This is a genomic window from Streptomyces sp. NPDC048106, assembly GCF_040706415.1.
In the GTDB taxonomy this organism is placed as follows: Bacteria; Actinomycetota; Actinomycetes; order Streptomycetales; family Streptomycetaceae; genus Streptomyces.
Genome location: NZ_JBEZND010000031.1, coordinates 56686 through 108764, shown reverse-complemented (window position 1 = coordinate 108764; position 52079 = coordinate 56686). Strand labels below are relative to the sequence as shown.

Sequence of the window (52079 nt, the reverse complement as noted above, 5' to 3'; positions counted from 1 at the left end):
GCCCGGGGCGGCCCCCGCCGCGGGGGGTGCGTTGTGCCGGGGGGGCCCCCCCCCCCCCGCCGCCGGGGGGGGCCCCCCCCCCCCCCCCCCCCCCCCCCCCCCCACCGCTGTGTCGCCGTCCGCTCGGAAAGCTCGCCGTCCGCTCGGAAAGCGCCGGCCGGGCAACGGGGCGGAGGCAGCGTCTCACCGGGTCTCACCGGTCGAAGTGGACGAGATCTCCTACGGTCCATGCGCTGACGTCTTTGATCGCGACTCGGTACATGCCACCTGTCTCCGGGATGCCGAGGCTGCCCTGCAGGATCCGAGCGAGATGAAAGTGCAGATGCGTGGGCGCCTCGCCGCGACCGGGCCGGTTCCCTCGCGGACCGCGCGCAAAGACGTCCGAGAACGGGCCGAGACGGTCCGAGTCCTTCAGGACCTCCGCCACCCGCTCCCTCCACACGGCCTCCGGAGCCAGCCGGCCGGTGATGACGGCGCCGCCGACGACCACGGTCAGCGACATCTGATTGCTTCGCTCGGACTCCACCGCGGCGGAGATGGCGACGAGCAGCTCATCAGGGTTCGACATGACAGCACAGCTTATCCGCCCACCTGTATCAGGAACCGCCCGTGGGGCTGAAGCAGTCGCGCGCTCGGCAGGAGGCGGCCCCCGCCAACCGGTGAGGCCCGATCGCGGCAGCCTTCTTCCTTCACCAGAAGGGTGAAATCTGCTTTTGCACGAGTAGATTTTCGTTCCTGCCATGGGTATGCTTCTTCTCGTAGACACGGTCGACGAGACCCGCCAGACACGAACTGGCGGGTGGCTGAATACGAAGTACGCAGGTCAGTGCGGCTCTCGAGCCTCGAAGCCAGAGTGTTCCCAGGACGGGTGACGGGACTGGGAGCCGCACTGGGCGGCTCGCAGGTCGAGGAGCTGCCAACAGCAGTACCGGTTCACTCAGTGGTTGGTTCAGAGAGGAACGGAGGAGCAGACGCCATCAGGATCGCCCGGCCCGAGAAGCACTCGGCCCGGGTACCGCAAGACCCCGGAATGGATGGTGGTCCCCGGTCAAGCAGCTGCGATCCCCCCGCACCGCCCTCTGCCGGGCCGGGTAGCGGAAACAGAAGGTCGGCACAGCAGTAGGGCCGACAGATGGTGTTCAATTTCCTTCGGGGCCCTGGTGCCGTACGCACCAGGGCCCCTCGACGCGTTGCACAACGAGGTGACATGACATCGGACAACCCCCTGAACGATCGTCTGGACGACGACGACTACCCCGCGTACACGATGGGCCGGGCAGCCGAGATGCTCGGTGCCACCCCGGCCTTCCTCCGGGCCATCGGTGAGGCTCGTCTGATCACTCCGCTCCGCTCGGAGGGAGGACATCGCCGGTACTCCCGCTACCAACTGCGGATCGCCGCACGCGCCCGGGAGCTCGTCGACAAGGGGACTCCGATCGAGGCCGCGTGCCGCATCGTCATCCTTGAGGACCAGCTTGAGGAAGCACAGCGGATCAACGCCGAGTACCGTCGTGCCGCCAGCGAATCGGCGGGCCCTGTCGGCTCCGACTCCGACTCCGGCTGAACACGCGGGCGCGTGCCGTATCCGAACGCCGTCTCGCGGCGAAGGAGAGCACGGCTCGGAAAGCCGCCGGTCCGCCGCTGCCCTCGCCTCCGGGAGGCGCACCCCGCCGGTCAGTCGCCATGCGACCGTCCAAGCGCCGTCGCTTCACTTGAGCCCGACGTCGAGGACCGGGCCTTGGCGGAGAGTTGAGTTCCCGGCAGGACGCATGACCCCTCACACGGCTCAGGGGCATCGATGCGTGATAGACGCGGCTCCGGTTCCGGGGCGGCAGGCCCTACCCTGATCCCCGTGAGGCAGGCCGGCGCTGGGAAGGATGATCGGCGATGATGCCCTTGACCTCCGGGGACCCGGAGTCCATAGGCGGGTACACCCTCCTCGGCCGGCTCGGGTCGGGCGGCATGGGAGTCGTCTACCTGGGAGTCTCCGTCTCGGGACGGCAGGTCGCGGTCAAGCTCGTGCATGGGCCGTATGCCCAGGAGGAGGAGTTCCGGACGCGCTTCCGGCAGGAGATCGCGGCAGCGCGCAGAGTGAGCGGAGCCTTCACCGCGCCAGTCGTGGACGCCGACCCGGACGCCGAACGGCCGTGGATGGCGACGCTCTACGTGCCGGGGTCCACCCTTTCCGAAGTCGTGGAGAAACAAGGCCCGTTGAGTCAGCGGGACCTGCGCGCGCTGGGGCTGGGGCTCACCGAGGCGCTGCGCGACATCCACCGGGTGGGCCTGGTGCACCGGGACCTCAAACCGGGCAACGTCCTGATGACCGAGGACGGGCCGCGCGTCATCGACTTCGGCATATCGCGCGCTTCCGGCGACCAGAACCTCACCACGACCGGGCGGATGATCGGCACTCCGCCCTTCATGTCGCCGGAACAACTGGCCTCTCCCCGAAAGGTCACCCAGGCCTCGGACGTGTTCTCGCTGGGGTCGCTGCTGGTGTTCGCGGCTGTCGGCACGGGACCGTTCGACACCGACAGCCCGTACATAACCGGCTATCAGGTGGTCCACGGAACCCCGGACCTCGGCGGGGTACCCGAAGCGCTCCTGGGCATTGTCGAGCGCTGCCTGGACAAGGACCCCTCCGCACGGCCGGAACTGACGGACATACACCGCATGCTCCAGGCACTGCCGGAATCCGATGCCACCGGGTCCCCGATGACCGGGCAGTCCGCGAACCCCCGCCGCCACCCCACTTCTCGGAGCGCGACCACCACCTCCGCGGACGCCGCGACCGACACCGACTCCGACTCCGACACCGGCACCGGCACCGGCACCGGAAAGCGACGCCGAGCCCGGGTGCTGCTCACTGCCCTCGGCGCGGCGTTGGCCGTCACGGGGCTGGGTATCGGGGTGGGTTTCTTCGTGTCCGGTCCGGACACCACCGCCAAGGCCACCGCCCGTGCCGCGTCACTGCCCGACGGTTGGCGGCCGTGGCGCACGGCGCTGCGGTCCGACGTGAAGGGTGTCCCCCTCGACTACGACAGCCCCGGATGCGTGACGGAGGGAAGCGCCCTGTTCTGCGGTGGTACGGGCTTCACAGCCGCCAGGATCGACGCGGCCTCCGGCCGCACCCTGTGGCGGACCGGCACCCGACCTCAGGGGGCGCAGCCGATCGGCGTTCGCGACGGGCTGGTCTACGTGTACGAGGATCCGGACGACGAGACCAGGCGCGTGGTGGCCCTCGACGCCACTACCGGGCACCGGCGGTGGCAACGCGACATCAACAAGTCCCAGGACGCGGTCCTGTACGACGGCGGACTGCTGACCTTGTCCCCCGACTACTCCTCGTTCGTGGCCTACGGGCCGTCCGGAAAGGAACTGTGGCGGGCGCCCTCGCTGAACGAGGTCTGCACTCCGTCGGCGCTGGGAGGTGCCCCGTACGCCCTGTGCTCAGCCGGCACCGAGCCCGGCCAGGCCCCGGTCGAGCTGATGAAGCTCGGCCCCGACAGCGCGACCGAGACCGCCACACTGCCCAAGAAGGCGGAAGCGCTCGGCGCGGTCGATGGGCAACCCCTGTTCCTAGCCCCCCAGACCGCGAAGGACGTGTACGAAGCCGGGTACGAACGGCCGTACAACGCACTGCTACGGGTGGCCCCGGGCACCGGGCAAGTCAGACGGATACCGCTGGCACATCCGCTGACCGGCGCGGCCACCCTGGTGGATGGCGTCATCTACTTCGTCCGGTCCGACGGGACGGTTACCGCGGTGTCGGCGCACAGCGGTAAACAACTCTGGCAGAAGGTGACGGACGTGGAGAGTCTGTCCGCGCCCGCGGTGTCAGCGACGTACAAGCGGGTCTACTTCTCCAACCGCTTCGGCCGTCTGCTGGCGCTGGACAGCCGCACCGGAGCAGAGGTCTGGCGCACCTCCGCACTGGACGCCCCCGGAGACAAAACGCAGGATTACCCGCCGCGCGTGTTGCTCGTCAAGGACGCGATCGTGGCGATGGCCGGCGACACGGCCTTCTCCCGGAGCCCGTGACAACGCCGACGCACAGCAGCGGACGAGCGCGAACGCCTGCGGGACCAGGAGTGCCCCCGCGTGATCGCCCAGTAGCATCTGTGGATGGCAGACGCACAGCTCCCCCCAGGATGGACGCTGCAGCAGATCCGCGACGTGTCCGGGGACCGAGAAGCTGTCGCGCTGGATCCGGACCGGGTGGTGAAGTGGGTGGTCCGCGCCGGAGCCGACGAGGTGCTGCGCCCAGAGATCGTTCTCGGGTTCCACAGCCTGTGCCTCGTGAAGCCCATTCATGACGATGACTGGTACATGGGCAGCCTGTACGACGACGGCAGCATCGACTGTTGGTCAGCCTACGACGATCTCTACGAAGCGCTGCGCGGTCTGTAGCAGCATGCGGACCGCCCGCCATCCCCCTAGGGGAGCAGCTTGCCGGGTGAAGCCGCCCGTCTCGGTTCCCGTCTCATTCAGCCCCATGCCCACGCGGCCACCAACACAGTTGGAAAGCGTGCAGACAAGCGATCACAGCGCGTCAGCCGGTCCCTTAACCCTGGACGGGTAGATCAGGGTGGGTGGCCAGAAAGATCACGTAGGCGATCGCCGCTGTTGCCCCCACGAGAGACAACACGCCGCCCAATACGGCTCGCGGCCCGCTCGTCCGGCCCGATCTGGATGCCTGGTACTCGACGCAGGCCCGCACGAGGCCGACGAGGGCCAGGGGCAGCGCGATGAAAGAGACGATTGTCCAGAACGGGCAACAGAACCAACATGCCATCGAGGCCCCGCCGAACCAGACCGCGAGCTCTGCCTTCTGTCGTGTCTCGTCCGATGCGCCGACAGGAGTCACGGACTGATCCAAGCAGAAAACGTGTAGGAGTCGCGCAGCAGGAGGAGCCCGCAGCTCAGCGCTTCAAAACAGGCCGCAAATGATCGCAGCTTCCCGAGCTGAGTGCGCGAGTTCGATTCTCGTCGCCCGCTCCAGAGAGAAGGCATGGCAACCACTTCCTGCTCGCGCTCCTCGTAAGAGTGCTGGTAGATCGTCGCGGCCTTCTCGTGGCCTTGTCGGCTCAGACCTTCTCCGCGCTCACGCGCGGATGCGCGGCGGTGAGCAGTCCAACGTCTTCTACGTCGGAAGTCAGGATCGTCACCCGGCCGGGATGCTGAAGGGCCGTCGCGCACAGCATGGCGTCGATGGCGTACTTGTGGCCGTGCAGCCCCGCCGAGCGCAGCAAAGCGGCAGCGGATTGCGCGACGGCCTGGGGCACCGGCTCGATCCTCAGGCGGGACAGGGTCCACTTCAGTGCGGCATCGTTGATCTCCGGGTGCATCACCTCGACCAGCACGGCGGCTGAGGTGACCACGGGCAGGTCTACGTCGCGAGCCGCTGTCAGCCACTCGTGGATCTCCGGATCGCGCTGCACGGCCTTCGCCAGGCCACCGCTGTCCAGGACCAGGGCACCGCTCACGCGGGCGCTCCAGCACCTGTAGCGCCGCTGGTCAGCCGGGCACGCTTGGCCGCCACGGCCGCGGGGTCGGCCGGGCCGTGCAGCTTGTCGAACTCCGCGATCACCTCGTCCAGGTTGTCCCGCTCGATCTGCCGCTGAGCCGCCTTCTCCAGGTATGCCGAGACGCCCCGCTTGCCGACCCGCTCACGGATCGCCTGCAGAGTGCCGGCGGTCATGGTGACGGAGATACGGCGGGAGGCTGGTGGGTGCCGTGCAGCCGCGCGTGCGCAGCGCCAGCCCGCACAATCACCCCACGGTTCAGGCATCTCCAATGGTCATGACATGGAACCCCAAGCGCCGACCCGGCGTCCGCGACTTCGTGTCAGTCGCCCGCTTCTTGACGAAGGAGCTACCACCCGAACTCGGGCGGCCCGAGAACCCGGGCGCCGATCTGTGCCGCCAGCCAGGCGGCCCGGTCGTCATCGCCCGGGCGGGCATGGACGAAGACGGTGTGCTCGGGGGCCCACTCGTCGCAGTGGATGTCGTGGCTGTTGCTCGCGATCTGCAACTCGGCGTACTTGTACTCCTCGTCCAGCCCGAGTTCGGGCACGGACGGCCACTTCAAGTGGTGCCAGAGGACGTAGCACCGAGTGACGCTGGACCAAGCCCACAGCGCCTCGCGTGCCTGCGTGAAGTCCTCGACGCCCTGGGACACGGATACGGGCAGTCCGGTGCCGTTCGTGGCATACGACGTGACTCGCACCGTTGGGAAAGCGCCGGTCAGCTCTCGTAGTTTGTCCTCGTCGCGTGCCCACGCGTCCAGGTAGCAGCCGCTCGGCTCGTACCAGGCCGCCACCGATAGCAACCTCTCCGCAACGCTCAACGCGGCGGCCAAGTCCATGGTCCGCGACACGGGCCACGCACGGGTGTTCCCCATAACGGCGCCCCTTCCAAGCTACTTCGGGGCCGCGTCGCCGCGCTTCTGGTCGCTGAAGAACGTCGTGAGGTCCTGGAACAGGTCGTCCGAGTTCGTGAAGCGCGGGGCCTCTTCTTGCGGGGTCTTCGCCGGCGCCGGAGTCTCTGTCTTCTCGCCCTTTCGGGGCACCAGGGCCGAGACCACCAGGAGGACGAAGCCGGTCACCACGAAAGTCAGGAGGGTGAGGAATCCGGACAACGGTTTCGACAGGCCCACGTCGTGGTTCAGCCAGTGGGCCATCGGGATGAACGGCGCGAAGACGGTGAATGCCCCGTTGAGCAGGGCCGATTTCTGGATGATCTTGAGTGGGGACCCCGTGGCGCGCGTTTTGGCCAGCAACCACACGGCGAACCACAGCACGGTGAGGGTCAGCACCGCGGAGAACATCGCCCAGCCCAGTCCGAGGCCCGCGCGGACGAAGGCCACCGTCAGGGACGGCACCAGGAAGACCTCGACCAAGCCCGCCACTGACGTGGTGGTGCTCTTCGGAACAATCACTGCGATCCCCCTCGCGCGCCGATGCGATCCGCGATCCTACTGGACGGATCGGGCCGCGACGCCCCGGTGTCACCGGCTCCCCGGCCAGGTCCTCATCGCGTGCGTCCTGAGCGCTGCGGCGACGCACTGCCGCGCCCCAACTCGCCCTGCAGATTTTCCCGTTCACTCACCGTGGCCCTGTCCGTCCTCGTCGGCGGCGCGCTGTTCTTCGGCCTCCGCCGCCGCAGGCACGGCTGAACGACCCGCCCGCGTCACTGCTCAGGGGTGGGCCGGGAGCCAGCGTTGCTGGACGGCGCGGACGCCCGCCTCGAAGCGGCTGCGGGCGCCGAGGCGGTCCATCAGTTCGGAGGCGATGCGGCGGGCGGTGCGGTGGGACACGCCGAGGCGCTTGGCTATGGCCTCGTCGGTGTGGCCCTCGGCGAGCAGGCGCAGCGCGGTGGCCTGCTGGCCGGTGAGGCCGTGCGCGTCGACCGGGACGACCTGGCCGAGGGGCTGGGCGGCCTCCCAGGTGGTCTCGAAGAGCGCGCCCAGGGCGGTGAGCGTGCCCTGTCCGGTCAGCAGCACCGCGCCGGCGGCGGTGTCGTCGCTGCTGACGGAGATCATGGCGGTCCGCCGGTCCATCAGGATCATCCGCGTGGGCAGCGACGGCACCGTGCGGACCTGACCGCCCAGCCTGGCCAGCCAGTTGGCGTGCTCGACCGTGGGCCGGTTGACGCGCACGCTGTCCAGGTAGATCGTGCGCATCCGCACCCCGCGACCGAGCAGATCCTGGTTGAGCGGCCGGGAGGCGGCCATGTTCTCCGTGGTCTGCGGCCCGCCCGGGGCGAAGGTCAGGAACTCCTCGCGCACCTCGCGGGTGAGCAGGGCCAGCCGGTCACGGATCTGGTCGAGCCCCACCAACTGCTCCACGCCGGGGTGACTGGTGGCCGGGCGCAGCTCGGCGTACTCCGAGATGAGCTGGGCCGCGGCCGCCCGGGAGGCCTCCAGGCGCTGCTGCTGCGCCGCGAGCTGGGCCTGCTGCCGGGCCATCAGGATCTCCATGCCGATGTCCGGCGAGACCGCCCGCAGCCGCCCCGCGTCCCCGGCGGCGGAGCGCGCCAGCGTCAGCTCGCTGAGGGTGTCGAGGGCGGCGCGCACCTCCTCCTCAGTCACCCCCACGATGCCGGCGAGGTCCGCGACACCGGCGGCCGGATATCCGAGCATGGCGCGGTACACCGTCTCCGCGACGGAGTCGAGTCCGAGTGCGGTCAGCACGTGCGTCCCCCCGTTTCTGCGCACAACATCCCTTGTCCAGCCTTGAATCTTCGCAGAATGGCGACGTTCGTCACAGGGCGAGGCCGGAACGGGCCAGGGACACAACTGGCCATTCACAACGTGGACTTGGTGACGCCATCAGTTGAGACGCTGGTGCGTGTGTATCTCGTCCACGCGCAACTGGAACTTCCTCCCGGCGGCCGTCTGCCCACGGACGTCGGTGAGTTGGTGCGCTCGTCCCTCGTCCCCGGCGACCGGGTCGAGCACCTCGCCGCGCATCCCCGCTCGGCCACCCGGCTCACCCTGGGCTTCTATCTGCTCGCCGACAGGCTGGAGGAGGCCGAGGAACGGGCCGTCCGCGTCTGCGGCAGACTGCTGTGCTCCGTACCGGAGTTGGCGGCGGCGCACTTGACCGGTGCCGGGGTGCCGCTGATACCCCTGGCGTTCGACGAGGCACAGCCGGTGGACTGACGCGGCCGGCGTGGACGTATCGGTCCAAGGCCCTTTCCGTCCACCGGGGAACCCTTCTCACGGGCCCGGACGGCGACGAACCTGGTGATCACCGGCCAGGGCGCGCGTCACCGCGGGACGCGACAGCGGGCCGGCTCCCGCACTCCGTCCCGGAAGGAACGCACAGCCATGCCTCGCACCCGTATCGCCAAGGCCGCCGCGGTCGCCTCCCTCGTCGTCGCCGCCGCGCTCGCCGCCCCGGCCGTCGCCTCGGCCCGAGGGACGGACGCCGCCGCGTCCTCCTCCGTCCTCGCCTCGGACGCCGGCTGGCAGGTCACGCCGGACGACGCCGGTCAGCCGGCCGCCCCGGCCGACGCCGGCTGGCAGTAGGCCACCCGCCGGCCCCTGACGGCGACGTCCCGCACGAGTCCCGCAGCCGACGCCCGCATCGCATCCCACGCCTGCCCTGCTCTGCCCTGCTCTGACCTGCCCTTCCCTGCCCTGCCCTACCTCAACTGCCCTCGGGGGAACCAGAAGTGAAGAAACTCCGCATCAACGGCCGCGGTACCGCCGGCCTGCTGACCGCCGCCGTCCTGAGCACCGGACTGCTCACCGTGGCCGCGCCCACCGCCGACGCGGCCACCACCTGCTCGGGCGGCGTCAACATCTACGGCGTACTCGCCGACGGCAGGATCACGTTCAGCCAGATCAACCCGGCCACCGGCGACCTCGCCAAGGTCCTCGTCGGACCGGACCTCGGCTTCGAGCCGCAGGCCATGGCGACCCTCAACTTCAACACGGTGCTGGTGACGTCGACGTCCGGCGCCCTCTACCGCGTCGACATCAAGACCAACAACACCAGCCTCGCCCTGCTGAACCCACCGGTGAAGATCGTCGACAGCGGCTGGACCCACGACAAGCTGACCTACGACGGTCACGGCCACCTCTACGGCACGACCACCTCGGGCCTGCTGCTGCGCTACAACGTCACCGAGGACAAGCCGGCCGGCTCCCAGCACATCGGCGCGCGCACCGAGATCGGCACCGGGTTCGTGCTGAAGACCCTCACCGCCACCGGCGACGACCGGCTCGGCGCCACGACCGAGGACGGGCGGCTGCTCGACTACACCATCGCGGGCGCCGACTCCTGGAAGAGCAGCGCCCTGAAGTCCTCCGGCTGGTCGGGGTTCAACCAGCTCGTCTCCCCGGGCAGCGGGCTGTACTACGGGCGGCTCGCCACCGGGGCCATGTACTGGTACAAGGACGCCGACCCGACGGACGGTTCCGGCGCGGACATCACGTACCACCTCGACGACCCGGTCAACACCAGCGGCTGGACGCAGAAGCTGCTGTCCGCGCAGCCCGCGACGTACACCTGCACGACCTCGGTGGACGCGGTCGACCGTGACAGCATCACCGAAGTCAAGGCCGCCGGGCGGCAGTTGATGGGCGAGGAGGACGCGGCCTGGGCCAACAGCACCCAGTGGGCCTGCCTGGAGACCCTCTGGGACCACGAGAGCGGCTGGCGCTGGAACGCCACGAACCCGTCCTCCGGCGCGTACGGCATCCCGCAGGCGCTGCCCGCCTCCAAGATGGACGTCGCGGGCGACGACTGGCACGAGAACCCGCTGACCCAGATCAGATGGGGTCTGAGCTACATCGACGGCCGCTACGGCTCCCCGTGCGGTGCGTGGACCTTCTGGCAGGCCAACAACTGGTACTGATCCCGGCGGGCATGACGGAAGGGCGGCGCCTCCTCCGGAGAGGGGGCGCCGCCCTTCCGTCATGGGCCGGGGGGCGTCAGGCGATCTTGTCGTAGCGCAGGGCGATGTAGGACGAGGCCGCGTGGCTGTCGATGGTGCCGCTGTAGACGTTCGCGGACGAGTAGTTCATGTCCGAGGCGGTGCTGCCCTCGGAGTAGTAGTAGAAGGTGCCCGCGTCCTGGTCCTTCCAGCCCGCGAAGAGGACCGCGTGCCCCTCGCTGCTGGAGTCCAGCGCGTCGCCGGGCCTGAGGTCGGCCTTGGATATCTGCGTGCCCGCGCCGGGCAGGGTCTGCGTCGTCAGGGACGAGGTGAGGTGCCAGGCCATGGAGACGAAGCCGGAGCAGTCGGTGCGGTAGGAGTGGTCGCCGTCGACGTCGGTGGCGTAGGCGGACTGGCTGTACTGGACGTTGCGGGTGTACCAGTCCTTGGCGCGGGCCATGACCTCGCTGCGGTAGATCGTGCCGCCCTGCACGGACTTCGGGGGCGCCGCCGGCACGTAGGCGCAGTTGTTCGCGTAGGCCGACAGCAGGGTCTGCGTCCAGCCGGAGGCGTCGACCGGGTCGTCCGAGTGGTAGGCGATGTCGGAGCCGTCTCCGTCGGTCGGGTCGGCGTCGTGGTACCAGTACATGCCGCCGTTGGTACGGCCGTAATAGAGGCCGCCGCCCGGCGAGGACAGCGAGTCGACCCCCGACCAGCCGCTCGCCTTCAGCACCGCGCGGTCCCAGTCGCCCACGCCATTGATCTTGTAGCTGAGCAGGCGCCCGTCCGAGGTGGAGGCGATGATGCGGTCGTCGCCCGCGGCGGCCAGCGTCTTGAGGACGAAGCCCGTGTCGATCACGACGTGCTGGCCGATGTGGGCCGGTCCGGAGGGCTTGTCCTCCGACACCACGTACTGGTGGAGCTGCCCGTCGACCGTGCCGTAGAGGTGGCCGGCGCCGTCGTAGACCATCTTGTCGAAGGTCCAGCCGCCGTCCCAGATCTTGACGACCCCGGCGAGCCCCAGGGAGCTGTCGTTGGTCTTGACGTCGACGCGGTAGAGGTCGCCCGTGGTCGACGTGACCAGGATGGTGTTGAAGTTGAGCGTGGCCATCGCCTTCGGCGTGAACCCGAGGTTCGGGCCGATGAGCGTCTTCAGGCGGTCGCCGGTGTTCGGCTCGATCTGCGTGTACGTCAGCCGGCCGTCCGCCAGCGTGCCGTAGACCGACACGTCACCGGTGCACGAGGCGACGGCGTGCGCGGACCCGCCGACGACGGTGACCAGTCCCAGGGACATCGCGCCGACGGCGAGCGCGGCGGACGTACGGCGAACGGCGTTTCTCAGCTTCATGGTCTCTCCTGCGGCACGGAAGTCGAAGGGCGAACGCACGTCCCTGGCCCGGACAGCTGCCCTGCAGGTGCAGCTGTGAGGGTTGTTCGCGGGTGTGGCGCCCGGTGGCAGGAACTACTTTCGCCGCAGGTCAGGGGTGCCGGAAGAGAGTTCGGGTGGCCGCAAGGGTCCCTGGCCGGTTGCGTCCTGACGGGGTGTTCGTCCAGGGCAGGGGCGGAGTCGGGCGATGCCTCGTGGCCGTGCTACCGGCCCGCCCGGCCGCGTCGCAGGTCCCGGTGCAGGAACCACGCCGTGACGGTGACGACCGCCGCGCAGACCGTGGGTACGAGCGGCCACGGCAGCCCCGTCCACACCGTGGTCAGGCCCACGACGGCGCAGCCGGCTCCCGTGACGACGAGCAGCCACTTGCCGTACGGGCGCCAGGTGAACAGGCCGGGGTCACGCGGCCGGGCCAGCCGCACCGTGCCGAACACCAGCGCCAGCGCCGCCAGCAGCCCCGCGAACGTGCCGATCGCGGCCGCCATCTGGGGCTCGTCACGAGGCGCGTCGGAGGAACTCTGCCGGGCGTCGCCCGCGGCGACCTCCACGACGATGCCGCGCCACACGGTGCCGGTGACCCGGTCCCCGCGGTGCAGCTCGCCGAGCACCGGACCGGAGTCGCCGAACGGCACGACCGTCCTCGGGAAGGGTTCCGGACCGAGCAGGGTCGCCCGCAGGTTCTTGGGGGTGTTCCGGGTGCTCTCGACGGTGAAGGCGACCTTCCGCAGGCAGTCCTCCGACCTCGGCACCACCGTGCGGGCGGGGCACGCCTCGGCCGCCTCGTACTCCCGGTACCGGGCGCGGTCGCCGGGCAGCCAGGCAGTGAAGACGAGTGAGCAGGCCAGTGCGGCGGCCAGGGACAGGACGATCAGCGCCGCGCCCGCCAGCAGGCCGCGGGCGGCCCTCGGTGGGGGCGGTGCGTCCGCTCCCCGGACGGCACGGCTTCCCGTCGTGGTCATCGCTCGCCTCCCTGCCGTTCCTCGGCCGGGGGCCAGTCTCCGCCCCCCGCGATCAAGCGGATAAGGAGCCCGACCGGCAGTCGGCGGCCACCGGTCCTTGCCGTATCCGGGCAACGTGAACCTCGTTCGACGGGTACCGTCGCCGCGCTCGCACCCCCGAGGGCGCCCTTGGACTCCGGCCCGGTCCCCCTCCCGTCGCCCGCGGTCCATACAACCTTCCGGCGCCGTTGCCGGTCGACCAGCAGCGGTGCGATCCGGCCCACGCGACCGCCTCAAGGACCAGGTATCTGCGCTGGTCAGGGCCCACGGAACCCCTCCAAGCGCCGTCGCTTCCCAAGCTGAGAGCGCGAGTTCGATTCTCGTCACCCGCTCCATGAGAAACCCCCAGGTCGTGGACTCGGGGGTTCTCTGTTGCCCGGACCAGCGGGCGGGTTGCGTACCACGTCCGCACCAGGGTCGCGATGCCGCGCCGCTGCTTCAAGCGGCTGAAGCACCGTTCCACCACGTTGCGCCGTTTACGCCCCCGCCGATGGGGGGCACCCGAAGAGCCGTAGACCTCGTCGAGCTGCCGCTCCCGCCCAGCTCCTCATCGCGTGCGTCATGAGCGCCGTGGCGACGGGCTGTTGCGCCCGAACTTCCCTGCCAGTCCCGCCTGTTCGCTCGGCGCCCGTACAACTTTCCGGCTGCGTTCGGGGTCATGGCGGGTGGCTTCCGGGGGTTCCCGGAAGCCGGACAGTCGGAGGAGTTCGCATGAGATCAATCCCGGTTCGCGCCGGAACCGCAGGCGGGAGGGGAGCGCGACTGGCTCTGGGCGTCCTCGGTGTGGCGATGGCCCTGGCGGCGGCGCCGGCCGGAGCCGCGGTGGCGGCGCCGGTCCCGGCCGGCGTCGATGTCGTACTGGACGGCCCGGCGAGCGCGGAGGCGTATCCGTATCCGCGCGCGCCCCTCGGCGGTCCGCTGTTCGTCTATGTGACCGACAAGGGGACGACCAAGGCCGGCCCCTACACGCTCACCCTCGACAGCACCTCGCTCAAGGGTGTCGCCGATGTGACGCTTGAGGCGGCTTCGTGCCCCGAGAAGTCGGATCATGTCCTGGTCTGCCCGAAGAGCAGCGCGACCCCGCTCAACGGGGGGAAGGACCAGTTCGTGCTCGACGTGCGGCGCGCGAAGGGCGCGTTGGCCGGGGGCTCGGGCGAGATCCGCATGTCCGTGGAGTCGAAAGGTGTCCAGCTCGCGACGCGGGCGATCAAGGTGACCGTCCCCGACGTGGGCCTGGTCGCCGACCGGCTGGTGCGCACTCCCGACAGCAAGGCGGTGAAGCCGGGCACCACCATCAGTGCCAAGGCCGGATTCACGAACTACGGTGCCGCGGCACCGGACAGCACGGTCGTCCTCATGCACTACAACGGCCTGACGCCGACGACGGAGTTCAGCAACTGCGAGTACGGCACCAACGGTGACCCGGCACCGGACAGCAGGATGGCCCGCTGCGTGGTCAAGGGGCCGATCGACGTCAACGGTTCGTACGACCTGGACCTGGGCTCCATGACGGCGGGCACCGCCGTACTCAGCGGTGGCTTCAGCATCTCGTACAACGGCACGCAGTTCCGGTGGGGGGACGGCCAGTCCCACCACCCCGGCAACGGCCCCGAACTGAAGCTGGCCCCGCGCCCGGCCGACGCGCCCCCGGCCACGCCGACCGACGTCGAGATGGGCTTCGGGGTCGCCATCGAGAACACCGTGGACATCCAGGCCGTGGGGGCCACCGTGCGGCAGGAGAAGGCCGGGGACCTGGTGAAGGCCACGGTCGGCGTGCGCAACAAGGGCCCCGCCGGAATAAGGGCCTGGCTCGGCAGTGAACCGGGCGAGGACCCGCCGTTCTCGATCCATGTCCACCTCCCGGCCGGGACGGAGGCGGTCGCCACCCCCGTGAACTGCCGCAAGGAGACCGCCAAGAACGGAGCCGTCTCCTACGCCTGCTTCTACGGCGAGACCGACTACTGGATCGCCCCCGGCCAGTACCGGGCCTGGACCTTCGACCTGCGCGTCGTCGATCCGGCCGCGCTGAAGCCGGGCAGCATCGAGGTGAGCGTGCTGGGCAGCGATCCCGACGCGGGCAACAACACCGCGGCGATCACCGTCCAGGCCCCGGGCACCAGCGGTACCGGTGGCACCGGCACCGGCACCGGCTCGGGCGGTACGGCGGGCTCCGGCGGTTCCACGGGTGACGGCAAGGGCACGGGCGGCGGCGCGCACGGGTCCATGGCCGACACCGGTACGAGCCCCCTGGTGCCGCTGGCGGCCGCGGGCGCGGCCCTGGCCGTCCTCGTCGGCGGCGCGCTGATCTTCGGCCTCCGCAGCCGCAGGCACGGCTGAACGACCCGCCCGCGCCACTGCTCAGGGGTGGGCCGGCAGCCGGCGTTGCTGGACGGCGCGGACGCCGGCCTCGAAGCGGCTGCGGGCGCCGAGGCGGTCCATCGGTTCGGAGGCGCTGCGGCGGGCGGTGCGGTGGGACACGCCGAGGCGCTTGGCGATGGCCTCGCGGTGTGGCCCTCGGAGAGCAGGCGCAGCGCGGTGGCCTGCTGGCCGGTGAGGCCGTGCGCGTCGACCGGGACGACCTGGCCGAGGGGCTGGGCGGACTCCCAGGTGGTCTCGAAGAGCGCGCCCGGGGCGGTGAACGTGCCCTGTCCGGTCAGCAGCACCGCGCCGGCGGCGGAACTCCGCGCTCGCACCCCCGAGCGCGCCTCGGGCTCCGCCCCGGTCCCCTCCCGTTCGCCCGCGGTCCATACAACCTTCCGGCGCCGTTGCCGGTCGACGCGGGTGGCTTCGGGAGGTTTTCCGGGGGCCTGGACCGCAGAGGGAGTGCGCATGAGTTCGATTCCGGTTCGCGCCGGAGCCGCCGGCATGAGGTGGGCGCGCGTGGGGGCGGGCGTGATCGGTGTGGTGACGGCGCTGGCGGGGGCGTCGGCCGGCTCGGCGACGGCGGCGCCGGGCCCGGCCGGCACCAAGGTCGTGCTGGGCAGCGCGACGGCCCTGAGCGCCTATCCGTACCAGTCCAACGGCAGTGACCTGGAGGTCACTGTGCTGAACCAGGGGACGACCGTGGTCGACTCCTACACGCTGACCGTCGACACCACCTCACTCGCGGGCATCGCCGATCTGCGGACATCGGCGGATTGCCGGACGAAGGCGGACCGCGTCCTGGTCTGCCAGCGGGGCCGGATCGCGTCTCTCGGCGACACGTACCAGCTCCCCCTGCGGCGCGCGAAGGGCGCGCTGGTCGGGGCCTCGGGCGAGATCCGCATGACCGTGGAGTCGCACGGGGTCCAGCTCGCGTCCCGGACGGTCAAGGTGACGGTCCCCGACGCGGGCCTGGTCACCGACCGGCTGGAGCGCACTCCCGGCGGCGACACGGTGAAGCCGGGGGCCGCCATGAAGGTGACGAGCGGATTCACGAACTACGGTGCCACTCCGCTGGACGACACGTACGTCGTCATGCGCTACAGCGACCTGGTGCCCGGCCAGGAATTCGGCAACTGCGAGTACGGCCTCAGGGGCGATGCCACGCACGGCGGCGGCCGGGCCGTCTGCGACGTCAAGGGCCGGGTGGACGTCAACGGCTCGTACGACCTGGACCTGGGATCGGTGAAGGCCGACACCGCCGTGCTCAGCGGCAGCCTCAGCGTGTCGTACGGGGCCAAGGACGTCCCCTGGGGAGACGAACCCCATCACCGCGGTACCGGCGGCGAGTTGAAGCTGACGCCGCGCCCGGCCTCCGCGCCCACGACCGAGCCGCGGGGCGGCTCGGCGACCACCACGGTCCGCGTCGACAACACCGCGGACATCCAGGCCGTGGGGACCACCGTGCGGCAGAAGAAGGCCGGGGACCAGGTGCGGGCCACGGTCGGTGTGCGCAACAAGGGTCCCGCCGGCATGGACGCCTGGACGGGCAGCGAGCCGGGCGAGGACCCGCCGTTCGAGACCCGCGTCTACCTCCCGGCCGGCACCGAGGCGGTCAGCACCCCCGAGTCCTGCGTCAAGTTCACGAAGAACGGCGCCCTCGACCACTACCTCTGCTTCCAGGACACCAAGGACCTCTGGATCGACCCCGGCCAGTACACGACCTGGACCTTCGACCTGCGCGTCGTGCGTCCGGCCGAGCTGAAGCCGGGCCGGATCACGGTGTCGTCGCTGCCGACCGACCCCGACAAGGGCGACAACACCGCGGCGATCACCATCCAGGCCCCGGGCACGGGCACGGGCACGGGCGGCACCGGCGGCAAGGGCGACGGCTCGGGCGGTACGGCGACGGGCGGCACGTCCGCGGGTGGCGGCGACGGCAACGGCGCGGGCACCGGCGGCGGCACGGCGACGGGCGGCACCGGGCACGGGTCCATGGCCGACACCGGGACCAGCGGCGTGGTGCCGCTGGCGGCCGGGGCTTCGGTGGTGGCCGTGCTGCTCGGCGGGGCGCTGTTCCTCGGTTTCCGCCGCCGCCGGCAGGGCTGAGCCACCGGGCCGCCGGGCGGCTCCCTCGGCCGGGTCCTCAGCAGGCTCCTCAGTCGACCCCTCAGCCGATGGTGACGACGCGTGCCCAGGACGGCGGGGCGTCCGGGACGTAGTCGGGGTCCTCCTCGTTGACGGGGCGGGCCGGGCGGGGGAAGAGGCCGACGACGGTGCGGCAGGGCGGCTGCGCGGAGGGCCACGGTGTCTGGCCGTCGGTCAGGGCGACGATCACGTCGGGGCGGGGCCGGGAGCGCAGCGCCCGCGCGAAACCGGAGCGCAGATCCGTGCCCCCGCCGCCGACCAGCGGGATGTTCTCGGCACGGCAGAGCGGTACGGCGATCCCGGCCGCCGCGTCACAGGAGATCACCGAGACCAGGTCGCGCCGCCCGCCCACCGCCCGGGAGATCGCGGCCACCTCCAGCAGCGCGCTGCCCAGCTCGGCGTCGCTCACCGAACCGGAGGTGTCGATCACGACGCAGACCCGGGGCGGTGTGCGGCGCAGGCTCGGCAGCAGGACGCCGGGGAGACCGGCCGAGCGGCGGGACGGCCGCCGGTAGCTGTGGTTCTCGCCCGCCCCCGGCGCGCCGGCCGCCGCGCGGACCGCCGCGCCGAGCAACTGCCGCCACGGCTGCGGCGGATGGAACGCCTCGTCCGCCCACCGCCGCCACCCCTCGGGCGCGTCGCCCGGCCGGCCCTTGATCCCCTCAGCGACCCGGAAGCGGACCGCGTCCCGCTGCCGCCTGCTCAGCCCGTACGCCCCGTCGGGCCCCAGCTCCCACGGCCGGGGCCGGCCGTCGGCGCCGCTGCCGCAGTCCAGCCAGGCCAGGTCCCCGGTGAGCCCGGACATCGTCGCCGTCCGCAGGTACTCCTCCATCAGCAGCCCGGCGGGCAGCCGCAGCAGGGACGGCAGGACCGCCCCGGCCGGCCTGGGCAGACCGTCGCCGTAGATGTCGTCGTTGATCTCGAAGTCGGCGGCGATGTTCTGCCGCAGCCTCTCCCGGCCGTCGGCCGCCGCGCCCCGCTCGCCCCCTGCGGGCTCCTCGTGTTCGCGCGCGTACCGCTCGCTCCGCCCGTGGTGGTCCCGGAGCAGGTGGGAGACCTCGTGCACCCAGACGCCCGCCAGTTCCTCCACCGGGGTGCGGGCCACGAAGCCGGGCGAGACGTAGCAGCGCCAGTACGCGTCCACCGCCATCGTCGGCACCGACCGGTCCTCCACCACGTGCAGCGCGAAGAGGGCGGCGGCCAGGTAGGGGCGGACCTTCACCGCATGGAGCCGGGCGGCGAGCAACTTCTCCATGTCCAGCGGGAGTCCGGGCCCCACGGCGGGTTCGCCGCAGGTGGCCGGGGGCCCCGGGACGGTGGCCCGCACCGGGCGCGGCGGCGGGGGCGGGGGCGGGGGCATCGGGCGCGGCAGCGGGCGGCCGGCGGGTTCCCTCCTCATCGGCGGATTCCCGTCGCCCGGCCGAGGGTGGCGCGCTGGGCCGGCCGGGGCGGAGTGTCCAGGGTGGGCGAGGTCTTCGGGGTGGGCGACGTGGCCAGTTCCACCGACCGGTCCGCCCGCCGGGCGAGGCCGACCACCGCGGCCAGCCGTTCCACCGCCGCCGGCACCTCCCAGTCGTCGCGCCGCAGCGCGGCCAGCGCCGTCGCCGGGGCGACCAGCAGGTCCGGGGCGCCGGTCTCCAGCGCGCGGACCAGCACCGCCCAGCCCGCCTCCCACCGCTCCCGCCGCGGCCGGGCGCCGACGGCGGCCACCACCGCCTCCAGCGCCGCCTGGCGCAGATCGCCCCGCTCCGGCAGCTCGGCGGAGGCCGGGTCCGCGAGCAGCGATTCGGGGTCCGGGAGGTCCATCCGGTCCAGGTGGGCGAGGAGTTCGAACCCCGGCCCGTCCCCCACCGCGCCCCGCACCAGCAGCGCCAGCACCTCCGGGGAGACGGCGGCCGCCGTGCCGAAGGCCAGCAGGGTCAGCGCGGCCTCCCAGCTACGGGGCGAGGGCCAGGCGCCGCCGCGCCGCGTCTCGGTGCTCGGCAGCCGGTGGATCAGCGTCGGCCTGGCCTCCAGGAAGCCGCACACCGCGCGCCGGGCGAACGCCACCGCCTCGGCCAGCCGCTCCGGCGCCAGCCGGGGCAGCTCCGCCCGGGGCCAGACCCCGCCGAGGCCGCGCACCACCACGTCCCGGTCGTGCACCCAGTGCAGATGCACGAACCGGTTGGCCAGCGGCGGGCTCAGCTCCCACCCGTCCGCCGCCGACGCGCGCGGATTGGCCGCGGCGACGATCCGTACCCCGGGCGGCAGTTGGAGCGCGCCGACCCTGCGCTCCAGGACGACCCGGAGCAGCGCGGCCTGGACGGCCGGGGTGGCGGTGGAGAGTTCGTCCAGGAAAAGCAGTCCTCGACCGGCCCGTACCAGCTCAACGGCCCACTGCGGCGGCGCCATCGGCACGCCCCGCACCGCGGGGTCGTCGCCCACGATGGGCAGCCCGGAGAAGTCGGACGGCTCGTGGACGCTGGCGATCACGGTGGTCAGCGGCAGGTCGAGGGAGGCGGCGAGCTGTGTCAGGGCCGCGGTCTTGCCGATGCCCGGCTCGCCCCAGAGCAGCACGGGCAGGTCGGCCGCGACGGCCAGGGTGAGGGCTTCGAGCTGTTCATCGGGACGGGGTTCGGTGGTGGTCGTCCGCAGCAGGGTCAAGAGGTCGTCCGCGACGGCCAGTTGGGGATCGGCCGCAGGGGCGCTGGTGGGGATGAGGGTGCTGGAGGTCATGGGCATCACCTGGGTGGGATGGGGGACGGGTACGGCCGTCCGAAGGCGGAGAGGCGCGGGGCGCGGGGCGCGCCGAGTCAGGGCAGGTCAGGGCAGGTCAGGTCAGGTCAGGGCATGCCTGACCTGGGCAGGTCAGATGGGCGCAGGTCAGCTCAGACCGATGCGCGGTCGGGTCCGGCTGCTTCGCTTGCGGCGCAGCACGACGGGCGTGTGACGGTCGAGCCGTGGGCGGTGGTCCGCCGCCGCTGGCCCGGTTCGCGAGGCGCCCCCGGCGGCGGGGTGCACGGCGACCAGCCCCGAGCGGAAGAGCCCGTGGTCGACGCGGCGGGCGGCCGCCGACTCCAGCTCCTCGCGCAGTGGTCCGTCGCGCAGGACCGCGGCGGGACCGAGCAGCCCCTCGACCACGGCCAGCGCTCCGGCGACGTCACCGTGGCGGAGCCGCTCCCGTACCGCGGGCAGCGCCTCCGGTTCGCGGTGCACCGCGTCGATCGCCCGCAGGCACGGCAGCGCCGGACCGCCGAGCGCCACGAGCAGTTCCTCGCGGCGCAGTTCGGCGGGGTCGTGGTCGACCGCCGTGAGCACCCCGTCCCGCAGAGCGATCCGGTGGATCACACCCCGGCACTCCACGCGGTGCGGATCGCGGAGCCCGGGGTCGGGACCGGCCGCCGGTGCCGGGCCCGCGGCCACCAGGTCCGGGTCGGCCGTCGCCAGTGCCGCCGCGACCAGCGGATGCAGCCGCCCGGCCGTGACCAGCCCGGAGCGCAGCAGCTCCAGATCGGGAAGGAGCCGGGCCGCGGCCTCCGGGAGCACCGGGAGCGCGGCGGTCTCCTGCGGCGGCAGGGGGTCCCGCAGCGGCCGGACCGCCGGGACGTGGCTGTCGTCGGGGGCGACGAGTTCGAGTACGGCGCGGTCGCGCGCACCGAGCCGTACGGTGAAGGCGCCGCGCGGCCGGCCCTCGGCCCGCAGGAGCAGCTCCGCCTCGGCGGCCCAACTCGCCACCGCCCAGGTGGAGTCGTGGCCGGTGAGCCGCTGGGGCCCGTCCTCCGTGCCGGACAGGCCGGGCGGCGGCGTGGACCGTGCCCCGGCCGGAGCGCACCGCCGCGCCAGTTCGCCGCTGCGCCCGGCGTCCCAGAGGTGCCGGTGCAGGTCGAGCCGGAAGCGCCGGTCGGGGTGCGGGTGCGGATGGTGTCCGGGGGCGCCGTTCGCTGATCCCTCCCACAGGGCGAGGGACATCCGCTGCCCGGCGTCCGCCTGCGCCGGCGGCGTGCGCACCACCAACCGCACGGGCGGGGCGCCGTGACGTCCGTAATCCGCGAGGGAGAGGGTGAGGCCGGGCCGGAGGCGTCCGTCGGGGGCGATCCGGGGCATGTGCCAGCGCAGCAGATCGGGTGCGAGCCGGCGCAGATCCGCGCGGAGACGGGTGACGAGATCGGTGCCGTGGCGGTCGCGCACGGCGCGCAGATCGAGATCGACGTCGATCCGGGCGGCGGCGCAGGCCCCCGCCCAGTCGCCGGCCACACGGCGTGCGGTCGCGGTCTCGATCATGGACGGTGGCACGGCGTACTCGCGCACGCGCTGCCACATCAGCAGGTGGGGCGGAATGTCGTTCGCGACGTGAGGTGCCATCAGCACTCACCCTGAGCGAACGATTCCCCCAATCCGTACAAGGTGAAGTTCTTCATCGCGAGCATCATAAGCACGCGTTGGCCATCTGTCAGTGCCCGTTGGCCGGAAATACCGTGGCGCCACGCGAGGTTGCACCGCCGTACCCAGCCGCACCGACACGGGAGCTCGCGTGGACCGTTCGTTCCTCTTCCTTCTTGCCAGCGCCCGGCCGGGCGGCAACAGCGAGCGGCTGGCCCGTGCCGCGGCCGAGCAGTTGCCGGAGGAGACCGGGCAGCACTGGCTGGATCTGGCGCGGCTGCGGCTGCCCGACTACGTCGACGCACGGCACGCCGAGGAGCCCTGGCCGGAGCAGGAGCACGAGGAGACGCTGCGGCAGGCGACGCTCGCGGCCACCGACATCGTGATCGTCTCCCCGCTGTACTGGTACTCCCTGTCGTCGTACGCCAAGCGCTACCTCGACTACTGGTCGAAGTGGCTGGCCACCCCGGACCGTGATTTCAAGGCGGAGATGGCGGGGCGCGGCCTGTGGGGCGTGACGGCGATGGCGCACCGCGAAGAGGTCCTGGCCCGGCCGCTGGAGCTCACCCTGCACCACACCGCCGCCTACATGGGGATGAACTTCGGCGGCGTGCTGCTCGGCAACGGCACCCGGCCGGGGCAGGTGCTCGACGACGAGCGGGCACTCGTGCGGGCCAAGACGTTCTTCGCCCGGGAGGCCCGGCCGGTCCGGTTCCCGGACGAGTGATCCCGCCCTCGGGAGCCACCGCCCGCGAGCCGGCGTACGTCGTCCCGGTGTACGTCGTCCCCGCGGCCCGGGGACGCGCGGGAGCGGCTCAGTCCCCGTCCCGCTGACACTCCGGGCACCACACCGTCCCCCGGCCCCCCATCCGGGTCCGGCGCAGGCGCGTCCCGCAGCGCGGGCACACCGGGTCCGGGTCGTCGCGGTGGCCGGTGAGCCAGGAGGCGCGGGGCGGGACGCGGCCGGCGGTGACCGCGGAGCGGAGGGTGCGGCGCATCCGCGTGTACAGGCGGCGGAGTTCCGGCCGGCTCAGCTCGCGGGCCCGGCGGTCGGGGCGCAGCCCGGCGCGCCACAGGATCTCGTCGGCGAGCAGGTTGCCGAGGCCGGCGAGGACGGACTGGTCGGTGAGGGTGGTCTTGAGCCGGCCGCGCCGGGCCGAGAGGGCCGCCTCGAAGTCGTCGCGGGTCACCGTCAGCGCGTCGGGGCCCTGGCGCGCGAGCAGCCGGCCGACGTCGGATTCGTCGTGGGCCAGCCACAGGCCCCGGAGTTTGCGCTGGTCGCGGTAGCGCAGCTGGCGGCCGTCGTCCAGGGTGAACAGGACCCGGTCATGGGCCTGGACCGCGTCGCCGGGTTCGGCGGGCGCCAGGAGGCCGGTCATGCCGAAGTGCAGCAGGACGGTGGGGCCGTCGGTGCGGGCGAGCAGCCACTTGCCGTGCCGCTCCGGCTCGGCGAACCGCCGCCCCTCCAGCGCGTCGCGCAGCCCGCGCGCGCCGACCCCGTGCAGGACGCCCGGGTCACGCACGTCGACCCGGCGTACGACCCGGCCCCGGGCGCAGGACTGGAACACCCGGCGGAATCCCTCGACGTCCGGCAGCTCAGGCACGCCGGACACCCGCACGCCCGGCCGGGACACCGAGGTCCATGGCAGCCTCCTTCGGTCCGGGCCGGTCCGGTGGGCGCGGACCGGCCCCGCTCACCCCCTCGACTATGCCTTCCCCGCCGCCGGGACCACCGCGGTGAGGCATCAGCCTGTCGCCAGTCCGCCGCTCGCCCCGGCGCCCGAGGCGCCGCCCCGACCGCGTCCCACGGTCAGGGTCTCGTCGACGTCACAGAAGACGGTGTAGGGCAGAAGAGCGGATCCGCCGGCCGGGGCTCCCGAGTGAGGCCGCACGTCCCCCCGACACGCGCGCGCGGAAATCTGTCACGGCCGGGACACATGTCCGTCCCCGGCGGCACTAATGTGGTCGTACGAGGCGGACGGCGCCGGATCCGCGGACGCGAGCGCCGGACTCCTCGCCGCAGCCCCCGGAACGAAGGTGACATGCCCGCTGAGAACGCCCCTGGCGCCGGCAATCTCGACGACGACGATTACCCCGCCTACACGATGGGGCGGGCCGCCGCCGCCCTCGGTATCACCCCGGCCTTCCTGCGGGCCGTGGGCGGGACCGGCCTGATCACGCCGCTGCGTTCGGAGGGCGGCCACCGCCGGTACTCCCGCCGCCAGCTCCGCATCGCCGCGCGCGCCCGTGAGCTGGTCGACCAGGGCACTCCGGTCGAGGCCGCGTGCCGCATCGTCTCCCTGGAGGACCAGCTGGAGGACGCCCGCCGGCTGAACCGGGAGATGCACCGGAAGCTGGAGGAGCGCGACCGGGATATCTAGCTCCGCCGGTGCAGAATTCCGTAGCGCGTCGGGGTGAGAATCGGCCGGGCGGCCGGAAAATCGCATGGGCGCCGCCAAGCGACGTGTGTTAGCGTGATAGGCGTTGCAGTTTTGGTTGCCAGAGAATTTTTCTTTGCAGAGCTTTCCGGATCTTTCCGGAGGGGTGATCACAGCGGCGACTCGGCTTCGTAGAGTGCGAAGTCCGGCACTGTCCCCCAAAGGGAGATTCAACATGGCAACTGGCACCGTGAAGTGGTTCAACTCGGAAAAGGGCTTCGGCTTCATCGAGCAGGACGGTGGCGGCGCTGACGTGTTCGCCCACTACTCGAACATCGCCACCTCCGGCTTCCGTGAGCTTCAGGAAGGCCAGAAGGTCAGCTTCGACGTCACGCAGGGCCAGAAGGGCCCGCAGGCCGAGAACATCGTTCCCGCCTGACTCTGACGCGCAGCGTCGCGAGCCCGTCGGCTCGCACATCATGAGGCTGGGGCCCGCGCTCTCGGGGTGCGGGCCCCAGCTCATTGTCTTTTTCCGGACCCTCGCATTTTCCTGGACGTCTCCAGCGCCGAGAGAGGCCCGGCTCTTCACCGTTTCTTCGGCTCATTCTTGCGAATCCTCACGCGGTCGGCACCGCCGGACGGAATTCCTCGATACGCCGCATCGAGGAGGGTTCCCCCCATGAACCGCACCCGTCGTACCGGCGGCACGTCCGCTGACCTACGCTCCGCCCGCAGGACCGCGCGGCCCCGTCCGGGCACCGGGCGCAAGACCGGCCAGAGCGCCCGGCCCGCCGCGCGCCGGCAGGAGTTCGCCCTGCCGGTCACCCTCACCGAGCCGCTGCCCGCGGTCGAGGCGTTCGCCGAACTGGACATGCCCGAGCGCCTGCTGACCGCGCTCGTCAACGAGGGCATGACCGAGCCCTTCCCCATCCAGGCGGCCACCCTGCCGAACGCGCTCGCGGGCCGGGACGTCCTGGGCCGGGGCCGTACCGGCTCGGGCAAGACGCTCGCCTTCGGCCTGCCGGTGCTGGCCCGGCTGGAGGGACAGCGGGCCCAGCCCCGGGAGCCGCTCGCCCTGGTCCTCGTGCCGACCCGGGAGCTGGCCCAGCAGGTCACCGACTCGCTCGCGCCGTACGCCCGCGCCCTGAACATGCGGTTCGCCACCGTGGTGGGCGGCGTGTCGATCGGCCGCCAGACCAGTGCGCTGCGCGGTGGCGTGGAGGTCGTCGTCGCGACGCCCGGCCGCCTCAAGGACCTGATCGATCGGGGCGCCTGCCGCCTCGACCATGTCGCCGTCACCGTCCTGGACGAGGCCGACCAGATGGCCGACATGGGGTTCATGCCCCAGGTGACCGCGCTGCTCGACCAGGTACCGGCCCGTGGGCAGCGGCTGCTGTTCTCGGCCACCCTGGACCGCAACATCGACCTGCTGGTGCGGCGCTACCTGCACGACCCCGTCGTGCACTCGGTCGACCCGTCCGCCGGGGCGGTCACCACGATGGAGCACCACCTGCTGCACGTGCGGGACACCGAGAAGCACACCGCCGCGACCGAGATCGCCGCCCGCGACGGGCGCGTGATCATGTTCCTGGACACCAAGCACGCGGTGGACCGGCTGGCCAAGCACCTGCTGTCCGTCGGCGTGCGCGCCGGGGCCCTGCACGGCGGCAAGACCCAGCCGCAGCGCGACCGGACGCTGGCCCAGTTCAAGAACGGCCAGGTCACGGCCCTGGTGGCGACCAACGTCGCCGCGCGCGGGATCCACGTCGAGGGCCTCGACCTCGTCGTGAACGTCGACCCGCCCGCCGACCACAAGGACTACCTGCACCGCGGCGGCCGTACCGCCCGCGCGGGTGAGTCCGGCACCGTCGTCACCCTCGTGCTGCCGCACCAGCGGCGTTCGATGGAACGGCTGATGGCCGACGCCGCCATCACCCCGCTCAGCGCGCGGGTGAGCCCCGGCGAGACCGAACTCCAGCGCATCACCGGCGCCCGGACGCCCTCCGGCATACCGGTGGTCCTCGCGCCACCGGTCGAGGAGCGACGGGAAGCGGGCGAGGGATCCGGCGGACGTCGACGCAGGGGCCGGGGCCGCGGCGGCCAGGGTGCCGGTCGCGGTGGCGCGGGCGCCCAGGGGGCCGGCCGTGGCGGCGCCAGTGGGCAGAGTGCCGCACGTGGCGGAGCGAACGGGCAGGGCGCGGGCCGGGCCAAGGGCGGCCAGGGGGCTGCCGCCGGTCGTGGCGGCAGCGGTCAGGGTGGCGCCGGTCGTGGTGGCGCCGGACGCGTCGGGGGTCAGGCCCGGCGGACCGCCCAGAGGACCAACCCGTAACCCCGACACACAGATACGTCCCTCGCGGCCGGTACGAGCCTTCGCTCGTACCGGCCGCGTGCGTCCGGGGTGACGAGTCGTTCGTACCCGGCCCGCCGCGCCCCCTGGCAGGGCAGACTTGGGGCATGTCGCAGCGAGATGAGTTGGTACGGGATATTCGTGCGCTCTCCGACGCGGAGGCCGTTCGGGCGCTGACGGTGCTGGTGGAGGACCGGGGGTTGCTGTCCACGGCCCGCGAACTCGGCCCGGCCGAAGGCGAGTTGCCGGACGCCCTGAAGGCCGCGGGGCTCGAACCGGGCGGCGGTGCGGGAGAAGGGGACGTCGCGCGGGCGGCGTTGGAGTACGTCGCCCTCCAGGGGGACGGCGTGGTGAGAGAGGCCGTGGAATACGTGCGCTCGCCGACGGACCGACTCGGCCCCGTGACCGTCGTCGCCGTGGGAGTGCTGGCCCTCACGCTGTTGCAGACCGAGGTGATGGTCAAGCGGGACCCGCGGGGGCAGTGGAGTGTGACCGTGCACAAGCGGGCGTTGAAGGACGCGGCGCTCGTGCGGGTGCTGGCGACGTTGCTGTCCCATCTCACCGACAGCAAGTAAGGCCGACGGTGGCCATCTCCGCGCGGACGCCGTACGCGTGGCGCTGCGAGCGGTGCGAGCGGCCGTGCCAGGAGCCGGTGTGGCGCATCGTGGACAGCCGCGAGCGCGGCGACGTCCTCGAAAGCCCGGACGGGCCGGACGGGTTCGGAAGCGGGCTGTGCTGGGTGGACTGTCCCGGCTGCGGCACCCGGGCGCACATCGAGGCGCCGGTGCTGGTGCTGCGCGCCGGGGCGGTCGTACCGTCGCTGTTCGCCACCTCCGTCGCGGAGCTCCAGCGGGACGCCACGGCGAGCGCCACCGCCCTGGTGGAGGAGGCACGGCTCGCCGGGGCCTTCGCCCAAGGGCGGTTCGGCGGGAACGTGGTCGTGCTGCCGCGTCGGCTGCTGCCGTTCGCGCTGAGCCGTGACGTCGAACGGGACCTGGCCGATCCCGAGGCGGCCTGCCGGGAGTTGACGCCGTACGGGCCGCCCACGGTGGACAACTACCGGATCTTCCTGCGGAACGTGGCCGGCGAGCGGGCGGACACCGGAGTCGGGGAGCTGCTGTACGCCGTCACCGTGACCACGCCGGACCGGCTCGCCGACCTGGTGCGGGCGCACCCCCGGCTCACCGACGGCACCCAGGTGCGCGACGCGGCGGCGGCGGAGCTGCGCGAGGCCGTCGGCACCCCGCTGGAGGCTCCGCTGCGGCTGCGGCAGCGGTTGCTGGAGGATCTGTGCGGCGGCCGTACGCCCCCGGGCACGGCCATCGAGCGGTACGCGGCGTCGCTGGCCGCCTTCGGGCAGGGGCTGCGGACCCGGCTGCACGCGATGTACGACCAGGTCAGGGCCGCGGCGGGCCCCGAGATCATCCCGCTGGCGCGGGAGGCCCTCGAACTCGCCGGACAGACCGGCGAGACGGACCTGGAGACCGAACTCGCCGCGAGGCTCGGCGCGTTGCTCCTCGACACCCTGTACACGGCGCGCCCGGCCGACCCCGCCGAAGCGGAACACGTGCTCCGGCTCGCCCTGCACCGGCTGCCGGAGGGCTCCCTCCAGTGGGCCGAGGTCGCCGCCAACCTCGCCGCCACCCAGGACTTCCGCGACGACGGCGACCGCGTCGAACGCTGGGAGTCCGCCCGCGACCTGCTCGCCCGCGCCGCAGCCACGGTGGACCGGCGCACCCACCGCGAGTTCTGGGCCCGGCTGCAGACCAACTACGGGCTGCTGCTCGGCCGGCGCCCGGGCGGCGGCCCCGACGACCTCACCCTCGGCATCGCGCACATCCGGGCCGGCCTGGCCGAACGCTCCCCCCGGCGCGACCGCGTCGACTGGTCCTTCTCCCTGCTCGACCTCGGAGTCCTCCTCTTCCGACGCGGCGGTCCCGACGACCTGCGGCAGGCCGAGCAGTGCTACCGGGACGCCCTCGGCCGACTGCGCCCGGACGACGATCCGGTCCTGTGGTCACAGCTCCAGTGCAACCTGGCCGACCTGCTGCTCTCCCCCGAGCGCGACCCGGCCGACCCGCGCGGCGCCCGTGCCGCGGCGACCGCCGTCGTCGCCTTCGCCGCCGCGCACCCGGGGCTCCTCGACACCGGCCGCGCCACCTGGCTGCTGGCCCGCACCGTCGATCTGCTCGACGGTCCGGGGAGCGCCGAGGGCGCCCGGCTGCGGCGCGCCGCCCTGACCGCCGTACCGCCGCGCGTCTCTCCCTTCCTGCATCTGTCCATCGCCCGGGAGACGGTCGACGCGCTCACCGGCGCCGGGGACTGGGCGGGCGCGGCCGACGTGGCGGCGGACATGCTGACCGCCGTGCACGCGCTCTACGACGCGCAGGTCACCGCCGCCGCTCGCCGCAGCGTGCTCCTGACGACGCGCGGAACCGTCCGCCAGGCCGCCTTCCTGCTGGCCCGCGCGGGGCGTCCGGAACGCGCGGTCTCGGCGATCGAGCGGGGCCTCGCCCGGGAGTTGTCGGTGGTGACCGGGCGGGACACGGTGGACCTGGAGGCGCTGGAGCGCGTCGATCCGCTGATGGCCCGCCGGTACCGGGAGGCGCGGGAGCGGTATCGGGTGGTGGTCGCGGGGATGGATGCCGACTCCGGTGACGCGGGTGGGGGCGGGGGCTCGGTGGGGGCGCAGGCCGCGGCCGAGCGGGGTATGCGGGCGGTGGTCGAGGAGATCCGGGCGATCCCCGGGTTCGCGGGGTTTCTGCGGACGACCGAGGTGGCGGACGTCGTCCGGTCCGCCGGCGGGACGCCGCTCGCCTATCTGGTGAACTCGCCCTGGGGAAGCTGCGTCCTCGTGATCCCGCGGGATCCGGGGGCCGGCGTGCGCACCGTCCTCGTGCCCGAGGTGACCAGCACCTCGATCGTCCGGCTCCTGGCGCTGGACCTGGAGGCCCGCGAGGCGGGACTGTTCCTCGTCCAGGAGGCCGGTGCGCTCAAGCGGCGTCGTGAACTGCCGCGTGCCGTGGAGCGGTTGCGGGGGCTGGCTCCGCTGCTGCGCCCCCTCGCCGGGCTGCTGGCGGAGGATCCGGAGCACGAGGTGGTCGTCGTACCGACCGGGCTGCTGGGGCACGTGCCGTTGCACGCGGTGCCCGTGGGACCGGGCGATGAACTCCTCGACGACATCGGCAGGTTGACGCTCACCCCGTCGGCCGGTGTGTACGCCGCCTCGCGTGCGGCCGCCGCGCGACCGGCGCCGCCTGTGCCGCGCCTGGTCGCCGTGTCGGATCCCGACGGCTCGCTGCCCGGTGCGCGCGGTGAACTCGCCGAGATCCGAAAGCTGTTCGAGCCGGGTGGCGAGACGGCGGCCGCGGTGGGGTCCGACGCCACGGTCGGGTGGCTGCTGGAGCACCTCGCCGAGGCGTCGTACCTGCACCTGAGCTGCCACGGGAGCGCGGAACTGGTCGGACAGGGCGCCTCGTTGATGCTCGCGGACGCCACCCTGGACCTGGCCACGCTCGTGCGACGCCGGCTCCCGTCCTGCCGGCTGGTGGTGGCCGGCGCCTGCCAGTCCGGGCGGTACGAGATCATCGACGCGCCCGACGAGTTCAGCGGGTTGCCGGGCGGCTTCCTCCAGGCCGGGGCCGCCTGTGTGATCACCAGCTTGTGGCAGGTGAACGACCTGGCGACCGCGCTGCTGATGACCCGCCTGTACGAGCTGCTCGCCCCCGGCACGCCCGGCGAACCGCCCGTGTCCGCGCTGCGCCGGGCGCGGACCTGGCTGCGGCGGCTGACCTGGGACGAGCTCGGCCGTTACACCGAGGCTCATCCGCATCTGGCGGCGCAGGCCGGGCAGTACGGCCGCCCCGAGCAGGACCCGGACGAGCGCCCCTTCGCCTCCCCCGTGCACTGGGCGGCGTTCACGGCGTGGGGGGCGTGAGCGGGTCAGCCCCGGTAGGTCGGGCCGAGCTGGTCGAGGGTGTAGTGGGCGTCGGGGTTGGTGGGCGACCGGGGGGCCCTGACCTCCATGACGGTGTAGCGACCGCCGGCCAGTCCGGAGACGACGACCGTGGCGGCCGACATGACCTCCCGGCCCTCGGCACAGCTTGGCTGGCAGACCACTTCCGAGACGCTGCCCTGCGCGGTGGCCGTGGCGTCGCCCCAGCCGGTCCAGACCAGGTCGTGCAGCATGGCCGTGCCGTCCCCGCAGAGCAGCAGCAGCGAGACGGGCTCGACCAGGGGCTTGCCCTCGCAGTCGTTGATCGCGCCGGTCCGCCTTGTCTGGGTCGGGGTGGGCGGGGGCGGCGCCTGGCTGGTGGGCGTGGCGGGCTCCGGGGAGGGCTCCTCGGTCGGTTCCTGGCTCGGTTCCTGGCTGGGGGTCGGCTGTTGCCGGGGTGTGTCGGTCTCGGTCGGCTGGACCTGGGTCGGCTCGCTGATCGCGGGGGCGTCCGCGGTACGGGTACCGCCGTCGCGGCCCGGCAGGATCAGCAGCGCCGTGACGACCACGCCGACGAGGACGGCGGCGACGACCACGAGCGCGAGCCGGGCCCCGGAGAGGCCGCGCGGCTTGGCGGGCGGGGGCGCTTCGACCGGGACGTCCGAGACAGGGGTGTCCGAGACGCGGGCGTCCGTGACCGGGGCGTCCGAGGACGAGACGTCTTCCTCGGCCCCCTCCCCCGGAATGACCAGCCCGTCCACCTCGACCGTCCAGACGGGCGGCTCCTGCGCCAACGACTGGATGAGCGCGAGGAGTTGGTCGGGCGTCGCCCGCTCCTCCGCGTCCTCGGCCAGGCATACGGCGACGACCTGCCGCAGCCGCACCGGCAGCTTGGCGACATCGGGCCGCGGGCTGCTGACTCCGGTGTACGCCGCGACCAGCAGCATCCCCAGGGCGACCATGTCGGCCGAGGGCGCGTACGACCCCCCGCCGTGCCCCGGCGTGTCCCCGGCCAACCGGGCCCCGCCGCGGGTCAGCAGCACGTTCCCGGCCCGCACGTTCCCATGCGCCCGCCCGGCCCGGTGCAGCACGGACAGCGCCCCGGCCAGCCCGGCCGCGATCCACAGCACCGCGTCCTCCGGCAACCCGCCGGCGGCCCCGACGACCTGCGCCAGCGAGGGCGCGGGCCCGCCACGATCGCCGTCCCTCCGCGCCACCTCCCCACCATCCCGCGGCTCCACCGGATCACTCCCCGCCGCTCGCCTCATCCTGTTCCCCCATGCCCAGAAAGAAGTTTCAGGACGAGTCTGACCAAAACCGGCGTGAGCTACAAGGACTTGGACACCAACGGTGCTCGTAGGCTGCGCGGGTGATTGACACCATCGTGTTTGACGTCGGCGAGACGCTCATCCGTGACGACCGTTACTGGACGGCCTGGGCCGACTGGCTCGGCGTGTCCCGCCATACGGTCTCGGCGCTCGTCGGCGCCGTCGTCGCCCAAGGGCGCGACAACTCCGACGTGTTGAGAATCCTCCGGCCGGGCATCGACATCCCCGCGGAGTACGCGGCACGTGAGGCCGCCGGGCGCGGGGAGCACGTCAAGGAGTCCGACCTGTACGACGACGTACGGCCGGCTCTCACGGCCCTGCGCCGGGCGGGCGTTCGGACGGTCATCGCGGGCAACCAGCCCGCCCGGGTCGGGCAGTTGCTGCGCGAACTCGACCTGCCCGCCGATGTGATCGCCACGTCGGCGGAGTGGGGCGTGGCCAAGCCGCACCCGGACTTCTTCCTGCGCGTCCTGGAGGTGGCCGAGGCCCCGCCGAGCCGCACGGTCTACGTCGGGGACCACCCGGCCAACGACCTCCACCCGGCGAAAACCGCCGGCCTGCGGGCCGCCCATCTGCGACGCGGCCCGTTGGGCCACCTGTGGGCCGACGACCCGGAAACGGTTGCGGCGGCGGACTGGCGCATCGACGGCCTCATGGAACTGGTGGACATCGCCGGATGAGCGCTACCGGTGGGCGCTCGCCGTGTTCCTCGGCGACCCGGCCATGGGTGTGACCGCGTGAGCCGGCAGTGACCGTTCCGTGTGCAGGAGGATCGCGGCGCCGGTCAGCATCAGTGTCGCGAGGACCGTCCACAGGGGCCACTGGCCCGCGTCGAGCAGGAAGCCCAGCAGCAGGGGGGCGAGGGTGCGGCACACCGACCAGGACAGTTGGTAGACGGACAGGTAGCGGCCCCGCAGGTGATCGGGGGCGGCCTGGACGGAGAGGCCCTGGGCGGGGGCGGAGTGGAGGAGTTCCCCGGCGGTGTAGAGCACCGCGACCGCGAGGACGGCGCCGAGGGCGTCCGGGCCGCTGACGAGCCGGGGGAGGACGGCGAAGGCGGCGAAGGAGAGCGCGAAGACGACGGCGCCGAGCGCGGCGGCGCGGGTGCGTCGGCCGCGCAGGGTGAGGCGGGTGGCGGGGACGCCGAGCAGGGCGACCAGCGCGGTGTTGACCGCGAAGACGGCCCCGGCCAGGGCGTCGGGCAGGGCGACCTCGCGGGTGAGGAAGACCGGCAGGGCCATGGCCTGGGTGGTGTAGCCGAAGGCGATGAGGAAATTGGCGCTCGTGAGGAGCAGGTAGGGCCGGTCGGCGAGCACCTGCCGGTAGCCCTCGCGGGTCTGCGGCGGCTCGGCGCGGCCGCGGACGCGCGGGATCCGGACCACCAGGACCGCGGCGGCGGCGAAGACCACCGCCAGGACCTCGGCGGTGGCGAGGAAGCCGGTGGTGCCGTTCACCGCCAGCAGTCCGGCCGCCGCCAGGCTGCCGCCGCCCATCCCGGCGTTGCGCAGGCTGCGGTCCCACGCCAGCAGCCGGTCACGCTCGGCGCCCTGGGCGAGGTCGCCGATGAGCGCCTGCTGGCTGGGCGAGGAGGCCCACATCCCCACCGCGACCACCAGGGCGACCGCCAGGAAGGCGGGGTAGGAGCCGGCGAACGGGTAGGCGGCGAAACCGGTCGCGCGTAACGCGAGCACGCCGATGAGCACCCGCCGGCCGCCGTACCGGTCGATGAGGATGCCGACGGCCGGCATGAACGCCAGCGCGCAGAGCCCGGCGACGGTCAGGCCCGCGCCGACCGAGGTCAGGGACAGGCCGGTGAGCGAGTGGACGAACAGCATCGTCAGCGGCACGTAGATGCCATCGCCGGTCGCGCCGACCAGGCTCGCGGTGATGAGGCGGCGGCGGGTGCGGGCGTCGGCCTCAGCGGAGGTCGAGCGCACCACGGCTCCGCTTCAGCTCGCCGAACGCCGCCGTCCCGGCCAGGGTCCGCACGGCCTGGAACAGCCGCACCGCCTCCTCGCCCCTCGGTATGGAGGTCAGGACGGGACCGAAGAAGCCGGCGCCGTCCACGGTGACGACGGGCGTCCCGGCCTCTTCGCCGACCGCTTCCTGTCCGGCCCGGTGACTGGCGCGCAGGGGCGCGTCGAACTCATCGGTGTGCGCGGCCTCGGCCAGGGAGGCGGGCAGGCCCAGTTCGTCGAGGGACTCGGCGATCACCGCGTCGTAGTCCTTGTCGCCCGCCACGTGGACGCGTTCGCCGAGCGCGGTGTAGAGGTCGCGCAGGACCGCGTTGCCGTGCCGGGCCTCGGCGGCCGCGCACACCCGGGCCGGACCCCAGGCCCGGTCGTTGAACTCGCGGTACCAGGGCTCCAGTTCGCGGTGCTCGTTGAGCACGGACAGGCTCATGATCCGGAAGCTCAGGTCGATCGGCTGGAGCCGTTCGACTTCGAGCAGCCACCGGGAGGTGACCCAGGCGAAGGGGCAGGCGGGGTCGAAGTAGCAGAGGACCGACGGGGTGGTCTGCGGCGCACGCGACAGAATAGCTTCCATGGAAGACATATATCATCCGTGGAAGATATGATGGAAGTCATGCAGGAAGCCACGCAGCCCGACCCCATCGCGGCGATCGTCGACCAGTGGAAACGCGAGAGGCCCGACCTCGACGCGACACCGATGCTCGTCATCGGCCGCCTCTTCCGCCTCACCGACGCCCTGGACCAGGAGCTGCGCCCGCCGTTCGGCGCCGCGGGTCTGGGCAGCGGCGACTTCGACGTGCTCGCGGCGCTCCGGCGTTCGGGGGCGCCCTACACCCTGTCCGCGGGGCAGCTCAGCCGCACCGTGCTGGTCACCACCGGTGCGATCACCAAGCGGGTCGACCGGCTCGAAGCCCGGGGCCTGGTCAGCAGGACCGTGGCCGAGACCGACTCGCGCGGACGCGTCATCGGCCTCACCGCCGCGGGCGTCGAGCTGACCGACCAGCTCATCGCCGTGCACCTGGACAACCAGCGCCGGCTGCTCGCCGGGCTCGGTGAGGACGAGCAGACCCAGCTCGCCGGCCTGCTCGAACGGCTCGCCCGCACGATCGCCCCGGGCGACGGCTGAGCCCCCCCGGGGGGCTCAGGGGTGGGCTCACAGGAAGTGGGGCTGGTCACCCCCTCGGCCCGCGGCAAGGGCGGCTTCCGGCTGTACACGGAGTCCGACGTCGACCGGCTGATGGTGATCCGCCGGATGAAGCCGCTGGACTTCTCGCTGGAGGAGATGCGGGACCTGCTGGAGATCACCGACCGGCTGGGCAGTGCCGCCCTGCCGCCCGCCGGAGCGGAGGCGGCGCGGCTGCGGGAGCGGCTGGACGCCTACCGGCAGATGGCCGACGACCGCTGCGAGGCCCTGCGGACCCGGCTGGAGATGGCCGAGGAATTCGCCGCCACGCTGCGCCGCCGGATGGACGCGAGTACCTGAGACCAGGGCCTGTCTTTCGGAGGTTCTAGACCCGCACCAGGTGCAGTCGGCCCGGATCCGTCTCCATCCGCAGCGGCGCGCGCACCTCGCGCACCGGGACGCCGTCCACGTCCAGCCGGTGCGCGCCCCAGGCCCGTTCGAAGCGCAGCCGGCGCACCCGCCGTACCCCGAACGAGTCGCCGCGCACCTCCAGCAGCCCCGACCCGCCCGCCACGACGCTGAGGCGCCGGCCGCCCGGCATGGTGATCTTCTCGTTGTCGAGGATCAGGCGGATGGGGCCCGGGTCGGCGTGCAGGGAGACCAAGTCGACTCGCTGTAAGGCGAGTTCATAGCCGCGGCCCGCGAGGTGGATGCCGATGACGTCCTTGTGGAGGGCGCCCGCCACCCCCTCGGGCCACTCGATCAGCAGCGGCAGCCGCCATAACGCCGCCGCCCGCATCGCCTGCTCCGGCCGCACCCCCGGCGTGTGCACCAGCAGGCCCACCGTCCGGGGCGGCAGGCCGTGGTGGCTGCCGCCCCGCTCGCCGGGCTCGGACACCGGGCTCAACTCCGTGCTGAGCACGCCCAGTTCGGCCAGGCGGGCGCGCAGGGCGCCCGCGCGGTCACGGTCGCCCTGGTGGCGGCCGCGCACCACGCCGAGGGTGGCACGCGTCACCGGGAGGCCGCCGGCCAGTCGTACGGCGGCGGCCAGCAGACGTTCGGCACCCGGTGTGCGGCGGGCGGTCGGCGGCGAGGTCGAGGGCGGCATGCGGCTCCTTGCGCGCTCGGGACGGAACACACGCGGCCCCCTGCACGGCTGACCGGTCGTTCAATCTCTAACGTAGTGCGAGAGCGCGGCCGGTGTGAAGCCGCCTCGAGAGCGGGTGAACCCGGGCCGTCCCCCAGGTGTCGCACGCCTTGCGGGGTGCCCCGGCACGCCTCACGCCGCGATGACCGCCACCCCCGTGCGGCCCCCGTCGACGTCGACCACCGCCCCGTGTACGAACGCCGCCTCGTCGCTCGCCAGCCACACCGCCGCGCCCGCGATCGCCTCCGGCGTCCCGACGGTGCCCGCCGGGGTGCCCTTCATCATGACCTCGCCCGGATGCGGCTCGGCGCCCGGCGCGGCCGGCGGCTGGATCACGCCCGGCGACACCGCGTTCACCCGCACGCCCCGCGGGCCGAACTCCGACGCCCACGCCCGCGTCAGCGTCTCCATCGCGCCCTTGGTCGAGCTGTACAGCGCGCCGAGGGGGACACCGAGGCGGGCGATCCAGGAACCGAGGTTGATGACCGCCCCGCCGCCGGACTCCGCCATCCACGGGGCGACGGCGGCGGTGAGGAAGAAGGGCGCCTTGACGTTCACCCCGTACACCTGGTCGAACGTCTTCTCGTCGGTGCCGGCGGTGTCGAGGCCCGGGTAGACGCCGGCGTTGTTCACGAGGACGTCGATCCGGCCGCCCAGGGCCGCGCGGGCGCGCTCGGCCAGGTCGCGGGACGCCTGAGCGCTGCCGTCGAGGTCGGCCGCCAGGAAGTCGGCCCGGCCGCCGGCGGCGCGGATACCCTCGACCACCTCCGTGCCCCGGCCCCGGTCGCGTCCGGAGACGATCACATGGGCACCCTCGGCCGCGAACGCCTCCGCGATCGCCCGTCCGATGTTGCTGGTGGAGCCCGTGATCAGCGCGGTCTTGTCGCGCAGCCGCCCGTTCATGGTGACGCTCATGACGCGATCTCCCTTTGTCTCTCGCCGTGTGCCGCCCACTGTGCGCCGTCAAAAATGGACCAGCAAGTCCAGAATCGCGGCGCTACGGTGGACCCGCCGGTCCGCCGAGCGGACGGTCCAGGCAAAAGGAGTCGCGATGCCGGACACCCTGACCGCGAAGGGCCGCGCCACCCGCGCCCGGATCGTCGAGGGCGCCGCCGAGGTGCTGCGCGAGCAGGGGCTCGCCGCCACCCTGGACGACATCCGCGCCCACACCGGCACCAGCAAGAGCCAGCTCTTCCACTACTTCCCCGACGGCAAGGACCAACTGCTCCTGGCCGTCGCACAGTTCGAGGCCGACCGGGTCCTCGCGGACCAGCAGCCGCACCTGGGCCGCCTCGACTCCTGGGACTCCTGGCACCGTTGGCGCGACGTGGTCGTGGAGCGGTACGAACGCCAGGGCGACACCTGCCCGTTGGGCGCGCTCTTCCTCCAGGTCGGCCGCCAGCGGCCCGGCGCCCGCGCGATCGTCACCGAGCTGATGCGGCAGTGGCAGCACCAGCTCGCCGAGGGCATGCGCGCCCTCCAGGCGGGCGGCCTGGTCTCCGCCGCTCTCGACGTGGACCGGACGGCCGCCGCCCTGCTCGCGGGCATCCAGGGCGGCGTGTCCATCATGATGTCCACCGGCGACTCGGCCCACCTCCGAGCGGCCCTGGACACCGGGATCGAGCACCTGCGGACGGCCGCCCGCTGACGCCGTACCGGACCGGCGTCCGCCGCCACCCGCGGCAGGGCGGCGCTCAGACCGCCGTCCCCACCACCGGGTCCCCCGTCCGCTCCTGCCGCGGCAGGACCCGGCGGGCCCGGCTCGGCACCAGGAGCGGGTGGGCGACGCCCCAGGTGGCGGCCTTGCAGATCGCCTCCTTGTAGCGGGCGGCGAGGCGGCCGGTCAGAGCCCGGTCGACGGCGCGGTCGTCGGCGGTGACGAACTGGATCAGTCCGTCACCGCGGCCCAGGGAGATGCACTGCTGGTAGTACCGCACCGGCGTGACGGGCACCTTCCCCCCGCTGAGCCGCGCCGCGATCGCGTCGGCCGCCTGCCAGGCGACGGGCACCCCGGAGGCGCACGACATCCGCAGCGGCTTGTCACCGGGGCCCAGGGCGAGGGCCGCGTCGCCGACGGCGTACACCTCCGGATGCGAGACGGAGCGCATCGACCGGTCGACCACGATCTGGCCGCTCTCGCTGGTCGTGAGGGTGGTGGCCCGCGCGATCGGGTGGACGGCGAAACCAGCGGTCCACACGGTGGCCGCGGACGGCAGGCGGGTGCCGTCGGTGGTGGTGACGTGGTCGGCCGCCACCGCGCCGACCTCGGTGTGCTCGTGCACGGTGATGCCGAGCCGGTCGCAGGCCGCGCGCAGATGACGGCGGCCCTTGGGCGAGAGCCGGTCGCCGAGGCCGCCGCGCACGGCCAGCGCGACATCGAGGTCCGGGCGGCTCTCGGCGAGTTCGGTCGCGGCCTCCAGGCCGGTGAGCCCACCGCCGACCACGACCACGGGCGCACCGGCCTCCAGCCCGGCCAGGCGGGCGCGCAGCCGCAGCGCGCCGGGACGGCCCGCGATGTCGTGGGCGTGCTCGGCGACCCCCGGCACGCCCTGGTCGTACGGGCCGCTGCCGAGGGCGTAGACGAGGGTGTCGTACGGCAATTCCTCCGGCGCGCCCCCTTCTCCGGTGACGGTCACGGCCTTGCGGTCGGCGTCCACGGCGGTGACCCGCGCGAGCTTCAGGGTGACGCCGGTGCCCGTGAACATCGCGTCCAGGGGCCGGGGCCGGAGTTCCTGCCCGGCCGCGAGCTGGTGCATCCGGACGCGCTCGACGAAGTCGGGTTCGGCGTTGACGAGGGTGATGGCGACGTCCTCGCGGCGCAGCCGGCGGGCGAGACGGCCGGCTGCGATGGCTCCGGTGTATCCGGCCCCGAGGACGATGACGCGGTGCTGCATGGCCTGCTCCTGTCGCTCGTGCGATGAGTCCCAAGCGGTTCGCCCCCTGAACCGGGCGGCCCGCCGTTTCCTGACAGGAGCAGGCTGTGATGCGCATCACATGGCATCAGGCGTGCGTCAGAAGACCTTCAGCAGGGGTTCGCCGTGCTCGCCGGCCGCCCACCGCCGGCTCGCGCGCACCAGCTTGTCCGGGTTGACCTGGCTGCGGAAGGCGGCGATGCCCTGCTCGGTGATCTCCAGACAGGTGATGCCGATGACCCGCCCGTCGAGCACCACCACGAGGGCGGGGGCGCCGTTGACCACGCAGACGTGGATGTCGGGCGAGCCGCCGACCAGGTCGCGCTTGGCCTTGCCGGGCTTGAACAGGCCCCGCATGAAGGTGGCGACCGCGCGGGCGCCCTCGAAGGCCCTGGCGCGGGCCGGCACCTTGCCGCCGCCGTCGCCGACCGCGATGGCGTTCTCGGTGAGCAGCCGCACCAGCGGTTCGGTCCGGCCGCTGGTGGCGGCGGCGAGGAACTCGTCCACGACCCGCCGCGCGGCCGCCTCGTCGATCTCGGCGCGCGCCCTGCCACGGGCGACGTGCTTCCTGGCACGGTGGAAGATCTGCTGGCAGGCGGCCTCGGTGAGGTCGAGGATCCGGGCGATCTCCCGGTGCGGATAGTCGAACGCCTCGCGCAGCACGTACACCGCGCGCTCGTTCGGCGTGAGGCGCTCCATCAGGGTGAGGACGGCGTACGACACCGACTCGCGCTGTTCGGCGGTGTCGGCGGGGCCCAGCATCGGGTCCCCGGCGAGCAGCGGCTCGGGCAGCCAGGCGCCGACGTAGGTCTCGCGGCGGGCCCGGGCGGAGGTGAGCTGGTTGAGGCACAGGTTGGTGAGCACCTTGGTCAGCCAGGCCTCGGGGACCTCGATACGCCCGGTGTCGGCGCCCTGCCAGCGCAGGTACGTCTCCTGTACGGCGTCCTCCGCCTCGCTCGCCGAGCCGAGCAGGCGATAGGCGATGGCCTCCAGACGGTGCCTGGACGCCTCGAACCGGTCCGCGTCCTCCATGGTCAGGGCCATGACCGCGATCCTAGCCCGCGCACCGGCCAACTGGCCCGGATAAAAAGGCCGGTGGCCCACCGATGTACGGCGGGCCACCGGTCTCCCGGTTGCCCGGTCAGCGGGCGGTGTGGCCGTCCGGGGCGGGCAGGTGGGTGCGGTCGGGGCCCGTGCCGGGCACCGGGTGGCCGGCGGGCGCGGCGTCCCCGGCGGCCAGGGCCGGGGATACGGTGCCGCGGGCCGCCGTCGCCGGGATGTCGCCGTTCGCCGCCCAGATCGTGGACGTCCAGGCGCTGCTCGCGGCGATCGCGTCGCCGATGCCGGTGCGGTTGGCCGGCGGGTAGGAGGCGTTGCCGCCGAAGGTCTCCACGACCGAGACGCTCGCGCCCTCCTGGCTCAGGTAGTACGACGCCTGGGAGGAGAGCGTGGCCTCGCTGGACCAGAGCATCGGGCCGTACGTCGCGGTGGCCGCACCGCCCACGACGGCGTTCTGCCAGGTCCAGGTGTCCTCGACGACCGCCGCGTTGGGCGCCGCCCACCAGAAGCGGGCCAGGTTGGCGGCCACGTCCTCGTGGGTCTTGCCCGGGATGGCCCAGAAGCTCCAGGACTTGGCGAAGGCCGTGTGCTGCACCGCCTGGGAGGCGTTGTAGCCGACGGTCACCAGGTTCGTGGCGTCCGGGTCGAGGGCGTCGAGGTAGCTCTTGACCGAGGACGGGACCGTCTTGCCGTTGGTCAGCAGGACCACTCCGGTGCCGTGGTAGCCCAGGGCGCCGGCGGCCGTGGCGGCGGCGATCGGGTCGTGGTACTCGTTGCCGTCCGCCACGAAGATCCAGCTCGGGGTCGCGCTGATCTGCTTGGCGACCCGGGCGGAGAGCCCGGACAGATCGCTCGCGTCCATGCGCAGCGCCTTGTAGCCGAGCGCCGTGACCTGGTCGGCCACCTTGGAACTCAGCAGCCGCGTCGAGCCGTTGAGGTAGACGGTGCTGCCCTTGGGCAGCGTGCGCTTCAGTTCGGCGGCGGCCGCTGAGTCCAGTCCGCTGCCCGAGGTCATCAGCAGCGGGCCCTGCTTCTCGGCGGCGAGAGCGACGCCGGGTGCCGAGTAGGTGGCGTTGGACTTGTTGGTCAGCACCGCGGAGTGCGCGGTGACCAGGCCGGGCACGTGCGTGGCGCCGGTTTGGTCGTAGGTCCAGCGGGAGGCGGCCGTGTCGATGCCGGTGGAGCCGGTGCCGTAGACCCGGGCGAGGTAGTTCTGGCGCAGCGGCTGCCAGGCGGGCCTGGCGCCCTGGCCCGGACCGGTGATCTGCTTCGTCGAACCGTTGGTGAGGTCGAGCAGCCGTACCGTCTGGACGTCGTCCGAGTCGCCGGCGTGCGTGCTGTGCGCCTCGTAGGCGAGCCGGTGACCGGCCGGGTCCCAGGCGGGGAACAGGTGGTCGGAGGCGTCCGTGGTGATCTGCTTGGCGTTGCCGCCGTCGGCGTCCGCGACGAACAGCTGGGACCAGCCGTCCACTTGGCGGGTGAAGGCCAGCAGGGTGCCGTCCGCCGAGAAGGCGGGCGCGGAGCCCTCGCCGACGATCCTCGTCACGGTGTCGGCGTCCGGGTCGTACGCCCAGATGCCCTGGTTGTCGCCGCCCGCGGTGCGCCGTTCGAAGGCGAGGGTGCCCGCCGGGCTCGCCGTCGGGTGGACGTCGTACGCCGACGACGGTTCCTGGGCGTTGCTCAGCAGCGGCTCGGGGGCCCAGGAGCCGTCCGAGGGGCCGTAGACGAGCTGGCCGCCGGTGCTGTAGACGACGAGGCTGCCGTCCTGCCAGTAGACCGGGTCCTCACTGGCCGCGCTGGAGCGCACGCCGGTGGCCGGGGGCAGGGTGACGACGGAGGTGGTGCCGGTGACCCGGCCGGTGGTCACCTTGCTCCCGGCGGACACCAGCTTGCTGCCGTCCGGCGCCCAGTTCGCCACGTAGCCGGAGTTGGGAATGTTCGGGACGGAACGCAGGCCGGTGCCGTCCGAGTTGACGGTCTCCACGCCGGTGGTGCCGCCGTACAGGCTGAGCAGACCGGTCGAGGTGTCCGGCGCGGGCGGCGCGGCCTGCGCGCCCGGTGCCACGGCACCGAGCAGTCCGGCCGCCAGCGAGGCGGCCGAGGTGAGCGTCGCGAGGTGACGACGCGTACGAGAGTTCAACGAGCCCCCCAGAAGTGAGTGTTCGTCTCCGGCGGGCGTCCCGACCTGACGTGCGGACGTCGTGGGACGGATGGGTTCCGGCGCGCGCGTAGGGTCGCGCGACATGTCCGGCGATCGGTGATCACCCGTCGGCAGCAGGACGCTATGTGAAGGACGCGCGGGAAGCCGGGGGAGCCGACCGAACAATGGGTGAACAGCGCGCGGTGCGGCGGACCGGCCACCTGGCCACCCGGTCGCACCGGCTATCCGGCGCGTCCGGTGCGCAGCGGGGAAAGGAAGGCGGGGAGGAAGCCCAGCGTCATGCCGGTCGCGGCGATCAGCAGGGTGGCCGCCGCCCCGAACGCCGTGCCCGAGGCGCCGCCCAGCAGCGCACCGAGCGGCAGTCCGCCCCAGGAGACGAACCGGGCCGTCGCGTTCATCCGGCCCAGCAGCCCGTCCGGGGTCAGCGACTGCTGGAAGCCGGCCTGGGCGACGACGCGCACGACCCCGCCGAAGCTCAGCGCCGCCAGGCCGGCCGCCGCCACGCCGAGGCCCACCCCGGAGCGCGCCATCGGCAGCAGCGCGGTCAGCGGGCACGTGACCAGCGGGGCCAGCCAGATGACCGGCCCCTGCCCGATCCGCCGCGCGAGTCCGGGCGCCGACAGAGCGCCCAGCAGGGCACCGCAGCCCATCCCGGAGAGGACCAGGCCGACGCCGGTCGCGCCGAGGCCCGACTCCCGCTCCAGGAACAGCACGAGCATGGTCTGGTACATGGCCAGGAAGAAGTTGAAGAGCGCGTCACCGAGGATCGTCGCGCGCAGCACCGGGTGGGCGAGCACGAAGCGCAGCCCCGCCACCACCTCACGGCCCAGCCGGGGACGGACGCCCGGCCCCGGCGGCCTCTCCTCGCGGCCGCGGATGCCGAGCGCCAGCAGCGCCGAGAGGGCCATCCCGGCCGCGCTCGCCACGAGCGTCGTGGCCGGTCCGAAGCCGCCCACCAGCGGGCCCGTCAGCGTCGGTCCGCTGATGCTGGTCACCGAACGGACTGCGGACAGCGTGGAGTTGCCCGCCAGGAGCCGCGCGCGGCCGATCAGGTGGGGCAGGTAACTGGCGTAGGAGACGTCGAAGAAGACGGTGAGCAGGCCGTGGACGAGGGCGACGGCGTAGAGCCACTCGATGGTCAGCAGACCGGACCACCGGGCCGCCGGGACCGAGAAGAGGACGGCGGCCCGCGCGAGATCGGTGCCGATCAGCACCGGGCGTTTGCGCACGCGGTCCACCCAGGCGCCCGCCGGGAGACCGACGAGGAGCGAGCCGGCCGTGGTGGTCGCGGTCAGCAGGCCGACCTGGAACGCGTCGGCGCGCAGGACCGTGATGGCGACCAGGGGGAGCGCCAGGAAGACGACGCGGTCGCCGAGCTGGCCGAACGCGGTGGCGGCGAACAGGAGGCGGAAGTCCCGGTCGCGCAGGAGACCGGACCGGGTGGCAGGGCGCATGGGGTGGGTGGCAGGGCGCATGGGGTGGGCCGCTACCTCCGGTCGACGGCGAACTCGTAGAGCACTTCCCGGCGTACGTCCGGAATGACGATGTCGGCGGTCTCCACCGGGCGGCCGTCGCGGTCGTAGAGGGTCCGCTCGATCAGGAGGACCAGGTCCCCGAGGCCGATGCCGAGCAGGTTGGCCTGCTCCCGGGTGGCGCGGGCCGGGCGGGGCAGCTCGGACACGGTCTCGACGCTCACCCCGATGGACCGCAGCCGCTCGACCACGCCCTTCCCCGCGAGCGGTCCCTTCTCGGGCAGCACCACCGGGGTGCCGCCGGTGATCGCCAACGGCTCCCAGGAATGGGACAGTTGGACGGGCTGTCCGTCGGCGAGGAACTCGTAGTGCGTGCTGACGCAGGGGTCGCCGGGCGCGATGGCGAGCCGCTCGGCGATCGCCGCCGGAGCGGGGACGCGCACCCGGCTGTGCGCGTCCCACGCGCCCGCCCGTCCGCGCTCCGCCAGACTGGTGGCCGGGTGCCCGGGGCGCCCGGGCCGGCGCGCCCGGATCATCGGCAGCCGCTCGCGCGGCGCCCGTACGTACGTCCCCGAGCCCGCGCGCCCTTCGAGCAGCCCCTCGGCGATCAGCCGGTCCACGGCGCGCTGCATGACATTGCGCCCGACGCCGTACTCGACCGCGAGCCTCGCCCGGGACGGCAGGCGCCCGCCGGTCCGCCACTCTCCCGCGACGATCCGCGCGCGCAGCGCGTCGGCCACGGCGAGGTAGGGCGCCTCTCGGGGCATGGGCAGGTCTCCGGTCTCGCTGGGATCCACGCGACGCCGGAAAGCTACTGCACGGGCGGAAAGCTGCTGGAGTAGGAATACGCTCGGTGGCCGGGCTGAGTCCCTACGGGGTCCGCGCCGCCAGGAACTCGACCATCGCCAGCGCGAACAGCAGGCACAGGGCGATCCCGAGCACCACCCAGCCCGTGGGGTACGGCCACAGCAGGCAGACCAGCACCGCCACGGCCACCAGGATCCAGGTGAGCCAGGCGCGGCGCCGGCGCACGAACGGGCCGACGGGACCGGTGCGCAGGCCCGCCCGGTCGGCGGTGCCGCGGGCCGCGCCGATGCCGTCGGTCCACAGGCCGCGCACCAGGCCGGCCCGTCGCCCGGTGCCGGTGAGCCAGGCGCCCAGGGCGATGACGACGGCGAGCGTGATCACCATCCGTACCGCGGCTTCCAGGAAGCGGGTCAGGGTGTCGTAGACCGCGCCGGCCGCGTCGGGGGAGACGTCGGCGGGCAGCCGGTCGAGGTAGAAGACGCGGAAGACGCGCAGCCCGATGCCGAGCAGCGCGGTGGCGACGGCCGCGCCGAGGCAGCCCGCGACGAGGGCGCGGCGGCGGCGCAGCGACAGCAGGACGCCGGCGGCGATCAGGAGGACGGCGAGCACCGGCAGCCAGTTGCCGGCGATGCGGAGCAGGCGTACGTACGTCCGTACCTTGCCCACCTGTTGGGACTCCAGAAGCGTGAACTGGGCGTGGATGACGGGGAGATGGCCGGCGAAGGTCATCCCGGCCCCCACCATGCGCTTCTTCACGTCCTCGATGAGGGGGGCGAGGTCGAGGGTCACGGTGTCGTCGTTCAGCTTTACCGCGCCGCCGCCGGTGCCGGTCAGGGCCTTGTCCAGGGAGGCGTGGACCGTGCGGTTGGCGTCGGTCCAGACCGTGGCGAAGGCCGGGGACGCGGCGGCCTTGCGGGCCTGGTCGTGCACGAACCCCCGTACGGCGTTCTCCAGCCCCCCGCCCAGCCCGCCCAGCGCCTTCTCCAGCAGCGGCCGGTCCTTCGGCGCCACGTCGGAGAGGAGCGTGGGCAACTGGATCCGGTCCATCAGCGCGTCGGTGGCCCGGTTCGCGACGGCGTCCTGCACGGCGGGATCGGCGGCGAGCGGGGCGACGGTGGCGACGTAGCGGTCGGTGTCGCCCACCAGGTCCGCGGCCCAGGCGGCGACGACCGCGAACGGAGCGAGGAGACAGCCGAGGACGAGCAGGACGGCGGCGAGCGCGGAGACGGGCCGCCGCCGACGCGCCTGCCCGTTCCGGGAACCCCGCTCGGCTTCGAGCGCGGCGAGGCGGGTGCGGAGATCCTCCAACTCGGCTGACGTGGGACGTTCGGGACCGCCGGGACGGTCTGGGCCACCGGGACCGCCGGGACGGTCGGCGCCGTCTGGGCCCCCGGGGGCGTCGGGGGCCGGGCCGTTCGTCACCGGCACCTCCTCGCCGCGCGGACCGCTCCGGGTGCGGTTCCTCTCGCTGCCAGCGCACTCCCCCACGCGTGCGGGCGCGACCAGGGCGCGGCCGTTCGGGTCAGGCGAGGGCGGCACGCGGGGCCGTAACCTGATATCGTCTACACACTTGTAGACGTTTACCTCGCAGACGTCCTCGTTTCATCCGTACGTCCGATCTGTGCCCGCGCCCGTTCACCGGAGCCGACGGCACATGCAGCACGGCCCGGAGACCCACCTGATGACGACTTCCTCCACTCTCGCCCAGTCCCTCGACGGCGCGGCGATAGACGGCGGCCTGTACACCGACGTCACCGACTTCGCCCGGCACACGCACTGGCTGAACGAGCCGGCGTCGGTGTTCAGCTCCGTCGGCATCGGCCTGTTCGCGGTGTATCTGCTGGTGGCCTGGTGGCGGGCCAGGGGCCAGGGCAGCACCGCGATGGCCGCCGTACTGGCGACGCCGGTCGCCGTCATCCTCGCCTACGTGGTCAACAGCGGGATCAAGGACGTCTTCCACGAGTCCCGGCCGTGCCGCGCGCTCCCCCACGACTTCCTCCTGGAGGCGTGCCCCGCGCCGGACGACTACGCCTTCCCCAGCAACCACACCACCGTCGCCTTCGCCTTCGCGGTGGCCCTCCTTCTGATCAGCCGCCGCCTCGGCGCCCTCGCCCTGGTCACCGCGATCGCGATGGGCGCCTCCCGCGTGTACGTCGGCGCGCACTACCCGCACGACGTCGCCGTGGGCGCCCTGGTCGGCAGCGTGGTCTCCCTCGTCATCGTCCTCGTGCTGCGCCGCGTCGCGCCGCCGCTGGTCGAGCGCCTGCGCACGGGCGCCCTGCGCCCGCTGCTGTCGTCGCAGCCCTCCTGACCCCGTCCGGCGGACGGCGTGCGCGGCTGACGTTGCCCCGCATGGCCCCCACCGACACCGAGATCACCGCGGAGCTGGTCCGCGGTCTGCTGCGCGCCCAGCACCCGGACCTCGCCGAGCGGCCCCTGCGGCTCGGCGCCCGGGGCTGGGACAACCAGTTGTGGCGACTCGGCGACGACCTCGCGGTCCGGCTCCCCTGGGCGACCCGGACCGCCGACGCGCTCCTGCTCAAGGAGCACACCTGGCTCCCCGTCCTCGCCCCGCTCCTCCCGCTGCCCGTCCCCGTCCCCCAGCGCCTGGGCGCCCCCTCGCAAGGGTTTCCGCGGCCCTGGCTCGTCACCACCTGGGTCCCCGGCACCCCCGCCGACCTGGCCCCCGTGACCTGCGGCCCGGAGGCGGCCGACGCCCTCGCCGCCTTCCTGACGACCCTGCACCGGCCCGCCCCCGGCGACGCGCCCGCGGGCCGGGACCGAGGGGGCCCGCTGGCCGAGCTGGCCGGGCAGTTCGAAGGAGGGCTGGCCTCGGCGACCGAGCTGGGACTGCTGCCCGAGGCGGAGACGGTCCGGGTGATCCGCTCGATCTGGGCGGACGCCGTCGCCGCACCGCCCTGGCCGGGCCCGGCGGTATGGCTCCACGGCGACCTCCATCCGGCCAACGTGCTCACCGCGGACGGCACCTTCTGCGGCGTGATCGACTTCGGCGACCTCTGCGCGGGCGATCCGGCCTGCGACCTCGCCGCCGCCTGGACCCTCCTGCCCGACGGCGCCCTCGACCGCTTCCACGCCGCGTACTCCCCCGCCCCGGACCCCGCGACCCTGCGCCGCGCCCGCGGCTGGGCGGTCTTCCGCGCCGTCGGCTGCCTCCTCATCGGCGAAGCGGGCCGCCGCGGCCGCCCCGGCGGCAAGCCCAGCTGGGCCCCACCGGCCCGCGCGGCACTACGGCGGATCGTGGCCGCCGCCGACTGAGGCGGGAGATCCGCTTGCGAGGGGCGGGGCACTCGCTGAGGCGAAGGGGCCGGGCGCACTCGCCCAGGCGAAGGGGCCGGGCTCACTCGCCGAGGCGACGGCGGCAGGCGCACCCGCTGAGACGAAGGGGGCGGGCGCACTTCCCCAGGCGGCCGGGCGCACTCGCCGAGGCGCAGACAGCAGGGGCACTCACCGACGCGAAGGCGGCAGGGCGCTCGCTGGGGCGACAGCGGCAGGGGCACTCGGCGAGGGCAGGCTGCGGTGCACTCGCCGAGGCCACGGCGCCGGGCGCACTCGCCGACGCGAAGAGGGCCGACGCGCTCGCCGACACGAGGCGGCAGGGGCACTCGGCGAGGGCAGGCTGCGGGGCACTCACCGAGGCGACGGCGGCAGGCGCACTCACCGAGGCGAAGGGGGCGGGCGCACTCACCGAGGCGAAGGGGGCGGGCGCACTCGCCCAGGCGAAGGGGCCGGGCGCACTCGCCGAGGCGCAGACAGCAGGGGCACTCGCCGACGCGAAGGCGGCAGGGCGCTCACTGGAGCGACAGCGGCAGGGGCACTCGGCGAGGGCAGGCGGCGGGGCACTCACCGAAGCCACGGCGCCGGGCGCACTCGCCGACGCGAAGAGGGCCGACGCGCTCGCCGACACGAGGCGGCAGGGGCACTCGGCGAGGGCAGGCGGCGGGGCACTCACCGAAGCCACGGCGCCGGGCGCACTCGCCGACGCGAAGACGGCCGACGCGCTCGCCGACACGAGGGCGACGGCGGCAGGGGCACTCGGCGAGGGCAGGCGGCGGTGCCCTCGCCGAGGCGACGGCGGCAGGCGCACTCACCGAGGCGAAGACGACGAACCCGCCCACCGACACGGCGGCGGCAGGGGGCCACTCGGCGAGGGCAGGCGACGGACACTCGCCGACACGAAGACGCCGGGCGCACTTCCTGAGGCGAAGACGGCAGACGCGCTCACCGACACGACCGCGGCAGGGGCACCCGCCGACGAAGACGCCGGGCGCACCCGCCGCCACGAAGACGGCCGACACACCCCGCCGACACGACGGCCGCAGGACTACTCGCTGAGGCGGTACACCGTGGACTCGCGGGGCCGGAAGCCGGCGCGCTCGTAGAGCCGGTTCGCGGAGGTTCGGTCCGGGCGGGAGGTGAGGTCGACCGTGCGGGCGCCCGCCTTCCGGGCGAGCCGGACGGCCTCCTCGATCAGCAGCCCCGCGACGCCCCGGCCGCGCGCCGCGCCGTCGACCACCACGTCCTCGATCCGGGCCCGCAGTCCGGACGGCAGGGGCAGCAGCACCAGGACCAGGGTGCCGACGATCGTCTCGGGGGTACGGGCGACGAGCACCGTGTTGGCGTCACAGGCCACCAGCCGGTCGACCGCGTCGCGGTCCAGGGGCGCCGCGGTCCGGGAGAGCTGCGGAAGCAGCCTGCCGAAGGCCTCGACGAGCTCCTGGCCCGGCTCCCGGGCGACCTCTACACGGATATCCATGCCGGGAGGATACCGATCACCGGACAGCGCCTCCCGGCGTTTCTTAATACCCCATAGGGGTACTTTCGGCCGAGTGACGGAACCGCACCACCGTGAAAGGCACGCGAAAGGGAGTGCGCCGCATGCATGCGATCGGGCGCGCGCTGTTCATCACCGGCTCGATGACCTGGGAGATCACCTGGGCACTGATCCTCGGCTTCACCCTCTCGGCCGTCGTCCAGGCGGTGGTGCGCCGCGCCACGGTCGTACGGCTGCTCGGCGACGACCGCCCGCGCACGCTCGCCCTGTCCGCGGGCCTCGGCGCCGCCTCGTCCTCCTGCTCCTACGCCGCCGTCGCCCTCGCCCGCTCCCTGTTCCGCAAGGGCGCCGACTTCACCGCGGCGATGGCCTTCGAGATCGCCTCGACCAACCTGGTCATCGAACTCGGTGTGATCCTCGCCCTGTTGATGGGCTGGCAGTTCACCGCGGCGGAGTTCGTCGGCGGCCCGGTCATGATCGTCGTACTCGCGGCGCTGTTCCGCCTCTTCCTGCGTGAACGCCTGCTGCGCCGGGCCCGCGAGCAGGCCGAGCGCGGTCTCGCCGGGTCGATGGAGGGCCACGCGGCGATGGACATGTCGGTTGGCGGCGAGGGCGGCTTCCTGCGCCGGCTCCTGTCCCGCGACGGCCTGACCTCCGTGTCCCACATCTTCGTCATGGAGTGGGCCGCGATCCTGCGCGACCTGGTGGTCGGGCTGCTCGTCGCCGGGGCCATCGCCGCCTGGGTCCCCGACGACTTCTGGCACACCTTCTTCCTCGCCGGCCACCCCCTCGCCGCCAAGCTGACCGGCCCGCTGATCGGCCCCGTCGTCGCCATCGCCACCTTCGTCTGCTCCATCGGCAACGTGCCGCTGGCGGTGGTCCTGTGGAAGGGCGGCATCAGCTTCGGCGGCGTCATCGCCTTCATCTACGCCGACCTGCTGATCCTCCCGATCCTCAACATCTACCGGAAGTACTACGGCCGCCGCATGGCCGCCTTCCTGCTCGCCACCTTCTTCACCGCCATCGCGGTGGCCGGCTACCTCGTGGAGTTCCTCTTCGGCGGCCTCGGCCTCGTCCCCGACCAGGCCGTCGCCCGGCTCCCCGAGGAAGGCGTCCGCTGGAACTACACGACCTGGCTGAACATCGCCTTCCTCCTCCTGGCCGCCTCCCTCGTCCTCCGCTTCCTGCGCACCGGCGGCCCGGCGATGCTGCGGACGATGGGCGGCTCCCCCCAGTCCCCCGGGCAAGAGCACGAAGAGCACACTCACCACCACTCCTGACCCGACCCCCCTCGGGCTAATGTGCCGACGTGAACACCGAGTTGGCACTGCTGCCCCGCGTCGCCTATCGCGGGCGTGAGATCACCGCGCCCCGGCTGCGCGGGCTACTGGCGTTGCTGGCCGAGGAGTTGCACGCCGGGTGCAGCACGGGCCGGCTGGTGGCCGGGCTGTGGCCGGACGAGCAGCCGGAACGGCCGGGCAAGGCGGTGCAGGTGCTGGTGTCCCGGCTGCGCACCCAGCTCGGCGCCGAGGTCGTGGTGAGCACCCCGACCGGTTACCGGCTGGCGCTGGACGAGGACCAGGTGGACAGCTCCGCGCTGCTGCGGCACGAGGCCGCGAGCGCCGCCCGCGCACGGGCCGGGGACCACCCGGGCGCCCTCGCGCACAGCGAGGCCGGACTGGCGCTGTGGGACGGCGGCACGGGCGACGGGGCCGCGGACGACCCGGTGGCGGCGCTGCGGGCCGCCCGCGCGCGGACCCACCGCGCGCTGGTACGACACCGGGCGCTCGCCCTCGCCCACCTCGGCCGGCCCGCCGAGGCGCTCCCGCCGCTCGTCGAGCTGCACCGCGAACTCCCCCGCGACGAGGAGCTGTTGACGCAGCTACTGCGCTGCGAGGCCGCCACGGCGGGACGGGCGGCCGCGCTGCTGCGGTACGAGGAGTACCGGCGCGGCCTGCGGGCGGAGCTGGGCGCCGACCCGGGCGCCGAACTGCGCGCGCTCCACACCGAGTTGCTGCGCACGGACGCGGCCCCGGTCCAGCACGGCGTCCCGCACGAGCCCAACCCGCTGCTGGGCCGGGAGGCCGATGTCGCCGCCGTCACCGCCTTGTTGCGGGACGCCAGGGTGGTCACCCTCCTCGGCCCCGGCGGGCTCGGCAAGACCCGGCTGTCGCACGCGGTGAGCCGGGCGGCCGAGCACCCGGTGGTGCACTTCGTGCCGCTGGCCGGTGTCACCGCCGACGAGGACGTGGCCGCCGAGGTCGCCTCGGTGGTGGGCACCGGGGAGGCCCGGCAGTACGCCGGATCCGGTGCCGGCATGGGCGACGGCGATGCCGTACGCGCCGTCGCCGCCGCCCTCGGCCCCGGCCCGGCCCTGCTGGTGCTGGACAACTGCGAACACGTGCTCGCCGGCGCCGCCGCGCTCGCCCAGGCGCTGGTCTCGCGCGCCCGGGAACTGCGGGTGCTGGCCACCAGCCGGGCCCCGCTCGGGCTGACCTCGGAGTCCGTCTACGCCGTACCGGAACTGTCCCTGGCCACCTCCGTCGCGCTGTTCGAGCAGCGGGCGCGGGCGGCCCGCCCCGGGGTGGAGCTGCCCGCCGACCGGATGGCCGAGATCTGCCGGCATCTGGACGGGCTGCCGCTGGCCGTGGAGCTGGCCGCCGCCCGGGTGCGGGTGCTGTCCGTCGACGACATCTCGCGTCGGCTGCGGGACCGTTTCGCGCTGCTGCGCGGCGGCGCCCGGGACGCCCCCGAGCGGCACCGCACGCTGCGGGCCGTGGTCGAGTGGAGCTGGAACCTGCTGGAGCCGGACGGCCGGGCGGCGCTGCGCGCGCTGTCGGTGTTCCCCGGCGGCTTCACCGAGGAGGCGGCCGAGCACGTCCTCGGGGGCGACGACGACACGCTCGGCCTGCTGGAGCGGCTCGCCGCCCAGTCCCTGATCAAGGTGGGGGAGGGCCCCTTCGGGGTGCGCTTCCACATGCTGGAGACGCTGCGCGAGTTCGGCGCGG

Annotated in this window: 46 protein-coding genes and 1 pseudogene (1 of these 47 running past the window's edge); 22 read left to right on the top strand and 25 right to left on the bottom strand. The window is 73.2% G+C overall.

Annotated elements, in window-relative coordinates; all coding sequences use genetic code 11:
- Nucleotides 1–193 precede the first annotated feature (193 nt).
- A complete protein-coding gene (locus AB0927_RS27890) occupies nucleotides 194–568 on the bottom strand; it encodes a hypothetical protein (protein WP_366670484.1) in 375 nt (124 codons plus the stop codon).
- Between the two features lie 639 nt (nucleotides 569–1207).
- On the opposite strand from AB0927_RS27890, the gene AB0927_RS27885 reads away from it, so the two are divergent.
- The 3 genes from AB0927_RS27885 to AB0927_RS27875 all read left to right on the top strand — a co-directional run bounded on the left by AB0927_RS27885 (nucleotide 1208) and on the right by AB0927_RS27875 (nucleotide 4410).
- The gene (locus AB0927_RS27885) at nucleotides 1208–1564 is read left to right on the top strand and encodes a MerR family transcriptional regulator (protein WP_366670483.1); all 357 of its coding nucleotides are present in this window, start codon (nucleotides 1208–1210) and stop codon (nucleotides 1562–1564) included.
- A gap of 323 nt (nucleotides 1565–1887) precedes the next feature.
- Nucleotides 1888–4041 carry a PQQ-binding-like beta-propeller repeat protein gene (locus AB0927_RS27880; protein WP_366670482.1) on the top strand — a complete coding sequence of 718 codons (2154 nt, stop codon included), beginning with the start codon at nucleotides 1888–1890 and terminating at the stop codon, nucleotides 4039–4041.
- Between the two features lie 84 nt (nucleotides 4042–4125).
- Nucleotides 4126–4410, top strand: coding sequence for a hypothetical protein (locus AB0927_RS27875; protein ID WP_366670481.1), 285 nt, complete (start codon nucleotides 4126–4128; stop codon nucleotides 4408–4410).
- A gap of 677 nt (nucleotides 4411–5087) precedes the next feature.
- On the opposite strand, the gene AB0927_RS27870 is transcribed toward AB0927_RS27875, so the two are convergent.
- From AB0927_RS27870 to AB0927_RS27850, 5 genes are all read right to left on the bottom strand, one after another.
- Nucleotides 5088–5486, bottom strand: a complete 399-nt coding sequence (locus AB0927_RS27870) for a PIN domain-containing protein (RefSeq protein ID WP_366670480.1) — start codon at nucleotides 5484–5486, stop codon at nucleotides 5088–5090.
- Nucleotides 5483–5701: a hypothetical protein gene (locus AB0927_RS27865; protein ID WP_366670479.1), complete on the bottom strand. Its 219-nt coding sequence runs from the start codon at nucleotides 5699–5701 to the stop codon at nucleotides 5483–5485. The genes AB0927_RS27870 and AB0927_RS27865 overlap by 4 nt, the downstream gene beginning before the upstream one ends.
- Nucleotides 5702–5874: 173 nt before the next feature.
- The gene (locus AB0927_RS27860; protein WP_366670478.1) at nucleotides 5875–6321 is read right to left on the bottom strand and encodes a hypothetical protein; all 447 of its coding nucleotides are present in this window, start codon (nucleotides 6319–6321) and stop codon (nucleotides 5875–5877) included.
- Nucleotides 6322–6420: 99 nt separating this feature from the next.
- A complete protein-coding gene (locus AB0927_RS27855) occupies nucleotides 6421–6939 on the bottom strand; it encodes a hypothetical protein (RefSeq protein WP_366670477.1) in 519 nt (172 codons plus the stop codon).
- Between the two features lie 258 nt (nucleotides 6940–7197).
- Complete coding sequence (locus AB0927_RS27850) at nucleotides 7198–8193, bottom strand: helix-turn-helix transcriptional regulator (RefSeq protein WP_366670476.1); 996 nt, start codon at nucleotides 8191–8193, stop codon at nucleotides 7198–7200.
- A 129-nt stretch (nucleotides 8194–8322) separates the two neighbouring features.
- Here AB0927_RS27850 and AB0927_RS27845 point away from each other — a divergent pair, with 129 nt between their 5' ends.
- The 3 genes from AB0927_RS27845 (at nucleotide 8323) to AB0927_RS27835 (ending at nucleotide 10367) form a co-directional block, all read left to right on the top strand.
- Nucleotides 8323–8664 carry a hypothetical protein gene (locus tag AB0927_RS27845; RefSeq protein WP_366670475.1) on the top strand — a complete coding sequence of 114 codons (342 nt, stop codon included), beginning with the start codon at nucleotides 8323–8325 and terminating at the stop codon, nucleotides 8662–8664.
- Nucleotides 8665–8832: 168 nt separating this feature from the next.
- Nucleotides 8833–9033 carry a hypothetical protein gene (locus AB0927_RS27840; RefSeq protein ID WP_366670474.1) on the top strand — a complete coding sequence of 67 codons (201 nt, stop codon included), beginning with the start codon at nucleotides 8833–8835 and terminating at the stop codon, nucleotides 9031–9033.
- Between the two features lie 146 nt (nucleotides 9034–9179).
- Nucleotides 9180–10367 (top strand): tachylectin-related carbohydrate-binding protein, encoded by a 1188-nt coding sequence (locus tag AB0927_RS27835; RefSeq protein ID WP_366670473.1) that lies wholly within the window; start codon nucleotides 9180–9182, stop codon nucleotides 10365–10367.
- A gap of 76 nt (nucleotides 10368–10443) precedes the next feature.
- On the opposite strand, the gene AB0927_RS27830 is transcribed toward AB0927_RS27835, so the two are convergent.
- Together AB0927_RS27830 and AB0927_RS27825 are read right to left on the bottom strand one after the other, a co-directional pair.
- On the bottom strand, nucleotides 10444–11733 hold the full coding sequence (locus tag AB0927_RS27830; RefSeq protein WP_366670472.1) for a hypothetical protein: 1290 nt from the start codon (nucleotides 11731–11733) through the stop codon (nucleotides 10444–10446).
- A 242-nt stretch (nucleotides 11734–11975) separates the two neighbouring features.
- Complete coding sequence (locus AB0927_RS27825) at nucleotides 11976–12731, bottom strand: hypothetical protein (protein WP_366670471.1); 756 nt, start codon at nucleotides 12729–12731, stop codon at nucleotides 11976–11978.
- Nucleotides 12732–13481: 750 nt separating this feature from the next.
- Here AB0927_RS27825 and AB0927_RS27820 point away from each other — a divergent pair.
- Complete coding sequence (locus tag AB0927_RS27820) at nucleotides 13482–15107, top strand: hypothetical protein (protein WP_366670470.1); 1626 nt, start codon at nucleotides 13482–13484, stop codon at nucleotides 15105–15107.
- A gap of 21 nt (nucleotides 15108–15128) precedes the next feature.
- Here the strand turns inward: AB0927_RS27820 and AB0927_RS27815 are convergent.
- Nucleotides 15129–15448, bottom strand: a pseudogene (locus AB0927_RS27815) (helix-turn-helix transcriptional regulator); the annotation flags it as partial.
- Between the two features lie 151 nt (nucleotides 15449–15599).
- On the opposite strand from AB0927_RS27815, the gene AB0927_RS27810 reads away from it, so the two are divergent.
- The gene (locus tag AB0927_RS27810) at nucleotides 15600–17240 is read left to right on the top strand and encodes an LPXTG cell wall anchor domain-containing protein (RefSeq protein WP_366670469.1); all 1641 of its coding nucleotides are present in this window, start codon (nucleotides 15600–15602) and stop codon (nucleotides 17238–17240) included.
- A gap of 61 nt (nucleotides 17241–17301) precedes the next feature.
- Here the strand turns inward: AB0927_RS27810 and AB0927_RS27805 are convergent, their stop codons facing one another.
- The 3 genes from AB0927_RS27805 to AB0927_RS27795 form a co-directional block, all read right to left on the bottom strand.
- The gene (locus tag AB0927_RS27805; protein WP_366670468.1) at nucleotides 17302–18678 is read right to left on the bottom strand and encodes a VWA-like domain-containing protein; all 1377 of its coding nucleotides are present in this window, start codon (nucleotides 18676–18678) and stop codon (nucleotides 17302–17304) included.
- A complete protein-coding gene (locus AB0927_RS27800; RefSeq protein WP_366670467.1) occupies nucleotides 18675–19994 on the bottom strand; it encodes an AAA family ATPase in 1320 nt (439 codons plus the stop codon). Before AB0927_RS27800 ends, AB0927_RS27805 begins: the two co-directional genes overlap by 4 nt.
- A 147-nt stretch (nucleotides 19995–20141) precedes the next feature.
- Nucleotides 20142–21620, bottom strand: coding sequence for a hypothetical protein (locus AB0927_RS27795; protein ID WP_366670466.1), 1479 nt, complete (start codon nucleotides 21618–21620; stop codon nucleotides 20142–20144).
- A 169-nt stretch (nucleotides 21621–21789) separates the two neighbouring features.
- On the opposite strand from AB0927_RS27795, the gene AB0927_RS27790 reads away from it, so the two are divergent.
- Nucleotides 21790–22365, top strand: a complete 576-nt coding sequence (locus AB0927_RS27790) for an NAD(P)H-dependent oxidoreductase (RefSeq protein ID WP_366670465.1) — start codon at nucleotides 21790–21792, stop codon at nucleotides 22363–22365.
- A gap of 88 nt (nucleotides 22366–22453) precedes the next feature.
- Here the strand turns inward: AB0927_RS27790 and AB0927_RS27785 are convergent, their stop codons facing one another.
- On the bottom strand, nucleotides 22454–23242 hold the full coding sequence (locus AB0927_RS27785) for a DNA-formamidopyrimidine glycosylase family protein (RefSeq protein WP_366670464.1): 789 nt from the start codon (nucleotides 23240–23242) through the stop codon (nucleotides 22454–22456).
- 438 nt (nucleotides 23243–23680) lie between these two features.
- Between AB0927_RS27785 and AB0927_RS27780 the strand changes: the two genes are divergently transcribed.
- The 5 genes from AB0927_RS27780 (at nucleotide 23681) to AB0927_RS27760 (ending at nucleotide 30300) form a co-directional block, all read left to right on the top strand.
- Nucleotides 23681–24019 carry a MerR family transcriptional regulator gene (locus tag AB0927_RS27780; RefSeq protein ID WP_366670463.1) on the top strand — a complete coding sequence of 113 codons (339 nt, stop codon included), beginning with the start codon at nucleotides 23681–23683 and terminating at the stop codon, nucleotides 24017–24019.
- Between the two features lie 232 nt (nucleotides 24020–24251).
- Nucleotides 24252–24455: a cold-shock protein gene (locus AB0927_RS27775; RefSeq protein WP_003969786.1), complete on the top strand. Its 204-nt coding sequence runs from the start codon at nucleotides 24252–24254 to the stop codon at nucleotides 24453–24455.
- A gap of 240 nt (nucleotides 24456–24695) precedes the next feature.
- A complete protein-coding gene (locus AB0927_RS27770; protein WP_366670462.1) occupies nucleotides 24696–26345 on the top strand; it encodes a DEAD/DEAH box helicase in 1650 nt (549 codons plus the stop codon).
- Nucleotides 26346–26470: 125 nt separating this feature from the next.
- Nucleotides 26471–26938 (top strand): hypothetical protein, encoded by a 468-nt coding sequence (locus AB0927_RS27765; protein ID WP_366670461.1) that lies wholly within the window; start codon nucleotides 26471–26473, stop codon nucleotides 26936–26938.
- Nucleotides 26939–26946: 8 nt separating this feature from the next.
- Complete coding sequence (locus tag AB0927_RS27760) at nucleotides 26947–30300, top strand: CHAT domain-containing protein (RefSeq protein ID WP_366670460.1); 3354 nt, start codon at nucleotides 26947–26949, stop codon at nucleotides 30298–30300.
- A 5-nt stretch (nucleotides 30301–30305) separates the two neighbouring features.
- On the opposite strand, the gene AB0927_RS27755 is transcribed toward AB0927_RS27760, so the two are convergent.
- Nucleotides 30306–31514, bottom strand: coding sequence for a hypothetical protein (locus tag AB0927_RS27755; RefSeq protein ID WP_366670459.1), 1209 nt, complete (start codon nucleotides 31512–31514; stop codon nucleotides 30306–30308).
- 152 nt (nucleotides 31515–31666) lie between these two features.
- Here AB0927_RS27755 and AB0927_RS27750 point away from each other — a divergent pair, with 152 nt between their 5' ends.
- Entirely contained in the window at nucleotides 31667–32305 is a 639-nt protein-coding gene (locus AB0927_RS27750; RefSeq protein WP_366670458.1) for an HAD family hydrolase, read from the top strand.
- Between the two features lie 3 nt (nucleotides 32306–32308).
- On the opposite strand, the gene AB0927_RS27745 is transcribed toward AB0927_RS27750, so the two are convergent.
- Both AB0927_RS27745 and AB0927_RS27740 read right to left on the bottom strand, forming a co-directional pair.
- Nucleotides 32309–33562 carry an MFS transporter gene (locus AB0927_RS27745; protein ID WP_366670457.1) on the bottom strand — a complete coding sequence of 418 codons (1254 nt, stop codon included), beginning with the start codon at nucleotides 33560–33562 and terminating at the stop codon, nucleotides 32309–32311.
- Nucleotides 33543–34172, bottom strand: coding sequence for a disulfide bond formation protein DsbA (locus AB0927_RS27740; protein WP_366670456.1), 630 nt, complete (start codon nucleotides 34170–34172; stop codon nucleotides 33543–33545). Before AB0927_RS27740 ends, AB0927_RS27745 begins: the two co-directional genes overlap by 20 nt.
- A gap of 39 nt (nucleotides 34173–34211) precedes the next feature.
- Between AB0927_RS27740 and AB0927_RS27735 the strand changes: the two genes are divergently transcribed.
- Both AB0927_RS27735 and AB0927_RS27730 read left to right on the top strand, forming a co-directional pair.
- Entirely contained in the window at nucleotides 34212–34724 is a 513-nt protein-coding gene (locus AB0927_RS27735; RefSeq protein WP_366670455.1) for a MarR family transcriptional regulator, read from the top strand.
- 21 nt (nucleotides 34725–34745) lie between these two features.
- Nucleotides 34746–35081, top strand: coding sequence for a MerR family transcriptional regulator (locus AB0927_RS27730; protein ID WP_366670454.1), 336 nt, complete (start codon nucleotides 34746–34748; stop codon nucleotides 35079–35081).
- Between the two features lie 25 nt (nucleotides 35082–35106).
- Here AB0927_RS27730 and AB0927_RS27725 read toward each other — a convergent pair whose 3' ends face one another.
- Both AB0927_RS27725 and AB0927_RS27720 read right to left on the bottom strand, forming a co-directional pair.
- Nucleotides 35107–35829, bottom strand: a complete 723-nt coding sequence (locus AB0927_RS27725) for a hypothetical protein (RefSeq protein ID WP_366670453.1) — start codon at nucleotides 35827–35829, stop codon at nucleotides 35107–35109.
- 171 nt (nucleotides 35830–36000) lie between these two features.
- Nucleotides 36001–36771, bottom strand: coding sequence for an SDR family oxidoreductase (locus tag AB0927_RS27720; RefSeq protein WP_366670486.1), 771 nt, complete (start codon nucleotides 36769–36771; stop codon nucleotides 36001–36003).
- A gap of 148 nt (nucleotides 36772–36919) precedes the next feature.
- On the opposite strand from AB0927_RS27720, the gene AB0927_RS27715 reads away from it, so the two are divergent.
- Nucleotides 36920–37516: a TetR/AcrR family transcriptional regulator gene (locus tag AB0927_RS27715; RefSeq protein WP_366670452.1), complete on the top strand. Its 597-nt coding sequence runs from the start codon at nucleotides 36920–36922 to the stop codon at nucleotides 37514–37516.
- Between the two features lie 46 nt (nucleotides 37517–37562).
- Here AB0927_RS27715 and AB0927_RS27710 read toward each other — a convergent pair whose 3' ends face one another.
- The 6 genes from AB0927_RS27710 to AB0927_RS27685 form a co-directional block, all read right to left on the bottom strand.
- Complete coding sequence (locus tag AB0927_RS27710) at nucleotides 37563–38762, bottom strand: FAD-dependent oxidoreductase (protein WP_366670451.1); 1200 nt, start codon at nucleotides 38760–38762, stop codon at nucleotides 37563–37565.
- Nucleotides 38763–38879: 117 nt separating this feature from the next.
- Complete coding sequence (locus tag AB0927_RS27705; RefSeq protein ID WP_366670450.1) at nucleotides 38880–39824, bottom strand: RNA polymerase sigma-70 factor; 945 nt, start codon at nucleotides 39822–39824, stop codon at nucleotides 38880–38882.
- A gap of 97 nt (nucleotides 39825–39921) precedes the next feature.
- Nucleotides 39922–41979 (bottom strand): cell wall-binding repeat-containing protein, encoded by a 2058-nt coding sequence (locus AB0927_RS27700; RefSeq protein ID WP_366670449.1) that lies wholly within the window; start codon nucleotides 41977–41979, stop codon nucleotides 39922–39924.
- A gap of 242 nt (nucleotides 41980–42221) precedes the next feature.
- A complete protein-coding gene (locus tag AB0927_RS27695; protein WP_366670448.1) occupies nucleotides 42222–43454 on the bottom strand; it encodes an MFS transporter in 1233 nt (410 codons plus the stop codon).
- Between the two features lie 32 nt (nucleotides 43455–43486).
- Nucleotides 43487–44239, bottom strand: a complete 753-nt coding sequence (locus AB0927_RS27690; protein WP_366670447.1) for a GntR family transcriptional regulator — start codon at nucleotides 44237–44239, stop codon at nucleotides 43487–43489.
- 103 nt (nucleotides 44240–44342) lie between these two features.
- Nucleotides 44343–45587, bottom strand: a complete 1245-nt coding sequence (locus AB0927_RS27685) for a hypothetical protein (RefSeq protein WP_366670446.1) — start codon at nucleotides 45585–45587, stop codon at nucleotides 44343–44345.
- A gap of 373 nt (nucleotides 45588–45960) precedes the next feature.
- On the opposite strand from AB0927_RS27685, the gene AB0927_RS27680 reads away from it, so the two are divergent.
- Together AB0927_RS27680 and AB0927_RS27675 are read left to right on the top strand one after the other, a co-directional pair.
- The gene (locus AB0927_RS27680) at nucleotides 45961–46590 is read left to right on the top strand and encodes a phosphatase PAP2 family protein (protein WP_366670445.1); all 630 of its coding nucleotides are present in this window, start codon (nucleotides 45961–45963) and stop codon (nucleotides 46588–46590) included.
- Nucleotides 46591–46631: 41 nt separating this feature from the next.
- Nucleotides 46632–47555, top strand: a complete 924-nt coding sequence (locus AB0927_RS27675) for an aminoglycoside phosphotransferase family protein (RefSeq protein ID WP_366670444.1) — start codon at nucleotides 46632–46634, stop codon at nucleotides 47553–47555.
- Nucleotides 47556–48621: 1066 nt separating this feature from the next.
- On the opposite strand, the gene AB0927_RS27670 is transcribed toward AB0927_RS27675, so the two are convergent.
- A complete protein-coding gene (locus tag AB0927_RS27670; RefSeq protein ID WP_366670443.1) occupies nucleotides 48622–49053 on the bottom strand; it encodes a GNAT family N-acetyltransferase in 432 nt (143 codons plus the stop codon).
- Nucleotides 49054–49175: 122 nt separating this feature from the next.
- Between AB0927_RS27670 and AB0927_RS27665 the strand changes: the two genes are divergently transcribed.
- Together AB0927_RS27665 and AB0927_RS27660 are read left to right on the top strand one after the other, a co-directional pair.
- The gene (locus AB0927_RS27665) at nucleotides 49176–50351 is read left to right on the top strand and encodes a permease (RefSeq protein WP_366670442.1); all 1176 of its coding nucleotides are present in this window, start codon (nucleotides 49176–49178) and stop codon (nucleotides 50349–50351) included.
- A 29-nt stretch (nucleotides 50352–50380) separates the two neighbouring features.
- Nucleotides 50381–52079, top strand: partial view of a BTAD domain-containing putative transcriptional regulator gene (locus AB0927_RS27660; RefSeq protein WP_366670441.1) — the 5' portion only. Its footprint extends 1454 nt past the window's final position; 1699 of the gene's 3153 nt are visible here — the first part of the coding sequence; its start codon is at nucleotides 50381–50383; the stop codon falls past the right edge of the window.

Coding starts and splice junctions, on each gene's coding strand:
- AB0927_RS27890 (WP_366670484.1), bottom strand. CDS start 568: ATGTCGAACCCTGATGAGCTGCTCGTCGCCATCTCCGCCGCGGTGGAG.
- AB0927_RS27885 (WP_366670483.1), top strand. CDS start 1,208: ATGACATCGGACAACCCCCTGAACGATCGTCTGGACGACGACGACTAC.
- AB0927_RS27880 (WP_366670482.1), top strand. CDS start 1,888: ATGATGCCCTTGACCTCCGGGGACCCGGAGTCCATAGGCGGGTACACC.
- AB0927_RS27875 (WP_366670481.1), top strand. CDS start 4,126: ATGGCAGACGCACAGCTCCCCCCAGGATGGACGCTGCAGCAGATCCGC.
- AB0927_RS27865 (WP_366670479.1), bottom strand. CDS start 5,701: ATGACCGCCGGCACTCTGCAGGCGATCCGTGAGCGGGTCGGCAAGCGG.
- AB0927_RS27840 (WP_366670474.1), top strand. CDS start 8,833: ATGCCTCGCACCCGTATCGCCAAGGCCGCCGCGGTCGCCTCCCTCGTC.
- AB0927_RS27830 (WP_366670472.1), bottom strand. CDS start 11,733: ATGAAGCTGAGAAACGCCGTTCGCCGTACGTCCGCCGCGCTCGCCGTC.
- AB0927_RS27825 (WP_366670471.1), bottom strand. CDS start 12,731: ATGACCACGACGGGAAGCCGTGCCGTCCGGGGAGCGGACGCACCGCCC.
- AB0927_RS27820 (WP_366670470.1), top strand. CDS start 13,482: ATGAGATCAATCCCGGTTCGCGCCGGAACCGCAGGCGGGAGGGGAGCG.
- AB0927_RS27810 (WP_366670469.1), top strand. CDS start 15,600: ATGAGTTCGATTCCGGTTCGCGCCGGAGCCGCCGGCATGAGGTGGGCG.
- AB0927_RS27805 (WP_366670468.1), bottom strand. CDS start 18,678: ATGAGGAGGGAACCCGCCGGCCGCCCGCTGCCGCGCCCGATGCCCCCG.
- AB0927_RS27800 (WP_366670467.1), bottom strand. CDS start 19,994: ATGACCTCCAGCACCCTCATCCCCACCAGCGCCCCTGCGGCCGATCCC.
- AB0927_RS27795 (WP_366670466.1), bottom strand. CDS start 21,620: ATGGCACCTCACGTCGCGAACGACATTCCGCCCCACCTGCTGATGTGG.
- AB0927_RS27780 (WP_366670463.1), top strand. CDS start 23,681: ATGCCCGCTGAGAACGCCCCTGGCGCCGGCAATCTCGACGACGACGAT.
- AB0927_RS27775 (WP_003969786.1), top strand. CDS start 24,252: ATGGCAACTGGCACCGTGAAGTGGTTCAACTCGGAAAAGGGCTTCGGC.
- AB0927_RS27770 (WP_366670462.1), top strand. CDS start 24,696: ATGAACCGCACCCGTCGTACCGGCGGCACGTCCGCTGACCTACGCTCC.
- AB0927_RS27765 (WP_366670461.1), top strand. CDS start 26,471: ATGTCGCAGCGAGATGAGTTGGTACGGGATATTCGTGCGCTCTCCGAC.
- AB0927_RS27740 (WP_366670456.1), bottom strand. CDS start 34,172: ATGGAAGCTATTCTGTCGCGTGCGCCGCAGACCACCCCGTCGGTCCTC.
- AB0927_RS27735 (WP_366670455.1), top strand. CDS start 34,212: ATGCAGGAAGCCACGCAGCCCGACCCCATCGCGGCGATCGTCGACCAG.
- AB0927_RS27725 (WP_366670453.1), bottom strand. CDS start 35,829: ATGCCGCCCTCGACCTCGCCGCCGACCGCCCGCCGCACACCGGGTGCC.
- AB0927_RS27720 (WP_366670486.1), bottom strand. CDS start 36,771: ATGAACGGGCGGCTGCGCGACAAGACCGCGCTGATCACGGGCTCCACC.
- AB0927_RS27715 (WP_366670452.1), top strand. CDS start 36,920: ATGCCGGACACCCTGACCGCGAAGGGCCGCGCCACCCGCGCCCGGATC.
- AB0927_RS27710 (WP_366670451.1), bottom strand. CDS start 38,762: ATGCAGCACCGCGTCATCGTCCTCGGGGCCGGATACACCGGAGCCATC.
- AB0927_RS27705 (WP_366670450.1), bottom strand. CDS start 39,824: ATGGCCCTGACCATGGAGGACGCGGACCGGTTCGAGGCGTCCAGGCAC.
- AB0927_RS27695 (WP_366670448.1), bottom strand. CDS start 43,454: ATGCGCCCTGCCACCCGGTCCGGTCTCCTGCGCGACCGGGACTTCCGC.
- AB0927_RS27690 (WP_366670447.1), bottom strand. CDS start 44,239: ATGCCCCGAGAGGCGCCCTACCTCGCCGTGGCCGACGCGCTGCGCGCG.
- AB0927_RS27680 (WP_366670445.1), top strand. CDS start 45,961: ATGACGACTTCCTCCACTCTCGCCCAGTCCCTCGACGGCGCGGCGATA.
- AB0927_RS27675 (WP_366670444.1), top strand. CDS start 46,632: ATGGCCCCCACCGACACCGAGATCACCGCGGAGCTGGTCCGCGGTCTG.
- AB0927_RS27670 (WP_366670443.1), bottom strand. CDS start 49,053: ATGGATATCCGTGTAGAGGTCGCCCGGGAGCCGGGCCAGGAGCTCGTC.
- AB0927_RS27665 (WP_366670442.1), top strand. CDS start 49,176: ATGCATGCGATCGGGCGCGCGCTGTTCATCACCGGCTCGATGACCTGG.